Origin of the sequence: Methylobacterium sp. HMF5984 (assembly GCF_045033435.1) — a bacterium.
GTDB lineage: Bacteria > Pseudomonadota > Alphaproteobacteria > Rhizobiales > Beijerinckiaceae > Methylobacterium.
Genome location: NZ_JBJFLN010000001.1, coordinates 4,135,164 through 4,188,204 on the forward strand (window position 1 = coordinate 4,135,164; position 53,041 = coordinate 4,188,204).

58 protein-coding genes (2 of these 58 only partly in view) are annotated in these 53,041 nt (G+C 70.4%); 28 read left to right on the plus strand and 30 right to left on the minus strand.

Annotation, left to right across the window (positions count from 1 at the left end; all coding sequences use genetic code 11):
• A protein-coding gene (locus ACFZ8E_RS20080) for a formyltransferase family protein (RefSeq protein WP_147859014.1) crosses the window boundary here: on the plus strand, window positions 1–745 show its 3' portion. The gene continues 122 nt to the left of window position 1, outside the view; only the last 745 of its 867 coding nucleotides appear in the window; the start codon falls outside the window, past its left edge; it ends in the stop codon at window positions 743–745.
• 64 nt (window positions 746–809) lie between these two features.
• Entirely contained in the window at window positions 810–950 is a 141-nt protein-coding gene (locus ACFZ8E_RS20085; RefSeq protein ID WP_405043635.1) for a DUF2256 domain-containing protein, read from the plus strand.
• Between the two features lie 4 nt (window positions 951–954).
• Here ACFZ8E_RS20085 and ACFZ8E_RS20090 read toward each other — a convergent pair whose 3' ends face one another.
• The 8 genes from ACFZ8E_RS20090 to ACFZ8E_RS20125 all read right to left on the minus strand — a co-directional run bounded on the left by ACFZ8E_RS20090 (window position 955) and on the right by ACFZ8E_RS20125 (window position 7,940).
• Window positions 955–1,545 (minus strand): NTP transferase domain-containing protein, encoded by a 591-nt coding sequence (locus ACFZ8E_RS20090; protein WP_244032985.1) that lies wholly within the window; start codon window positions 1,543–1,545, stop codon window positions 955–957.
• Window positions 1,538–2,563 (minus strand): molybdopterin-binding protein, encoded by a 1,026-nt coding sequence (locus tag ACFZ8E_RS20095; protein WP_405043636.1) that lies wholly within the window; start codon window positions 2,561–2,563, stop codon window positions 1,538–1,540. Before ACFZ8E_RS20095 ends, ACFZ8E_RS20090 begins: the two co-directional genes overlap by 8 nt.
• Entirely contained in the window at window positions 2,560–3,261 is a 702-nt protein-coding gene (locus ACFZ8E_RS20100; RefSeq protein ID WP_243984043.1) for an XdhC family protein, read from the minus strand. Before ACFZ8E_RS20100 ends, ACFZ8E_RS20095 begins: the two co-directional genes overlap by 4 nt.
• 1 nt (window position 3,262) lies before the next feature.
• Complete coding sequence (locus tag ACFZ8E_RS20105) at window positions 3,263–3,586, minus strand: XdhC family protein (protein ID WP_147728569.1); 324 nt, start codon at window positions 3,584–3,586, stop codon at window positions 3,263–3,265.
• Window positions 3,587–3,769: 183 nt separating this feature from the next.
• Complete coding sequence (locus ACFZ8E_RS20110; protein ID WP_147728570.1) at window positions 3,770–4,636, minus strand: NAD(P)-dependent oxidoreductase; 867 nt, start codon at window positions 4,634–4,636, stop codon at window positions 3,770–3,772.
• Between the two features lie 71 nt (window positions 4,637–4,707).
• Window positions 4,708–6,093 (minus strand): ATP-binding protein, encoded by a 1,386-nt coding sequence (locus ACFZ8E_RS20115; protein ID WP_405043637.1) that lies wholly within the window; start codon window positions 6,091–6,093, stop codon window positions 4,708–4,710.
• Complete coding sequence (locus ACFZ8E_RS20120) at window positions 6,090–6,809, minus strand: response regulator (RefSeq protein ID WP_147728697.1); 720 nt, start codon at window positions 6,807–6,809, stop codon at window positions 6,090–6,092. The genes ACFZ8E_RS20115 and ACFZ8E_RS20120 overlap by 4 nt, the downstream gene beginning before the upstream one ends.
• Window positions 6,810–7,001: 192 nt before the next feature.
• Complete coding sequence (locus tag ACFZ8E_RS20125; RefSeq protein WP_405043638.1) at window positions 7,002–7,940, minus strand: 2-hydroxyacid dehydrogenase; 939 nt, start codon at window positions 7,938–7,940, stop codon at window positions 7,002–7,004.
• A 177-nt stretch (window positions 7,941–8,117) separates the two neighbouring features.
• Between ACFZ8E_RS20125 and ACFZ8E_RS20130 the strand changes: the two genes are divergently transcribed.
• Both ACFZ8E_RS20130 and ACFZ8E_RS20135 read left to right on the plus strand, forming a co-directional pair.
• The gene (locus ACFZ8E_RS20130; protein ID WP_243949107.1) at window positions 8,118–8,513 is read left to right on the plus strand and encodes a VOC family protein; all 396 of its coding nucleotides are present in this window, start codon (window positions 8,118–8,120) and stop codon (window positions 8,511–8,513) included.
• Window positions 8,514–8,536: 23 nt separating this feature from the next.
• Window positions 8,537–9,133, plus strand: a complete 597-nt coding sequence (locus ACFZ8E_RS20135) for a histidine phosphatase family protein (RefSeq protein ID WP_405043639.1) — start codon at window positions 8,537–8,539, stop codon at window positions 9,131–9,133.
• 20 nt (window positions 9,134–9,153) lie between these two features.
• Here the strand turns inward: ACFZ8E_RS20135 and ACFZ8E_RS20140 are convergent, their stop codons facing one another.
• The 3 genes from ACFZ8E_RS20140 to ACFZ8E_RS20150 all read right to left on the minus strand — a co-directional run bounded on the left by ACFZ8E_RS20140 (window position 9,154) and on the right by ACFZ8E_RS20150 (window position 11,601).
• Window positions 9,154–9,867: a hypothetical protein gene (locus ACFZ8E_RS20140; RefSeq protein ID WP_405043640.1), complete on the minus strand. Its 714-nt coding sequence runs from the start codon at window positions 9,865–9,867 to the stop codon at window positions 9,154–9,156.
• Between the two features lie 73 nt (window positions 9,868–9,940).
• Window positions 9,941–10,942, minus strand: a complete 1,002-nt coding sequence (locus tag ACFZ8E_RS20145; RefSeq protein WP_405043641.1) for a nickel/cobalt transporter — start codon at window positions 10,940–10,942, stop codon at window positions 9,941–9,943.
• Window positions 10,933–11,601, minus strand: coding sequence for a DUF1007 family protein (locus ACFZ8E_RS20150; protein WP_405043643.1), 669 nt, complete (start codon window positions 11,599–11,601; stop codon window positions 10,933–10,935). Before ACFZ8E_RS20150 ends, ACFZ8E_RS20145 begins: the two co-directional genes overlap by 10 nt.
• Before the next feature lie 292 nt (window positions 11,602–11,893).
• Between ACFZ8E_RS20150 and ACFZ8E_RS20155 the strand changes: the two genes are divergently transcribed.
• The 3 genes from ACFZ8E_RS20155 to ACFZ8E_RS20165 all read left to right on the plus strand — a co-directional run bounded on the left by ACFZ8E_RS20155 (window position 11,894) and on the right by ACFZ8E_RS20165 (window position 16,145).
• Window positions 11,894–14,251, plus strand: coding sequence for an Orn/Lys/Arg decarboxylase N-terminal domain-containing protein (locus tag ACFZ8E_RS20155; protein WP_147842259.1), 2,358 nt, complete (start codon window positions 11,894–11,896; stop codon window positions 14,249–14,251).
• Window positions 14,251–14,892, plus strand: a complete 642-nt coding sequence (locus ACFZ8E_RS20160; RefSeq protein WP_147725906.1) for a GNAT family N-acetyltransferase — start codon at window positions 14,251–14,253, stop codon at window positions 14,890–14,892. Before ACFZ8E_RS20155 ends, ACFZ8E_RS20160 begins: the two co-directional genes overlap by 1 nt.
• Window positions 14,893–15,026: 134 nt before the next feature.
• The gene (locus ACFZ8E_RS20165) at window positions 15,027–16,145 is read left to right on the plus strand and encodes an alkene reductase (RefSeq protein WP_405043645.1); all 1,119 of its coding nucleotides are present in this window, start codon (window positions 15,027–15,029) and stop codon (window positions 16,143–16,145) included.
• A gap of 46 nt (window positions 16,146–16,191) precedes the next feature.
• Here the strand turns inward: ACFZ8E_RS20165 and ACFZ8E_RS20170 are convergent, their stop codons facing one another.
• The 10 genes from ACFZ8E_RS20170 to ACFZ8E_RS20215 form a co-directional block, all read right to left on the minus strand.
• Entirely contained in the window at window positions 16,192–16,920 is a 729-nt protein-coding gene (locus ACFZ8E_RS20170) for an amino acid ABC transporter ATP-binding protein (RefSeq protein WP_147725919.1), read from the minus strand.
• Between the two features lie 153 nt (window positions 16,921–17,073).
• The gene (locus ACFZ8E_RS20175) at window positions 17,074–17,766 is read right to left on the minus strand and encodes an amino acid ABC transporter permease (protein ID WP_147725908.1); all 693 of its coding nucleotides are present in this window, start codon (window positions 17,764–17,766) and stop codon (window positions 17,074–17,076) included.
• Window positions 17,766–18,488 carry an amino acid ABC transporter permease gene (locus tag ACFZ8E_RS20180; protein WP_147725909.1) on the minus strand — a complete coding sequence of 241 codons (723 nt, stop codon included), beginning with the start codon at window positions 18,486–18,488 and terminating at the stop codon, window positions 17,766–17,768. Before ACFZ8E_RS20180 ends, ACFZ8E_RS20175 begins: the two co-directional genes overlap by 1 nt.
• A 46-nt stretch (window positions 18,489–18,534) precedes the next feature.
• Window positions 18,535–19,431, minus strand: coding sequence for an amino acid ABC transporter substrate-binding protein (locus ACFZ8E_RS20185; protein ID WP_147725920.1), 897 nt, complete (start codon window positions 19,429–19,431; stop codon window positions 18,535–18,537).
• A 501-nt stretch (window positions 19,432–19,932) separates the two neighbouring features.
• Complete coding sequence (locus ACFZ8E_RS20190) at window positions 19,933–21,054, minus strand: branched-chain amino acid ABC transporter substrate-binding protein (RefSeq protein ID WP_147842261.1); 1,122 nt, start codon at window positions 21,052–21,054, stop codon at window positions 19,933–19,935.
• 87 nt (window positions 21,055–21,141) lie between these two features.
• Entirely contained in the window at window positions 21,142–21,507 is a 366-nt protein-coding gene (locus tag ACFZ8E_RS20195) for a DUF6867 family protein (RefSeq protein ID WP_147842262.1), read from the minus strand.
• Window positions 21,508–21,511: 4 nt separating this feature from the next.
• Window positions 21,512–22,315 (minus strand): ABC transporter ATP-binding protein, encoded by an 804-nt coding sequence (locus ACFZ8E_RS20200; RefSeq protein ID WP_147725912.1) that lies wholly within the window; start codon window positions 22,313–22,315, stop codon window positions 21,512–21,514.
• Window positions 22,312–23,190 carry an ABC transporter ATP-binding protein gene (locus ACFZ8E_RS20205; RefSeq protein WP_147725913.1) on the minus strand — a complete coding sequence of 293 codons (879 nt, stop codon included), beginning with the start codon at window positions 23,188–23,190 and terminating at the stop codon, window positions 22,312–22,314. The genes ACFZ8E_RS20200 and ACFZ8E_RS20205 overlap by 4 nt, the downstream gene beginning before the upstream one ends.
• Complete coding sequence (gene livM, locus ACFZ8E_RS20210) at window positions 23,190–24,578, minus strand: high-affinity branched-chain amino acid ABC transporter permease LivM (protein WP_244032974.1); 1,389 nt, start codon at window positions 24,576–24,578, stop codon at window positions 23,190–23,192. Before livM ends, ACFZ8E_RS20205 begins: the two co-directional genes overlap by 1 nt.
• Entirely contained in the window at window positions 24,578–25,495 is a 918-nt protein-coding gene (locus tag ACFZ8E_RS20215) for a branched-chain amino acid ABC transporter permease (protein ID WP_147842264.1), read from the minus strand. The genes livM and ACFZ8E_RS20215 overlap by 1 nt, the downstream gene beginning before the upstream one ends.
• A 348-nt stretch (window positions 25,496–25,843) precedes the next feature.
• Between ACFZ8E_RS20215 and ACFZ8E_RS20220 the strand changes: the two genes are divergently transcribed.
• Both ACFZ8E_RS20220 and ACFZ8E_RS20225 read left to right on the plus strand, forming a co-directional pair.
• The gene (locus ACFZ8E_RS20220; protein WP_147725916.1) at window positions 25,844–27,121 is read left to right on the plus strand and encodes a dicarboxylate/amino acid:cation symporter; all 1,278 of its coding nucleotides are present in this window, start codon (window positions 25,844–25,846) and stop codon (window positions 27,119–27,121) included.
• 69 nt (window positions 27,122–27,190) lie between these two features.
• Entirely contained in the window at window positions 27,191–28,102 is a 912-nt protein-coding gene (locus tag ACFZ8E_RS20225) for an amino acid ABC transporter substrate-binding protein (RefSeq protein ID WP_244032972.1), read from the plus strand.
• Window positions 28,103–28,504: 402 nt separating this feature from the next.
• On the opposite strand, the gene ACFZ8E_RS20230 is transcribed toward ACFZ8E_RS20225, so the two are convergent.
• Window positions 28,505–29,524 carry a gamma carbonic anhydrase family protein gene (locus tag ACFZ8E_RS20230; RefSeq protein ID WP_147842266.1) on the minus strand — a complete coding sequence of 340 codons (1,020 nt, stop codon included), beginning with the start codon at window positions 29,522–29,524 and terminating at the stop codon, window positions 28,505–28,507.
• Between the two features lie 142 nt (window positions 29,525–29,666).
• Between ACFZ8E_RS20230 and ACFZ8E_RS20235 the strand changes: the two genes are divergently transcribed.
• Together ACFZ8E_RS20235 and ACFZ8E_RS20240 are read left to right on the plus strand one after the other, a co-directional pair.
• Window positions 29,667–30,170: a molybdenum cofactor biosynthesis protein MoaE gene (locus ACFZ8E_RS20235; RefSeq protein ID WP_244032971.1), complete on the plus strand. Its 504-nt coding sequence runs from the start codon at window positions 29,667–29,669 to the stop codon at window positions 30,168–30,170.
• A 58-nt stretch (window positions 30,171–30,228) separates the two neighbouring features.
• The gene (locus ACFZ8E_RS20240; RefSeq protein ID WP_405043647.1) at window positions 30,229–31,395 is read left to right on the plus strand and encodes an AI-2E family transporter; all 1,167 of its coding nucleotides are present in this window, start codon (window positions 30,229–30,231) and stop codon (window positions 31,393–31,395) included.
• 15 nt (window positions 31,396–31,410) lie between these two features.
• On the opposite strand, the gene ACFZ8E_RS20245 is transcribed toward ACFZ8E_RS20240, so the two are convergent.
• Window positions 31,411–32,646, minus strand: coding sequence for an amidase (locus ACFZ8E_RS20245; RefSeq protein ID WP_243936814.1), 1,236 nt, complete (start codon window positions 32,644–32,646; stop codon window positions 31,411–31,413).
• Window positions 32,647–32,854: 208 nt separating this feature from the next.
• Between ACFZ8E_RS20245 and ACFZ8E_RS20250 the strand changes: the two genes are divergently transcribed.
• From ACFZ8E_RS20250 to ACFZ8E_RS20265, 4 genes are all read left to right on the plus strand, one after another.
• Window positions 32,855–33,862, plus strand: coding sequence for an extensin family protein (locus ACFZ8E_RS20250; protein WP_405043648.1), 1,008 nt, complete (start codon window positions 32,855–32,857; stop codon window positions 33,860–33,862).
• Window positions 33,863–34,000: 138 nt separating this feature from the next.
• Window positions 34,001–34,468, plus strand: coding sequence for a hypothetical protein (locus ACFZ8E_RS20255; RefSeq protein WP_405043649.1), 468 nt, complete (start codon window positions 34,001–34,003; stop codon window positions 34,466–34,468).
• Window positions 34,465–35,127, plus strand: coding sequence for a ribonuclease T2 family protein (locus ACFZ8E_RS20260; RefSeq protein ID WP_147860168.1), 663 nt, complete (start codon window positions 34,465–34,467; stop codon window positions 35,125–35,127). The genes ACFZ8E_RS20255 and ACFZ8E_RS20260 overlap by 4 nt, the downstream gene beginning before the upstream one ends.
• 66 nt (window positions 35,128–35,193) lie before the next feature.
• The gene (locus ACFZ8E_RS20265; RefSeq protein WP_405043650.1) at window positions 35,194–36,039 is read left to right on the plus strand and encodes a 23S rRNA (adenine(2030)-N(6))-methyltransferase RlmJ; all 846 of its coding nucleotides are present in this window, start codon (window positions 35,194–35,196) and stop codon (window positions 36,037–36,039) included.
• Window positions 36,040–36,215: 176 nt separating this feature from the next.
• Here the strand turns inward: ACFZ8E_RS20265 and ACFZ8E_RS20270 are convergent, their stop codons facing one another.
• A complete protein-coding gene (locus ACFZ8E_RS20270) occupies window positions 36,216–38,363 on the minus strand; it encodes a sodium-translocating pyrophosphatase (protein ID WP_147727576.1) in 2,148 nt (715 codons plus the stop codon).
• Window positions 38,364–38,641: 278 nt separating this feature from the next.
• Between ACFZ8E_RS20270 and ACFZ8E_RS20275 the strand changes: the two genes are divergently transcribed.
• Window positions 38,642–39,118: a hypothetical protein gene (locus tag ACFZ8E_RS20275; protein WP_244032965.1), complete on the plus strand. Its 477-nt coding sequence runs from the start codon at window positions 38,642–38,644 to the stop codon at window positions 39,116–39,118.
• Here ACFZ8E_RS20275 and thiL read toward each other — a convergent pair.
• The 3 genes from thiL to ribH are packed head-to-tail and all read right to left on the minus strand — an operon-like array spanning window position 39,038 to window position 41,013.
• The gene (gene thiL / locus ACFZ8E_RS20280) at window positions 39,038–40,033 is read right to left on the minus strand and encodes a thiamine-phosphate kinase (protein ID WP_244032964.1); all 996 of its coding nucleotides are present in this window, start codon (window positions 40,031–40,033) and stop codon (window positions 39,038–39,040) included. The genes ACFZ8E_RS20275 and thiL overlap by 81 nt on opposite strands.
• A gap of 7 nt (window positions 40,034–40,040) precedes the next feature.
• A complete protein-coding gene (gene nusB / locus ACFZ8E_RS20285) occupies window positions 40,041–40,511 on the minus strand; it encodes a transcription antitermination factor NusB (protein WP_405043651.1) in 471 nt (156 codons plus the stop codon).
• 13 nt (window positions 40,512–40,524) lie between these two features.
• On the minus strand, window positions 40,525–41,013 hold the full coding sequence (ribH, locus tag ACFZ8E_RS20290; protein WP_244032963.1) for a 6,7-dimethyl-8-ribityllumazine synthase: 489 nt from the start codon (window positions 41,011–41,013) through the stop codon (window positions 40,525–40,527).
• 327 nt (window positions 41,014–41,340) lie between these two features.
• Here ribH and ACFZ8E_RS20295 point away from each other — a divergent pair, with 327 nt between their 5' ends.
• From ACFZ8E_RS20295 to ACFZ8E_RS20310, 4 genes are all read left to right on the plus strand, one after another.
• Window positions 41,341–42,324, plus strand: coding sequence for an ABC transporter ATP-binding protein (locus ACFZ8E_RS20295; RefSeq protein ID WP_147842578.1), 984 nt, complete (start codon window positions 41,341–41,343; stop codon window positions 42,322–42,324).
• 33 nt (window positions 42,325–42,357) lie between these two features.
• On the plus strand, window positions 42,358–43,623 hold the full coding sequence (locus ACFZ8E_RS20300) for a PotD/PotF family extracellular solute-binding protein (protein ID WP_244032962.1): 1,266 nt from the start codon (window positions 42,358–42,360) through the stop codon (window positions 43,621–43,623).
• A 211-nt stretch (window positions 43,624–43,834) separates the two neighbouring features.
• Complete coding sequence (locus ACFZ8E_RS20305; protein WP_244032961.1) at window positions 43,835–44,776, plus strand: ABC transporter permease; 942 nt, start codon at window positions 43,835–43,837, stop codon at window positions 44,774–44,776.
• Between the two features lie 19 nt (window positions 44,777–44,795).
• A complete protein-coding gene (locus ACFZ8E_RS20310) occupies window positions 44,796–45,686 on the plus strand; it encodes an ABC transporter permease (protein ID WP_405043652.1) in 891 nt (296 codons plus the stop codon).
• A gap of 110 nt (window positions 45,687–45,796) precedes the next feature.
• Here the strand turns inward: ACFZ8E_RS20310 and ACFZ8E_RS20315 are convergent, their stop codons facing one another.
• Window positions 45,797–46,018, minus strand: coding sequence for a hypothetical protein (locus ACFZ8E_RS20315; protein WP_405043653.1), 222 nt, complete (start codon window positions 46,016–46,018; stop codon window positions 45,797–45,799).
• 334 nt (window positions 46,019–46,352) lie between these two features.
• Between ACFZ8E_RS20315 and ACFZ8E_RS20320 the strand changes: the two genes are divergently transcribed.
• From ACFZ8E_RS20320 to ACFZ8E_RS20345, 6 genes are all read left to right on the plus strand, one after another.
• Window positions 46,353–46,562: a cold-shock protein gene (locus tag ACFZ8E_RS20320; protein WP_147726903.1), complete on the plus strand. Its 210-nt coding sequence runs from the start codon at window positions 46,353–46,355 to the stop codon at window positions 46,560–46,562.
• Between the two features lie 228 nt (window positions 46,563–46,790).
• On the plus strand, window positions 46,791–47,153 hold the full coding sequence (locus ACFZ8E_RS20325) for a DUF6481 family protein (RefSeq protein ID WP_147726905.1): 363 nt from the start codon (window positions 46,791–46,793) through the stop codon (window positions 47,151–47,153).
• A 154-nt stretch (window positions 47,154–47,307) separates the two neighbouring features.
• On the plus strand, window positions 47,308–47,508 hold the full coding sequence (locus ACFZ8E_RS20330) for a hypothetical protein (RefSeq protein WP_147842575.1): 201 nt from the start codon (window positions 47,308–47,310) through the stop codon (window positions 47,506–47,508).
• Window positions 47,509–47,783: 275 nt separating this feature from the next.
• On the plus strand, window positions 47,784–48,047 hold the full coding sequence (locus ACFZ8E_RS20335; protein ID WP_147726909.1) for a hypothetical protein: 264 nt from the start codon (window positions 47,784–47,786) through the stop codon (window positions 48,045–48,047).
• Window positions 48,048–48,074: 27 nt separating this feature from the next.
• Window positions 48,075–48,284: a hypothetical protein gene (locus tag ACFZ8E_RS20340; protein WP_147726911.1), complete on the plus strand. Its 210-nt coding sequence runs from the start codon at window positions 48,075–48,077 to the stop codon at window positions 48,282–48,284.
• Between the two features lie 162 nt (window positions 48,285–48,446).
• A complete protein-coding gene (locus ACFZ8E_RS20345) occupies window positions 48,447–49,838 on the plus strand; it encodes an ATP-binding protein (protein ID WP_405043654.1) in 1,392 nt (463 codons plus the stop codon).
• 22 nt (window positions 49,839–49,860) lie between these two features.
• Here ACFZ8E_RS20345 and ACFZ8E_RS20350 read toward each other — a convergent pair whose 3' ends face one another.
• Window positions 49,861–50,361, minus strand: coding sequence for a hypothetical protein (locus ACFZ8E_RS20350; RefSeq protein WP_405043655.1), 501 nt, complete (start codon window positions 50,359–50,361; stop codon window positions 49,861–49,863).
• 44 nt (window positions 50,362–50,405) lie between these two features.
• Here ACFZ8E_RS20350 and ACFZ8E_RS20355 point away from each other — a divergent pair, with 44 nt between their 5' ends.
• Both ACFZ8E_RS20355 and ACFZ8E_RS20360 read left to right on the plus strand, forming a co-directional pair.
• A complete protein-coding gene (locus ACFZ8E_RS20355; RefSeq protein ID WP_147726916.1) occupies window positions 50,406–50,597 on the plus strand; it encodes a hypothetical protein in 192 nt (63 codons plus the stop codon).
• 110 nt (window positions 50,598–50,707) lie between these two features.
• Window positions 50,708–51,889: a pyridoxal phosphate-dependent aminotransferase gene (locus ACFZ8E_RS20360; RefSeq protein WP_405043656.1), complete on the plus strand. Its 1,182-nt coding sequence runs from the start codon at window positions 50,708–50,710 to the stop codon at window positions 51,887–51,889.
• A 60-nt stretch (window positions 51,890–51,949) separates the two neighbouring features.
• Here ACFZ8E_RS20360 and ACFZ8E_RS20365 read toward each other — a convergent pair whose 3' ends face one another.
• Window positions 51,950–53,041, minus strand: partial view of a phosphoenolpyruvate carboxykinase gene (locus ACFZ8E_RS20365; protein ID WP_147726920.1) — the 3' portion only. 528 nt of this gene lie beyond the right edge of the window; 1,092 of the gene's 1,620 nt are visible here — the last part of the coding sequence; its start codon lies off the right edge, out of view — the gene reads right to left on this strand; it ends in the stop codon at window positions 51,950–51,952.

Sequence of the window (53,041 nt, forward strand, 5' to 3'; positions counted from 1 at the left end):
CGTGGTGGTGGCGCGCGCCCGTCAGCTGCGCCTGCCGATCCAGCTCTCGCGGCTGAAGGCCCAGGATCTCGACGCGCTGAACGCCGCCCACGGCCGCGACTGGGCGCTCGTCGTCGCGGGCTATCCCTGGCTGATCACCGGATGGCGCACCCGCGCGGCCTTCGGCTTGAACATCCACCCCTCGCCGCTGCCGACCGGGCGCGGACCCTACCCGCTGTTCCGGGCGGTGGAGGAAGCGTACGAGACCTGGGGCGTCACCGCCCACGTGCTCGCCGAGGAGGGCTTCGACACCGGCGACATCCTCGCGCAGGACCTGTTCCCGCTCGACGCCCAGGAAGACCACGAGACGCTGCTGGCCAAGTGCCAGATGGCGGCGCGGCGGCTCGCGACCGGGCCGATCGGCCGCGATCTGCCGGCGCGGTGGCGGCGGCCCGAGCCGCAGGGCGACGGCTCGTACTGGGCGCGCGCGAGCGACGTCGACCGCACCCTCGACTTCCGCGCCGACGTCGCCGCGATCCTGCGTCGGATCCGCGCTTTCGGATCGATCGAGACGCTGGCGCGGCTCGGCGACGCTCGCGTCTACGTCGCGCAGGCCGGCGGCTGGCGCGAGGCGCACAAGCATCTGCCCGGCACCGTCGTCCATCGCCACAGGCGCCACGTCGTGGTTGCGGCCCGCGACGGCTACATCCAGATCACACGGTGGTCGCCGGTGGGGCTGGCCGAAGCCGGACAGATCGGGCGCTGACCGGATGTCCAGGCGAAGCGGGGGCGATTCCGCAAACAAGAGTTCGGGCCGGACATCGGGGAAGATGATCCGCAAGGGCGACCTGCCGACAAAGCTGTGCGCGCAGTGCGGGCGGCCGTTCGCCTGGCGGAAGAAGTGGGAGCGGATCTGGGACGAGGTCCGATTCTGCTCGGATCGCTGCCGAAGCGAGGCGAAGAAGGCCTGAGCCTTCAGAGCCGAGCCAGCATCTCCGGCGTGTCGACGTCGAGCGCGGTCCCGGGCTCTCCCGGAATTTCCAGGACGTCGGCGCGACCCTTCAGCAGCGGCCCGGCGCCGTGATCGCCGGACAGGCTGGCGATGGCGTCGCCGAGCACGCGCCGATCGAGCAGCACCGGGTTGCCGCGGCGCCCCGCGATCGTCGGCACCACGGCACTCGGAGCCGGCTTCGCGGCCCGGTAGGCGGCGGCGAGGCGATCGATCTGCTCCGGCGTCACCCGCGGCATGTCGCCGAGCAGGATCACCGCCGCATCGGTCTCGGCCGGCAGCGCGGCGAGTCCCGCCCGCAGCGAGGTCGAGAGGCCGGAACCGAACGCGGCGTTCTCGACGAAGACGAGGTCGAGATTGTGAAGGACGGCGCGCACGGCCACCGCATGGGCCCCGAGCACGACGACGACCGGACGGGCCCTGGACGCGAGGGCGGCTTCCGCGGCGTGGCGCACCAGCGGCGTCCCGTCGAGCCGCGCGAGCAGCTTCGGTTCGGTGCCGAAGCGGGTGCCGCGCCCGGCGGCGAGCAGGACGGCACCGATTCCGATGTCAGGCATCGTCGGCGGCGCTCGGTTCGCCCGATCGCGGCTGCGGCCGCGAGACGATCTCCATCAGCAGTCCGCCGACACCGAGCGCGACGATGTCGGCGCGGGTGACGGGCAGGTCCGCGAGCAGGCGGTGCAGCACCCAGTCGAACCCGTTCTCCTTGGGCGAGCGGGCGCAGCCCGGCGCGCCGATCACCGGAACGTCCCCCAGCGCTCCGAGCAGTAGCAGGTTCCCGGGATCGACCGGCATGCCGAAATGCATCACCGCGCCGCCCGCAGCCGCGATGCCGGCCGGGATCACGTCGCGGCGGTCGGCGATGGCCGAGGCGCCGAACACGATCGCCAGGTCGGCGCCGTCCTGCGCGGTCGCCGCGGCCAGCGCCTCGGCGACCGCGCCGGCCGCGTGCGGAACGCGACGATCGGCGACGATCTCGGCGCCGGTCGGCGCGAGCCGATCCGCGAGGACGGCCAGGGTCCGGTCGACGGTGGTCTCCTTCAGGCTCGGCAGCCGTGTCGAGACCACGCCGACCCGGCGGCGGCGATAGGGCGAGACCCGCAACGCGCCGGCCGGCGCGGCGGCGCACGCATGCGCCAGGACCGTTCCCGGCACCGCGTAGGGGATGATCTTGATCGTCGCGACCATCTCGCCGGCCACCACGGGCTTGAACGGCGGCAGCGTCGCCGCGGTGATCGCCTCGTCGACGCCGTTGAACGCATCGATGCCGGCTCGATCCACGACCAGAACGCCGGGCCCGACCGCGAAGAGGTTGCAGCGTCCGGTGAACGGCGGCTCGCAGCGCAGGCCGGTCCCGGCGAGGTGCCGCGCCAGGGTCTCGGCGGCCTCGTCCTCGCCGACGTCGCCCGGCTCCAGGGAGACGGCCACCAGATCGCGCACGCCCTCGGCCGCGAGGCCTGCAATCGTTTCGGGCGAGATCGCCCGGCCCTTGCGCAGGGTCGCGCCGCCGGCCTTGATGGTGTGGGCGGCGATGAGGCCGAGCGCGGATCCGACCGGAACCGGCCCGAACTTCACGAAGCCGCCTCGCGCGGCGCCCGACGCAGGGCGGCGACGATCTGCGCCATCACCGACAGCGCGATCTCGGCCGGGCTGACCGCGCCGATGGCGAGCCCGATCGGGGCGCGGATGCGCGCCAGCTGGGCCTCGGAATAGCCGGCCTCGATCAGCCGGACCGCGCGCGCCGCATGGGTTTTCCGCGAGCCGAGCGCGCCGATGTAGAAGCACTCCGCCGAGAGCGCAGCCTTCAGCGCCGGATCGTCGATCTTGGGATCGTGGGTCAGCGCGGCGAGCGCGCAGTAGCGATCCAGCGGCGGCACCGCGCCGCCGAGTGCCGCGTCCGGCCAATCCGCCACCAGCGCGACGCCCGGAAACCGCTCGGGGCTGGCGAAGGCGGTGCGCGGGTCGATCACCGTCAGCGCGAGGTCGAGCGCGGCGGCCATCGGCACCAGGGCCTGGGTGATGTGAACGGCCCCGACCACGACGAGCCGGACCGGCGGCACCTGGACCGTGAGGAACAGCGTCCGGCCGTCCGCCTCGACGAGGCCGCTCCGACCTGCGGCGAGGTGCCGACCGAGCGGTTCGGCGAGGGCGTCGGCGGCGATATCGGCCTCCCGAACCAGGCGCTGCCCGCCGTCGGCAATGTCGGTGACGAGGATCGCGGCGCGGCGGGCGGCGCGCTCGGCGTTGAGGCCTTCGAGGATGTCGGCGCGCATGTCAGTCGATCCGCTCGACGAAGATGCGGATGCGGCCGCCGCAGGAGAGCCCGACCCGCCACGCGGTCTCGTCGGCGACGCCGAACTCGATCACCCGCGGCTTGCCGTCGGCGATGGCGTCGGCGGCTTCCGTGATGACGGCGCCCTCGACGCAACCGCCGGAGACCGAACCGAGAAAGTTGCCCTCGCCGTCGACGACGAGGTGGCTGCCGACCGGACGCGGCGCCGATCCCCAGGTCTCGATCACGGTCGCGAGCGCCACGTCGCGGCCGTCGCGTCGCCAGGACGCGGCGGTGTTCAGGATGTCGGCTTCGGTCGAGATCATCGGCGTGCCTCGAAGGCCGCGCGCGCCGGCCTCAGGATGCGGGAGCCCGGTCGCGGGCTGAGAGGTTCAGGTATGGCATCGTGGGCGGGGCGCAAGGCGCGCGCAGCGGCGGCGTTGCACCGAACGCATGACGACCGACTTCGCGCGTCGGTGCAAACGCCGGCCGTCGCCGTGTCCAAGCGCTCAGCGCCCGCTGCGCCGGGTCGCCACGGTGGCGAGCGCGGCCAGGTCCTTGTCGCCGTCGCCGTGCGCGATCGCGTCGATGAGGTTGTCCCGAAGGACGCTCGCGAACGGCATCGGCACGTTCACCGCCGCCGCGGCGCCGAGGGCGAGGCCGATATCCTTGGCGCCGAGGCGGAGGCCGAAGCCCGGCGGCTCGTAGCGGTTCGCCGCGATCGACGCGCCGTAGCCCTTGTAGACCGGCGAGGCGAACAGTGTGCCGGTGAGCATGTCCAGAAGGTCGGCGCCGGCCACCCCGTGACCTTCGGCGAAGGCGGCGGCCTCGCCCATCGCCTCGATCGCCGAGACCAGCATGAAGTTGCCGGCGAGCTTCACGGCATTGGCCTGATGCGGCTCGGTGCCGAAGCGCCACGTCTTCGTGCCCATCGCGTCGAGGAGCGGGGCTGCGCGGTCGATGGCGCCGGCATCGCCCGCGGCGATGATATTGAGGGCGCCCGCCGCGGCCGCGTCCGGCCGCCCGAACACAGGGGCGCCGACATAGGCGATGCCGGCGCGCGCATGGATCGCGGCCAGTTCCTGCGCCAAGGCGACGGAGATCGTGCTCATCGACAGGTGGATCGCCGGCCGGCCTGCGCTGTCGAGCAGCCCGCCCTCGACGATGACGGAGCGCAGCGCTGCGTCGTCCGACAGCATGGTGATCGCCGCGTCGCCCGCGAACGCCTCGGCCGCACTCGCCACCGGCGTCGCGCCGGAGATCCCGTGCGCAGCATCCGGGGTCCGGTTCCAGACGCGGACGGTGTGCCCGGCCTCGACCAGCTTGGCCGCCATGGCGCGCCCCATGCGCCCGAGCCCTATGAATCCGACGTCCATGCGCTTCCTGCCTTCCGATGCCCGCTCGGCCTCAACGCCGATCGCGCCGGTCCGATGCAAGGCTCGGCCGTTCATTCCGCCGCGGCGGCGATCCGGGTCTCGGCGGGTTCGGCCGGGATCGCGGCGGCCAGCGGCAGCTCGATCGCGGCGGAGAGGCCGCCTTCCGGGCGATTCGTCAGGGTGAGCCAGCCGTCATGCGCTTCGACGATGGCGAGCACGATCGACAGCCCGAGGCCGAAGCCGCTCGCGTCGTTGAGGTTGCGGGCCCGGTCGCCGCGCACGAACGGCTGCAGCATCGCGTCGCGTTCGGCATCGGGAATGCCGGGACCGGTGTCGCCGACCACGATGCGGACGCCCCGCGACGTCTGCTCCATCGAGAGGCGCGCGCCGCCGCCGTACTTGACCGCGTTGTCGACGAGGTTGGTGATCGCCCGCTCAAGCTCGTCGGGCTTTCCGCGGACGAGCACGTGGCGGCTCTGCGTGACCACGACGTCGGCGCCGACGTCGCTGAACCCGTCGCAGACCGTCTGCACCACCGAGGCGAGGTCGATCAGCGTCCGGGCGCTCGACGCGCCGCCCTGGCCGTCGCGGACGAAGGACAGGGCCGCCTCGACGAGCGCGTTCATCTGGTCGAGATCGCGCAGCGTCATGATGCGGGTGTGGTCGTCGTCGATGAACTCCGCGCGCAGCCGCAGGCGGGTGATCGGTGTGCGCAGGTCGTGGCTGATCGCGGCCAGCATCTGCGTGCGGTCGTCGATCAGGCGTCGCACGCGGTTGCGCATCCGGTCGAGGGCGCGAGAGACCGCGATCACCTCCCGCGGACCGGCCTCGGGCAGCGCCACGTGGTCGTCCCCGGTGCCGAAGGCCTCGGCGGCGCCGGCGAGCCGCGCCAGGGGCGCCGTCAGCGCCCGCGTCGCCCACACCGAGAGCAGCGCCAGCGTCAGGGCGAGGAAGATCACGGTGAAGATGATCGCGCCTTCGTGCGGCGGCCTGAGCGGGTCGTCGGGCAGGCTCGCCTGCAGCCGGGCGCCGTTCGGCGTGACGATCCCGAGGCGGAGGTAGCCGTCGGCGCGCATCTCCGGCCCGCCGATCTCGACCACGGTCAGCGCCCGGCCGAAGCCGTTGCGCAGGCGGCGGACGACCGGGCGGTTGAGGCTTTCGCCCTCGGCAGCGGTCCCGGTCCAGGGCGCAATCTGAAGGTTCGGCACGCTGCGTGCCGCATTCGCCAGAAGGGCGTCGCGGTCCGGCACGGGAGCGTTGTCGAGGAGGCGGGCGACGATCGCGAGGCGCCCTGCCGCGACGCCGGGATGGTCGTCCGGCTTCCAGGGCTCGCGCAGGAGCACGAAGGCCGTGGTCGCGACCGCGTGCGCGACGACGATCGCGGCCACCACGAGCAGGGCGATCTGCCCGGCGACGCTGCGCGGGCGCAGGCGGCTCCGGATCCGGCCGAACCTCATGAGCGCGTCACCTCCGGCGTGAACAGGTAGCCGCCCGAGCGGATCGTGCGGATGATCTCGGGGTTGCGCGAATCGCGCTCGATCTTCTGGCGGATCCGGCTCACGAGCACGTCGATGCTGCGCTCGAACGGGCCGGCGCTGCGCCCCTGGGTCAGGTCGAGGAGCTGGTCGCGCGAGAGCACGCGGCCCGGGCGCAGGCACAGGGCATGGAGCAGGTCAAACTCCGCGCCGGTGATCGAGATGCGCGCGCCCTCCGCGCTCAGCACCTGCCGCAGCGAGACGTCGAGCGTCCAGCCGACGAAGTGCATCCGGCGCGCGCCCTCCTCCTCCGCCACCTCGTTGCCGGTGCGGCGCAGGACGGCGCGGATGCGGGCCAGCAGCTCGCGCGGGTTGAACGGCTTGGCGAGATAGTCGTCGGCGCCGATCTCGAGGCCGACGATGCGGTCGATCTCCTCGGCCTTGGCGGTGAGCATCAGGATCGGGATCGCCGAGCTCGCGCGCAGGCGCCGGCACAGGCTGAGGCCGTCCTCGCCCGGCAGCATCAGGTCGAGGACGATGAGGTCGACCCGGCCGTCGGCCAGCGCCCGGTCCATCTCCGCGCCGTCGCCGGCGAGGGTGACGCGGCAGGCGTTGCCGCGGAGGTAGCGCGCGACCAGGTTCGCGATCTCGCGGTCGTCCTCGACGATCAGGATATGCGGGCTGGCGGGCGCGTTCATCGGCGGTCGTCTTCGGTCGCGTCCCGACGGGACTTCGCGGCTCCTTATGGCCCGAGACGCGCGACAATCGAAGATGGGGGGCGGCGGCAAATTTGTAACGACGTGTTTCTCATGCGCGTTTCGGTGTGCGGCATCTCGAAGACGCAAGACGTTGCGTCCGCAAAACCACGCGACAGCTTGCGGCGACGGCGATCAGTACCCGCGGGCTCTGTCCACACCCGCCGGTACCCGTCCGGTGCTGCGGAAGGCCGCCACGGCCCCGGCGACGATCGCGGCCGCCGAGGCTTCGTCGGTCGGCGCCGCGACGTGAGGCAGGACCGTGACGTTCGGGTGGTCCCAGGCCGGGTGGTCGCGGGGCAGCGGCTCCTGCGCGAACACGTCGAGCACCGCGTGCCCGACCCGTCCGTCATCGAGCGCCTGCCACAGGTCGGCCTCGACGAGGTGGGCGCCGCGGCCGAAGTTGATCACGCCGGTACCCGGCGCCAGCCGGGCGAAGCAGTCGCGATCGAGGATGCCGCGGGTCTCGGCGGTGAGGGGCAGCAGGTTGACGAGGTAGGCCGCGCCGTCCAGCGCCGTGCCGAGGCCGTCGCGGCCGGAATGCGCAATCAACCCCGGAATCGCGGTGCCCGATCGGCTCCAGCCGCGCACGGGAAAGCCGAGCCCGAGCAGCAGCTCGGCCGAGGCCCGCCCCATCTCGCCCATCCCGAGGATCGCGACCGGGCACGCGCCGGCCGCGCGGGCTGGGTGCTGGCGCCATTCGCGGCGGCGTTGCTGCGCGGCGTAGAGCGGGAGATCGCGGTGCAGCGCGAGCACGCAGGCCGCGACGGTCTCGGCCATCGTTCGCGCCAGCGTCGGATCGACGAGACGGACGATGGGGACCGGCGGCAGCGTCGCGTCCTGCAGCAGGCGCTCGACGCCGGCCCACAGGCTGTGCACCCAAGCGAGCGCCGGCAGTCCGGCCAGCGCTCCCGGAACCGGGTTGGCGACAATCGCGATCGCGACCGTCGAGCGATCGAACTCGTCGGCAGCCGTCACGATGCGCTCGCCCGGCATCGCGCGGGCGAGCGCGTCGCGCCAGATCGCTTCCTCGGCGGGCGATCGGCTGGTGGCGAGCAGGATGGGCTCAGGCATGAGGGTGCCTCGATCGGTCGACAGGGTTGCTGATAGCCTCGGCATCGGCTTCGAACGGGCCTCCGTGGCCATCGGCGCGGGGCTGCCGGCGGTTCGGCGCAGGGCTCCCGGCCTTTTCGGATCGGTTCTTCGCGCCAGATATCGGCTTCACTCCCTTGATCCGACCTGTGAGGAAGAATGGCCAAGCCCGTCCATGCGATGATCCGCGTCCGCGACGAGGCGCGCTCGGTCGCCTATTACGAGGCGGCCTTCGGGCTCGCCATCTCCGACCGCTTCGACTTTCCCGATTTCACCCTGGTGTACATGCGGGCGCCGGACTCGCCCTTCGAGATCGAGCTGACGGTGAACAAGGACCGGACCGAGGCCTACGACCTCGGCGACGGCTACGGCCACGTCGCCGTCACCGTCGCGGATCTCGCCGCCGAGCACGCCCGCTTCACCCGCGAGGGGCTTCCGGCGACGGACATGAAGACGCTCAAGCACGGCGACACTGAGCTGGCGCGGTTCTTCTTCGCCACGGACCCCGACGGCTACAAGATCGAGGTGATCCAGCGCGGCGGCCGCTTCGCCTGACCCCGACACGAACCGACGAGACCATGACCCGCATGAACGGCCCGACCCGCATCGTCTGCCTCCGCCACGGCGAATCGACCTTCAACGCCGCCCACCGCGCAACCGGCCGCGATCCCGACCATCGCGACGCCCGCCTGACGCCGCGCGGCCGGGAGCAGGCGCGCGCGGCGCGGGCGGCGCTCGCCGAGATCCCGTTCGACCTCGTGGTGGTCTCGCCGCTGACCCGCGCGATCGAGACGACCGCGCTGGTCTTCGCCGACCATCCGGCCGAGCCGAAGCTCCTCGTCGAGGTGCTGCATCGGGAGTGCCAGGAGAGCAGCTGCGACGTCGGCCGGGTCGCCTCCGAGATCGCGGCGGAGTTCCCGCATCTCGACGTCGGGCACCTGCCCGAGGTGTGGTGGCACGCCGAGGAGGGGTCCGACGTCGGCGGTCATCCGGTCGAGCCGCGGCACCTTTTCGACCAGCGCGTCGCCGGGTTTCGCGAATGGCTGCGCGCGCGGCCCGAGCGGACGATCGCAGTGGTCGGCCACGGCACGTTCTTCTTCCACCTCACCGGCGTCTGGCTCGACAACTGCGAGACCGTCGAGCTCGATCTCGACGCGGCTTCCGCCGCCGCCTGACGCGAACGCGTGATCGCGGCTCAGGCGTGCGCGGCCGATCGGGCGGCGTCGAGGCGGTCGCGCGCGGCGAACAGGTCGATGTCGGGCGCCTGCCGCCCGATCCGCAGCGCGCCGTCGAGGATCACGGCCGCCCGCGCCCACGTGCCCGGGGCGAACGGCGCCGCCCCCTCGGCGATCTCGGCCGCGCAGCGCGGATCCTCCGCTGCGCGGATCGCCGCGCTTGCGGTGCGGGAGACCGCGGCCGCCAATGCTCCAGAGAACCAGGCGCGCTGACCCGATGCGGCCTGCGCTCGCGCTCCACCCGCCCAGGCGGCCGAACGCGCGGCCGCCAGCGCCTCGTCGAGATCCGCCGCGTCGGCGCAGCGGGTGGCGAGGTCGGCGAATCCGGCCCGCTCGAGCAGCGGCGGCAGAAGGCTGCGGATGCTTTCGAGGGCCAGAAAGGCCGTCCGCTCCGCCTCGACCGCCGGCGTGTCGGCGGAGCCGGACAGGCGCAGGACGAAGGCCCTCAGGCGGTGGCGCTCGCCGTCCGGCATCGCGTCGTTGAGGCCGAGCGCGTAGGCCGCGAGCGGGCGCGAGAAGCAGGGCGGGCATTCGTCGCTCGACCGGATCGCGCGGTAGGGCAGCCCCGCGGCGACGAGGGCCGCCTCGTTGATGCAGGTGCCGCCGTCGGGTCCCGGAAACGGGTGCGAGCCCGAGAGCAGCCGCCAGTTCAGGATGTGGTCGAACCCTGCCATGCGGCGCCTCGCGTGCCGGGCTCCCCGCCCGGACCGGAGCGTGGCATGGCGGCGTGCGGTTGGCGAGGGGCGATCAGCCGCCGATGTCGAGCGCGAGGCCCGACAGCATCGCCAGCCCGAGCACCAGCACGAAGGCGCCGGCCAGCAGCTCGAGCGCGCCGATCGCCACGACGCCCGCGCGTCCGCGACCGCCGGCGATCCGCAGGGCGGCGCCCTTGGCGAAGACCGCGAGGCTCGCCAGCGCGCCGGTGGTGAGCGCCGTGCCGAGCGCCATGGCGAAGACCGCGAGGACGCCCGCAGCCAGCATGTTCTGCGCGGCGGCGAAGACCAGGATCAGCACCGCTCCGGCGCATGGTCGCGAACCGGCGGCGGCGACCACGCCGGCGCGCTCCCGCCAGGTGTCGAGCGTTTCGAGCGCCCGCGCGTCGGCGAGGCGGGCATGGCCGCATTCGGGCCCGCAGGCGGCGGGTGCGCCGAGGTCGGCGAGGCGCCCGGCCTTGCGCCACGTCACCGCCAGCCCGATCGCGGCGACGAGGGCGAAGCTGACGATCTCGATGGTGTTGCCGGCCCGCGTCATTCCGGCGGCGGTGGCGCCGAGCACGAGGCGGCCGGTCCCGACGATCGCGATCGCCACCAGCGCCTGCAGGATCGCGGCGGCGAAGCTCAAGCCGAAGCCGCGGCGCAAGGCCCGCTCGCCGGCGAACAGGTAGCCGGCGATCACGGCCTTGCCGTGCCCGGGGCCGGCGGCGTGGAAGATGCCGTAGGCGAAGCCGAGCGTGACCAGCGGCATCCAGTCGCCGCCGCCCTTGATCGCGGCGAGCGCGGCCTGAAGGCTGCGCGAAAAGCTCGACTGGATCGCCAGGAGCCAGCCGCCGAGCCCGGTCGCCGACGGCGCGGCCTCGCGGAAGCCGATGCCGAAGGGCGAGCGCGGCGGCGGCGCGGAGAGGCCGGGCGCCGCGAGCCAGACCAGGCCGGCGAGGATCAGGGCCGCGACTGCGACGGCGGCGGCGACCAGCATCAGCCGCAGCGGCCGGCGGCTTGCGGGCTGGACGGCGAGCGTGGCGCCTACGGACATGCGACGAGGATCCGGTTCGCAAACTGCATCCCGTAGCCGGAAGCGGCCGTCAGCGCCTCGAAGAACGCCTCGCTCATCCCGGGGGCGCCGGCCTCCGCCGTCTTGGGCTCGGGGGTCTTCGGCCGCGTCACCGTCGCCGCGCAGCCGCTCGGTGCGCCGACGAGCGTCGCGGCATCCGGCGCCTCGGACAGGCCGAAGGACACGAAGTAGGTCGGGTCGTAGACCTCGAGCGCGAGCACGCCGCGCCCCTGCGCGGGCGGCGTCTTCAGCGGCAGGCGGAAGCTCAGGGTGAGCGTGTCGCCCTCCATCGCCATCCGCGGCTCGACCGGGTCGGCGAAGGCCTGCTCCTTGCCGCCGACCTTCAGCTTGGTGAAGTAGCCGAACTCGGCGAGATTCCCGGTGTTCTCGGCGGCGAGGGTCTGAAGCTCGTCCGGCGTCAGCTTGCCGTCCTTGTTCGCGTCGAGCCCCTGGGTGACGAAGGCGGTGTAGGCGGCGTCGAAGGTCCAGACGTGGCGCACCGCGACCACCTTGCCGCCCGCGTACCCAATCTCGGCCTTCGCGGTCACCCAGACGTGCGGGTGGGCCGCTGCGGGCGCGACGGCGGAGGCCAGCCATGCGGCGGCCAGTGCGGGACGAAGGATCGCGGCTGTCGGCTTCATGCGTTTGGGACGCTCGCGGCGCTGTGGTGAAGGATCCGTTAAGCGCGGGCCACCTTGTCCGCAGGCGCTGGGGCGAAAGCGAGGCGGAGCGCGACGCGGCCGATGCGCGGAGCGGTCGAGCGGGTGGCCCGAGGCATCGTCGTCATGGCCATGGCGGGCCGATCGTATTACCCGAGCGGACCGAAGGTCGGCCGCCGCCCCGGCAAGATCCCGCGCCGTTCGCCCACACCGTCATCCAACCGTCATGATGGCGTCGCAGGCAGGCGCCGACCCGTCAGGCCAGAGGCTTTCCATGGACTTTCACCGCCGCTTCACCGTGCTGATGTGCGCGCCGGCCTTCGATCCGGACGACCTCGAAGGCGTCCGCGTCGCGCAGATTGTCACCGCGGTCGAGGGGCGCGGCTTCGAGGTGATCCGGGCGCGCCGGGTCGAGGACGCGGCGATCGCCGTGCAGACCGACGCGGCGATCGGCTGCATGGTGGTCGACTGGGGCAAGCGCGGCCTCGACGGCAAGGCGGCCTCGCTGATCGACATGATGCGGCGGCGCGGCCTCGAGATGCCGATCGTCATCCTCGTGCGCCGCAAGCGGCTGGAGGACATCCCGGTCGAGCTGCTCGACTTCATCGACGGCTACATCTTCCTGGCGGAGGAGACGCCGGAATTCATCGCCCGCGGCCTCGTCTCCCGCGTGACCCAGTATGCCGAGACCCTGAAGACGCCGTTCTTCGGCGCGCTCGTCGACTACGCCGAGAAGGGCAACCAGCTCTGGACCTGCCCCGGCCACAACGGCGGCATCTTCTACAACCGCTCGCCGATCGGGCGGATCTTCGTCGAGCACCTCGGCGAGGCGATCTTCCGCGACGACCTCGACAACTCGGTCCTCGACCTCGGCGACCTCCTGACCCACGAGGGGCCGGCGCTGAAGGCGCAGAAGGAGGCGGCGCAGATCTTCGGGGCGGAGAAGACCTACTTCGTCCTCAACGGCACCTCGGCCTCGAACAAGGTGGTGCTCGGGTCTCTGGTCGCGGAGGGCGACCTCGTCCTGTTCGATCGCAACAACCACAAGGCCGCCCATCACGGCGCCCTGATGCTCGCCGGCGGCATCCCGATCTTCCTCGAGACCGACCGCAACGCCTACGGGCTGATCGGGCCGATCTACCACGAGGCCCTGGACGAGACCGCCATCCGCGAGAAGATCCGCCGCAACCCGCTGGTCGAGGACAAGGAAGCGTGGCGCCGCGAGCGTCCGTTCCGCGTCGCGGTGATCGAGCAGTGCACCTACGACGGCACGATCCTCGACGCGCAGGGCGTCGTCGAGCGGATCGGGCACCTGTGCGACTACATCCTGTTCGACGAGGCCTGGGCCGGCTTCATGAAGTTCCACCCGCTCTTCGTCGGCCGCTTCGCCATGGGCCTGAAGGGGCTCGACGAGACCTCGCCGGGCATCATCGCCACGCAATCGACCCACAAGCAGCTCGCGAGCTTCAGCCAAGCCTCGCAGATCCACACCAAGGACGGGCACATCCGCGGCCAGACCCGGCGCGTCGAGCACCGCCGCCTCAACGAGAGCTTCCTCGTCCACGCCTCGACCTCGCCGTTCTACCCGATCTTCGCCTCGCTCGACGTCGGGGCGCAGATGATGAAGGGCCGCTCGGGCATGATCCTGTGGGACGACACGATCCGTCTCGGGATCGAGTGGCGCAAGAAGGTCCGCGCCATCCGCCGCGAGTTCGAGGAGAAGGAGGGCGATCCGAACCGGCGCTGGTTCTTCGACGCCTTCGTGCCCGACGTGACCCCCGGCCCGGACGGCGTCAACGTGCCGTGGGAGAGCCTGACGACGGACGTGCTCGCCTCGGACCCGAAGCACTGGGAGCTGCGCCCCGGCGCGCGCTGGCACGGCTTCACCCATGTCGGGCCCGAAACCTCGCCCGGCTACGCGATGACCGACCCGAACAAGCTGACGGTGCTGACGCCGGGCTTCGACCGGGCGACCGGGGAATACGCCGCCCACGGCGTTCCGGCCCCGATCGTCGCGCAGTACCTGCGCGAGAACCGCATCGTCGCCGAGAAGAACGACCTGAACTCGCTGCTCTTCCTGCTGACCCCCGGCGTCGAATCCTCGAAGGCCGGCACGCTGATCTCGGGCCTGGTCGCCTTCAAGCGCCTGCACGACGACAACGTGCTCCTGGAGGACGCGATGCCGGAGTTCGTGCGACGGCGCCCGAACCGCTACCGCGGCGTGCGGCTTCGCGACCTTTGCGCCGACTTCCACGCCTTCCACCGCGAGCACGGCACCTCGATGCTCCAGCGCAAGCAGTTCCAGCCCGAGCACCTGCCCGAGATGGTGATGGCCCCCAAGGCCGCGGCTCAGATGCTGACCCGCAACAACGTCGATTTCGTCCCGATCGCCGAGGCCGAGGGGCGTGTGGCGACGACCTTGCTTCTGGTCTACCCGCCCGGGATCGGCACGGTGCTGCCCGGCGAGCGGATCGATGAGCGGGCCAAGCCGATGCTGGACTATTTCAAGATGTTCGAGCGCTCCGCGAACCTGTTCCCCGGCTTCGAGGCCGAGATCCAGGGCGTGTACCGTCAGGTCGAGCCGGACGGGCAGATCCGCTTCCACACCTACGTCATGCGCGAGGCGCGCTGATGGAGGACGCGGGCCCGGCGGGCGACTTCGCGATCCCAGAGCCGGCCGCGTCCTGCGCCGACATCGTCATCCGCCCGTCGTCGGACGCGGACCTCGCGGCGATGGTGGCGATCTACGAGCACCACATCCGCCGCGGCGTCGGCGACGTCGGCGACTTCGAGGAGGATCGCCTCCTCCCCGACGACCTGCGCCGGCGCCGCAAGACCATGCGCAAGAAGCGCCTGCCCCACCTCGTCGCCGACCGGAACGGTCAGGTCGCGGGCTACGCCTACGCGGTGCCGTTCCGGAAGCGGCCGGCCTACCGCTACACGCTCAAGCACTCGATCTACGTGCATCCCGAGCACCTGCATGCCGGGATCGGCCGACGCCTGCTGCCGGCGCTGATCGAGGCCTGCGCCGCGGGCGGCTACCGTCAGATGATCGGCTACATCGATTCCGAGAACGCGGCTTCGCTGCGCCTGCACGAGGCCTGCGGCTTCGTCCGCGTCGGCCACCTGCCCGCGGTCGGCTACAAGTACGGCCGCTGGAGCGACAGCGTGATGGTGCAATGCGCCCTCGGCTCCGGCTCCGACGACCAGCCCTCGACGTGGCGGAAGCCGGTGGAGGCGCTGGTGGCGGGGCACGACTGGACCGGGAAGTAGCCGGGGCCCGCCGCCCGCCGGTGCGCTGCGGCGAACTCCCGCCGGCGCGGCACGTTGTCGGACAGCCGCGCTCGCGGCCCGGCGGACCGTCCATCGCCGTGAGCCGCGCGACCGCCTGCGACAAAGGAACCGGCATGCCCCGCTCCGACAGCCCCGTGCTGCAGCCCTACACCCTCGGCGACCTCACCCTCAGCAACCGCATCGTGATGGCGCCGCTGACCCGGAGCCGTTCCTCGACCGACGGCGTGCCGCCGGATTTCGCCGCCGATTATTACGGCCAGCGCGCCACCGCGGGGCTGATCGTCTCGGAGGCGACCAACATCTCGCCGCAGGCCGTCGGCTACGCCTACACGCCGGGGATCTGGTCGGAGCCGCAGGTCGAGGCCTGGCGCCGGATCGTCGGTACGGTGCACGCCAACGGCGGCCGCATCTTCCTGCAGCTCTGGCACACGGGCCGGATCTCGCATCCCGACCTGCAGCCGGAACATCGGCCGCCGGTCTCGGCCTCCGCGATCCGGCCGGAGGGCACCGCCTTCACCGAGGAGGGCATGAAGGCGCACGTGACGCCGCGCGCCCTGGCGGCCGACGAGATCCCGGGAATCGTCGAGGATTACCGGCGCGCCGCCGAGAACGCGAAGCGCGCCGGGTTCGACGGCGTCGAGATCCACTCGGCCAACAACTATCTGCTCGAGCAGTTCGTCCGCGATTCGACGAACACGCGCACCGACGCGTATGGCGGATCGATCGAGAACCGGCTGCGGTTTCCGCTCGCGGTGGTGAAGGCGGTCACGGACGTCTGGGGCGGCGGTCACCGCGTCGGCATCCGCCTCTCCCCGGCGACGACCGAGCCCGGCAAGACGCCCCTCGACAGCGATCCGCACGCGACCTTCGGCGCCTACGTCGATGCGCTGTCGAAGTTCGGCCTTCTCTACATCCACACCATCGAGGGCGTGACCCAGCAGACCCGCGACGTGCCCGACAGCGTCGACTTCCTCGACCTGCGGAAGCGCTTTTCGGGGGCCTATGTCGGCAACAACCAGTACACGCTGGAGCTGGCCGAGAAGGAGCTCGCGGATGGGCACGCCGACCTGTTCAGCTTCGGCCGGCCCTACATCGCCAATCCCGACCTCGTGGGACGGCTGGCGTCCGGCGCACCTCTCGCCGAGGCGCCGAAGCCGTACTGGTACGGCGGCGGTGCCAACGGCTACTCGGATTGGCCCGGCATGAACGGGCCGGTGGCGATCAAGCGCTGACGCTCGGACCCGGCGCGCTCACGGGGCGCGCCGGGCCGCGCGAGGTTCAGTGCTGCAGGATCTTCGACAGGAACTGCTGCGCGCGCTCGCTGCGCGGCTGGCCGAAAAAGTCGTCCTTGCGGGCGTCCTCGACGATCTCGCCGCGATCCATGAAGATGACCCGGTCGGCGACCTTGCGGGCAAAACCCATCTCGTGGGTCACCACCATCATGGTCATGCCCTCCTTGGCGAGCTCGACCATCACGTCGAGCACCTCGCCGACCATCTCGGGGTCGAGCGCCGAGGTCGGCTCGTCGAACAGCATCACCACCGGGTTCATCGCCAGCGCGCGGGCGATCGCCACGCGCTGCTGCTGACCGCCGGAGAGCTGGCCGGGATACTTGTTGGCGTGCGCCGACAGGCCGACGCGGGCGAGCAGGTCGAGCCCCTTCTTCTTCGCCTCCTCGGCCGGGCGCTTCAGCACCTTGCGCTGGGCGACGGTGAGATTCTCGGTGATCGAGAGGTGCGGAAACAGCTCGAAGTGCTGAAACACCATCCCCACGCGGGAGCGGAGCTTCGGCAGGTCGGTGGCCTTGTCGACGACCTTGGTGTCGTTGACCGTGATCTGGCCCTTCTGGATCGGCTCCAGAGCGTTGACGCACTTGATCAGGGTCGACTTGCCCGAGCCCGAGGGGCCGCACACCACCACGACCTCACCCTTGGCGACCTGCGTGGTGCAGTTCGTCAGCACCTGAAAGTCGCCGTACCACTTGCTGACGTTGTCGATGGCGATCATCGGCGCGCCGGTCGCGAGCTTCGGCGGCGGGCTCGACAGCGGGCCGGACTGCAGGCCGGCATCCGTTGGCGCGACGGAGCCGGGAGCGACGGGGGTCTTGGCGGTGGGGGCCGGCATCGGCGTCGAGGTCATAACGCGGTCCTTGTACGGCGATCAGCGGATGATGGCGACGCGGCGCTGCAGCCGGCGCACCAGGAACGAGGCCGAGAAGCACACGGCGAAGTAGACGACCGCGGCGAACAGGTACATCTCGACCAGGCGCCCGTCGCGCTGGGCCACTTTCGAGGCCGCCCCCAGGAAGTCGGTCAGCGACAGCACGTAGACCAGCGAGGTGTCCTGGAAGAGCACGATCGTCTGCGTCAGCAGCAGCGGCAGCATATTGCGGAAGGCCTGCGGCAGCACGACGGTGATCATCGTCTGCGCGTAGGTCATGCCCAGCGCGTAGGCCGCCCCGGTCTGCCCCTTCGGGATCGACTGGATGCCGGCGCGCATGATCTCGGAGAAGTACGCCGCCTCGAACAGCGTGAAGGTGATGAGCGCTGAGGAGAAGGCGCCGACCTGGATCGGGCGCGAGGCGCCGGTGAGGTAGGCGCCGATATAGGGCACCAGAAAGTAGAACCAGAAGATCACCAGCACGAGCGGCAGGGAGCGCATCAGCTCGACATAGACCTTGGCCACGTGCTTGAGGCCGGGCACGCCCGAGAGGCGCGCCATCGCCAGAAGGGTCCCGAGGATGACGCCCATGCCGGCGGCGAGTGCGGTCAGGGTGACGGTGAAGACCATGCCCTGACCGAACAGGTAGGGCAGCGATCCGAAGACGACGCCAAAATCGAAGTTCGAGAACATCAGCGCTGCCCGGGAACCGCCACGCTGCGCTCCAGGAGGGACGCGAGCAGGATGACGACGAGGTTGATGAGGACGTACAGGATGGTCGCCGCCGTGAACGCCTCGAACACCTGGAACGAGAATTCCTGCATCGAGCGCGCGCGGGCCGTCAGCTCGAGCAGGCCGATGGTGAGGGCGACGGAGGTGTTCTTGAGGTTGTTCAGGAACTCCGAGGTCATCGGCGGCAGGATGATCCGGTAGGCGTTCGGCAGCAGCACGTAGCGATAGGTCTGGTAGACCGTGAAGCCCATCGCCGTGCCGGCGAGGCGCTGGCCCCGGGGCAGCGACTGGATGCCGGCGCGGACCTGCTCGGCGACGCGGGAGGCGGTGAAGAACCCGAGGCAGACGACGCCGGTGTAGAACGGGGCGTTCGGCAGCTGCTTCAGCGCGTTGCCCCACGCCTGCGGCAGCACCTCCGGAAGCACGAAGTACCACAGGAACATCTGCACCAGCAGCGGGATGTTGCGGAACAGCTCGACATAGGCCGTGCCGACGGCATTGGCGCCCTTGGAGGGCAGCGTCCGCATCACGCCGATCAGCGAGCCGAGGAAGAAGGCGATGATCCAGGAGCAGAGCGCGGTCGCGATCGTCCAGACCAGGCCCGAGAGCAGCATGTCGGCGTAGGTGCCGGTGCCTTCGGGCGATTGTTCGAAGAAGATGCCCCAGTTCCAGTTGTAGTTCATCGCCCGCGCTTCACCGTTCTCGTTCGTTCGATCCGCCGGCTCAGGCTCAGTAGGCGGCCGGGTCGGCGCTGTCGCTCGGGCTCTTGAACTGCTTGGCCATTGCCTCGCTCATCGGAAGCTTGAGGTTGATGTTGCGCGGCGGGATCGGCTTCTCGAACCACTTGCTGTAGAGCGCCTTGCCCTCGGGGCTCTCGTACAAAGCCTTCGTCGCGGCATCCGCCACCGCCTTGAACGGCGCGTCGTCCTTGCGCAGCATGATGCCGTAGGGCTCGGGCTTCGACAGGGCTTCCGTCGAGATCTCGTAGGCGTCGGGGGTCTTGGAGCCGGCGACCAGCGAGGCGAGCAGCACGTCGTCCATCACGAAGGCGACGGCACGGCCGGTCTCGACCATCAGGAACGCCTCGGCGTGGTCCTTGGCGGGCAGGATCGTCAGGCCCATGCTCTTGGCGGTGTTGGCCTCGTTGATCTGCTTGATGTTCGTCGTGCCCGAGGTCGAGACCACGGTCTTGCCCTTGAGGTCGTCGATCGTGTGCAGCTTGGCGTCCTTCTTCGAGACGTAGCGCGTCGCCGTCAGGAAGTGGGTGTTGGTGAATGCCGCCTGCTTCTGGCGGTCGGCGTTGTTCGTCGTCGAGCCGCACTCGAGATCGATCGTGCCGTTGGCGATCAGCGGGATGCGGGTCGCGGAGGTGACCGGGTTGAGCTTCACCTCCATGCCCGGGAGCTTGAGCTCCTTCTTCACCGCCTCGGCGATCTTGAGGCAGATGTCCATCGCGTAGCCGACCGGCTTCTGGTCGCCGTCGAGGTAGGAGAACGGAACCGAGGAATCACGGTAGCCGATGGTGAGGGCGTTGGTGTCCTTCACCTTCTTCAGCGTGCCGGTCAGCTCCTGGGCCTGCGCGCCGGCGGAGACCACGGCCGCGCCGAGCGCGAGGGCGGCCACGATCCCGCGACGATCGAACTTGGATTGCGTCAAAACGAAACTCCCGAAACGAGCCGCACGAACATGGCGGCGTGTGGCGGACGCGCAGAAAGCGGCCGGCGCTGGCCGTGCCTCTGCAATGATGGTGCCGGAACGGGGGCGGGCGAAGCAAGCTTGGCCGATATGGTGGGGACAACGCGCGCGAGCATCGGGACCGGGTCGTCCCGCGCCGTCGCGGGACCGGGACCGATTTCGGTCTTCGTCCGTAAGCGGTCTGCCCGCATGGAGCGAGGCCGTCGCGCGTCGGCGTTCACAGGTTCCACCCGGTTGTCGATCCGAACCTCGGAGCCGGGCAATTTCGCCCATGCAGGGTGCAGTGTGCACGTTTCGTGAGCGGGCGCACCGGGATTCCGGGGTTCGGCGACGATTATGCCTGGAAAGCCGCCAATCTGTCTCGCCGCGTGGGCATGAAAGAGCCGCCCCGCGCGGTGCGGGACGGCTCGGACGCGGCGACGCGAGGACGCGCTACTTGGTCAGCTCGTTGCCGGCGTAATCGATGTTGCCGGCCGCGTTCTTCTTCCACTGGTACATCACGTAGTCGGGCTTCGTGATGTCGCCCTTCTTGTCGTAGGCGATCGGGCCGACGACGGTGTCAACCGGCTTGCCCTGGTGCAGCCAGTCCGCAAGCTTCTTACCGTCGGTCGACCCGGTCTCGGACATAGCCTTGGCCAGCACCTGGACCGCGGCGTACGAGTAGAGGGTGTAGCCCTCCGGATCGATGCCCTTCGCCTTGAAGCCGGCGAGCGCGTCCTTGGCGTTGGGGTTCTTGCGCGCGTCCGGCGGGAACGTCGTCAGCGTGCCCTCCGCCGCCGGCCCGGCAATCGCCACCAGCTCCTTGTCGACGAGGCCGTCGCCGCCCATCAGCGGCGCCTTCAGGCCCTGGTCGCTCATCTGGCGCAGGATCAGGCCGGCTTCGGTGTAGTAGCCGCCGAAGTAGACCACGTCGATCTTGGCGGATTTCAGCTTCGACACGAGCGCCGAATAGTCCTTCTCGCCCGGGTTGATGCCCTCGTAGATCGCGTCCTTGCCGCCCTTGGCCTTCAGCGCCTTCAGGGTCTCGTCGGCGAGGCCCTTGCCGTAGGGGGTCTTGTCGTGGACAAAGGCGATCTTCTTGCCCTTGAAGTGCGTCGCGAGATACTCGCCCGCGACCGCGCCCTGCTGGTCGTCGCGGCCGCAGGTGCGGAACACGTTCCAGAGGCCGCGCTCGGTGAACTTCACCGCCGTCGAGGCCGGCGTGACCTGGATGATGCCGGCGTCCTGGTAGACGTCGGAGGCCGGGATCGAGACGCCGGAATTGTAGTCGCCGACCACCACCTTCACGCCGTCGGAGGCGAACTTGTTGGCGACCGAGACGCCCTGCTTCGGATCGGACGCGTCGTCGCCGACGAGAACAGAGAACGTCGTGCCCTTCACCGCCCCGGACTTGTTCAGGTCCTCGACGGCCTGGGTGGCGCCGTTCTTGAGCTGCGTGCCGATCGCGGCGCTGTTGCCGGTGATCGGCGCGGCGATGCCGAGCTTGACCTCGGCCGCCTGGGCCGCCGCGAGCATGGCACCGAGCCCGAGGCCCGCCAGTAGTAACGCTCTCATCTCAAATCCCCTTGGTTGTGATCTGAATTCGGACCGTCGGCGCCGGGCAAGAATCGTGCGCTCGGCACGCGCGCGCGCCGAATGCGATCACGGCCCGCCGGCCGCCGGCTCGCGTGTCCGCCACGTCAGCGGCGAAGTCCGCTCGTAGAGCCAGCGATACTGGGTCGTCATCTGCCGCGTCCGCGTCCAGCGGTAGCCCGCCGCGCCGACGATCATGACGACGATGGCGTCGACCGCATAGTATTGGGCTGACAAAAGCGTGCCGCCGAATAGCGCGAAGTGGATGAATCGCACCGCCGCCGCCACCGCGAGGAGCGCCGGCACGATCTGCCAGAACGGGCGCCATGCCTTGGCCAGGCCGCGGGCGGCCATCCACCCGGCCCAGCCGCCCATCGCGACGGTGACGAGGAGGAAGAGGCCGATCGACTCCTCTTCGTAGATCAGGCCCTGCATCGCGTCAGACCTCCACCGGGGCGCCGTGGCCGCCCTCGAGATAGGCGGCCTTGATCGCGGGGTCGGCGAGCAGCGCCCGGCCGGTGCCGCTCATGGTGATGCGCCCGTTGACCAGCACGTAGCCGCGATGCGCCAGCTTCAGCGCGTGGTAGGCGTTCTGCTCCACGAGGAAGATCGTCATGCCGTCGCGCCGATTGAGGTCGCGCACCGCGTCGAAGATGCCCTTCACCACCAGCGGCGCGAGCCCGAGCGAGGGCTCGTCGAGCAGCAGGAGGCGCGGCCGGCTCATCAGCGCGCGGGCGATGGCGAGCATCTGCTGCTCGCCGCCGGACATGGTGCCGGCGCGCTGGGTCAGCCGCTCCTTCAGGCGGGGGAAGAGGGCGCAGACGCGCTCCAGGTCCTGGGCGAAGTACCGCCCGTCGTGGAGCGCGGCGCCCATCTGCAGGTTCTCGTGCACGCTCATGCGCGGGAAGACCCGGCGGCCCTCCGGCGACTGCGCGATCGCGAGCCGCGCGATCTCGTGGGTCGGCAGGCGGGTGATGTCGCGCCCGTCGTAGGTGATGGTGCCTTCGCGCGCCTGCGGCGCCCCGAAGATCGTCATCATCAGGGTCGACTTGCCGGCGCCGTTGGCGCCGATCAGCGTGACGATCTCGCCCTCGGTGACGTCGAGATCGACGCCGCGCAAAGCCGCGACGCTGCCGTAGTAGGTCGAGACGCCGCGCACTGCGAGCAGGGTCTTGGCCGGAGCCTTCCCGGCCGCGAGCGCCCGGGTCTCCTCCACGAGCACGTTGATCCCGGCGACGCTCAAGCCTCGACCTCCAGATGGGTGACGGTGAGGCCGACCTCCGCCTCGACGGCCTCGACCTCCTCGTCCTCGACGCCGAGATAGGCGGCGATGACGCGCGGGTCGGCCCGGACCTCGCCGGGGGTGCCGTCGGCGATCTTCACGCCGTAATCGAGCACGACGACGTGGTCGGAGATCTCCATCACCACGGACATGTCGTGCTCGATCAGCAGCACGGAGGTGTCGTGCGCGTCGCGGATGTGGCGGAGCAGCGCGTTGAGCTCGCCCGATTCGCGCGGGTTGAGGCCGGCGGCCGGCTCGTCGAGGCAGAGCAGCACCGGCTCGGTGCACATCGCGCGGGCGATCTCGAGCCGGCGCTGGGCGCCGTAGGGCAGGTCGCCGGCGGGGTCGTCGGCCCGCTCGATCAGGCCGATGCGGACGAGCCACTCCTTCGCCCGCTCGATCGCCGCGGCCTCGGCCCGGCGGTAGACCGGCAGGCCGAGCAGCCCGAGCACGGTCATGCCCGACGCCCGCATCAGCGGCGCGTGCTGGGCGACGAGAAGGTTCTCCAGCACCGTCATCCCCTGGAACAGGCGGATGTTCTGGAAGGTGCGCGCGACCCGGCCGATCCGGTTCACGGCATGGTTCGGCAGGCGCTCCAGCAGATGCTTCGAGCCGTCGGCATGGGCGAGCGTCAGCATCCCCTCGGTCGGCTTGTAGAAGCCGGTGATGCAGTTGAAGACGGTGGTCTTACCGGCGCCGTTCGGCCCGATCAGCGCGGTGATGTCGCCGCGATGGGCCTGGAACGACAGGTCGCCGACGGCCGTCAGCCCGCCGAAGCGCATGGTCAGGTGGTCGACGGTCAGCACGGCGTCGGCGCGGGTGGTCGGCTCGGTCATCAGCCGTGGCCCTCGCTGACATGCGCGCCCGAGATCGCGCGGCGCTCGCCCAGCGCCACCGAGGGCGTTCGCTCCGAGATCAGCCCGCGCGGGCGCCAGACCATCATCGCCACCATGGCGAGGCCGAACAGCAGCAGGCGGTACTCGTTCGGGTCGAAGCCCTGGCCGAAGATGGACTTCAGGAAGCCGAGGTTTCGCAGCATCTCGGGGCCGCCGACCATCGCCACCGCGGCGATGGCGACGCCGACCTGGCTGCCCATGCCGCCGAGCACCACGATCGCCAGGATGATCGCGCTCTCGAGGAAGTTGAAGCTCTCCGGGGAGATGAACCCCTGGCGCACGGCGAAGAACGAGCCGGCGAAACCGCCGAAGGCAGCGCCGAGGGCGAAGGCCGTCAGCTTCGTCGTGGTGGTGTTGATGCCGAGCGAGCGGCAGGCGATCTCGTCCTCGCGCAGGGCCTCCCAGGCGCGGCCGATCGGCAGCCGCCGCAGCCGCAGCGTCACGACGTTGGTGATCAGGGCGAGCGCGAGGATGAGGTAGTACAGGAACACGACCCGGTGCATCGAGTCGAAGGTCAGCCCGAAGCGGGCGGCGAACCCGTCCTCGCCCGCGGTGAAGGGGATGCCGAAGAAGGTCGCGCGCGGGATCGACGAGATGCCGGCGCCGCCGCCGGTGACGTCGACCCAGTTGATCAGGACGAGGCGGATGATCTCGCCGAAGGCCAGCGTCACGATGGCGAGGTAGTCGCCGCGCAGGCGCAGCACGGGGAAGCCGAGCAGCATGCCCCACAGGGCGGCGAACAGGCCCGCGAGCGGCAGGCAGATCCAGAACGACAGGCCGAAGGTGGTGGAGAGCAGCGCGTAGGAGTAGGCGCCGACCGCGTAGAAGGCGACGTAGCCGAGATCGAGCAGGCCGGCGAGGCCGACGACGATGTTGAGGCCCCAGCCGAGCATCACGTAGGTGAGGATCAGGATGCCGAGGTCGATCCAGTAGCGTCCCTCCCCGAGGCTGCCGCTCGCGAGCGCGGCGACGACGGGCAGCGTCAGCGCCACGCCGATGAACAGCCACAGGGCCAGCATCGAGACCCGCTGCCCGGCATTCGGCATGCCGGCGACGGCTTCCGTCGCCTGGGACCGCGACGGCCTGAGCGCGCGGCGGGCGTCGCGGCGCATCAGGACCAATCGCTGCGCGAGGCGGGCCAGGAAGATCGCGGCGCAGAGCCCGGCGACGAGAACCCAGCGCGGCGTCAGCTCGAGCCCGCCGGTGGGGCCGGCATCGGTCCGGAAGCTGACCACGGGCACGCAGAGCGCGAAGGCTCCGAGCGCGTAGATGGCGGCATCCTTCAGGATGCCGGTGAGGCCGTCGGCCCCGCGGGTGGCAGCGGCCATCAGACCTTCTCGACCTCGGCGCGGCCGAGAATCCCCGACGGCATGAAGATGAGCACCACGGCGAGAATCGAGAACGCGGCCACGTCCTTGTACTCGATCGAGAAATAGGCCGACCAGAACGTCTCGATCAGCCCGATGATCAGGCCGCCCAGCACCGCGCCCGGCAGCGAGCCGATGCCGCCGAGCACCGCGGCGGTGAAGGCCTTCACGCCGGGCACGAAGCCGTCGGAGAAGGAGACCACGCCGTAATACATCAGGTAGAGCACGCCCGCGACGGCCGCGAGCGCGGCGCCGAGCACGAAGGTCAGCGAGATCGTGCGGTCGACGTCGATGCCCAGCAGCGCCGCCATCTTGCGATCCTGCTCGCAGGCACGCTGCGCCCGGCCGAAGGGCGTGCGCTGGACGAGGTACCAGAAGCCGGTGAGCAGCACCGCGGTCACCGCCATGATCAGGCACTGCTTGTAGGACAGGAACACCTGGAACCCGTCGGTCTCGAACAGGGTGATGCCGCCCGAGAGCATCGGCGGCAGCGGCTTGTTGCGCGCGCCCTGCGTCACCTGGACGAAGTTCGAAAGGAAGATCGAGACCCCGATCGCCGAGATCAGCGGCGCCAGCCGGAACGACCCGCGCAACGGCCGGTAGGCGACCCGCTCGATCGCCCAGCCCCAGAGCGCGGTCAGCACCATCGAGACGACGAGCACGATCAGGAAGGCCAGGGCGATCGAGGAGACGCCGAGCCAGGCGGTGAGGATCAGGAAGCCGATCAGTGCGATGAAGCTCGACACCATGAAGACGTCGCCGTGCGCGAAGTTGACCATGCCGATGATGCCGAACACCATCGTGTAGCCGATCGCGATCAGGCCGTAGATCGACCCGAGCGTCAGCCCGTTGATCAACTGCTGTACGAAGACATCCATCGCGTGTCCGTCTCTCTCGCCCGCGGCCGGCGGCGCATGGCGTATGGGGCAAGGCCGGGCAGGGCAAGTCCCGAACCGGCAGATCCCGGACGCGCAAGTCCCGTACCGCACGAGCGGCGCCGCCGCCACACCGTGCGACGCCCCTCAACCGCAACCGGCGGCGCCCGTGCCGGAGCATAGCCCTCGGCGCGACGAAAACGCCACGCCGGAAAATCCAATCCCAGCGAAAAACAAAAGTCGCGGACCCACGGATTAAACCGTCCTGGGCGCTTGCGCATGGCGCGCTTCCTGCTTCACATTCGTTAACGCGAAGTCTCGTGCCGGCTCGCTTACGCCCAGGAGTTCCCGATGACAGGTTCGCGGCTGACCACCTTGATCTTCGTCGGGATGCTGCTCGGCATCGTCGTCGGATACCTGTGCAGCATCACCTGGCCGGACCCGCAGACCTCCAAGGAGATCGCCGGCTACATCGCGCTGATCAGCGACATCTTCCTGCGGCTGATCAAGATGATCATCGCCCCGCTCGTGTTCTCGACGCTCGTCGTCGGCATCGCCCATCTCGGCGACACCGCCAGCGTCGGCCGCGTCGGCGGCAAGGCGCTGCTGTGGTTCGTCGGCGCCTCGTTCTGCTCGCTGATGCTCGGCCTCGTGCTCGTCAACATCATGCAGCCCGGCCACAACCTGAACCTGCCGCTGCCCGACGTCGGCGCCGGCACCGGCCTCAAGGCGGCCTCGCTGTCTCTGAAGGAGTTCGTCACCCACCTCGTGCCCAAGAGCGCGGTCGAGGCGATGGCCAACAACGAGATCCTGCAGATCGTCGTGTTCTCGATCTTCTTCGGCGTGGCGCTCGCCGCGCTCGGCGAGAAGGGCGCGTTCCTGGCCAAGGGCATCGAGGGCCTCGCCGACGTGATGCTCAAGGTCACCGGCTACGTGATGCTGTTCGCCCCCGTCGCGGTGTTCGCGGCGATCGCGGCGACGATCACCACGCAGGGCATCGGCGTGCTGGTGACCTACGGCAAGTTCCTGGTCGAGTTCTACATCGGGCTGGGCGTGCTCTGGGGCGCGCTCATGGGCGTCGGCTTCCTGCTGCTCGGCGGAGCCGGGATCAAGCGGCTGTTCAACCTGATCAAGGAGCCGTTCGTGCTCGCCTTCTCGACCGCGTCGAGCGAGGCGGCCTACCCGAAGATGCTGACGAACCTCGAGCAGTTCGGCGTGCCCAACCGCATCACCTCGTTCGTGCTGCCGATGGGCTACTCGTTCAACCTCGACGGCTCGATGATGTACTGCACCTTCGCGGTGATGTTCATCGCGCAGGCTTACAACATCCCCCTCACCTGGGGTCAGCAGCTGACGATGCTGTTCCTGCTGATGGTGACCTCGAAGGGCATGGCCGGCGTGCCGCGCGCCTCGCTCGTCGTGATCTCGGCGACGCTGACGCAGTTCAACATCCCCGAAGCCGGGCTGCTGCTGATCATCGGCATCGACCAGTTCCTCGACATGGGCCGCTCGGCCACCAACGTGCTCGGCAACAGCATCGCCACCGTGGCCGTTGCCAAGTGGGAGGGGCAGCTCTCGACGAGCGACCAGCGCCTCGACCACGTCGGCGCCGTGGCGGCGGCCGAGTAGGCGGTCGTCCGATCCGGGGCCGGCCGCCGGTCCCGATCTCTTCCCGCTGCCCGGATCAGGAGTTTCGCGATGGCGTCAGGCACGGTGACGGCGGCGTTGGCGGCGGGGCTGCTGGCGATCGCGGGGCCTGCGGGCGCGGTCGACGTTCTCACCGGCTCACTGAAGACCATCGCCGCGAAGGGCGAGGTGGTGATCGGCTATCGCACCAGCTCGGTCCCGTTCTCCTTCGTCGAGGGCAAGCAGGCCGACGGCAGCCCGCGCCCGATCGGCTACGCGATCGACCTCTGCGGCGAGATCGTCGACGAGATCGGCCGCGAGACCGGACGCACCGACCTGAAGGTGCGCTACGAGCCGGTGACCTCCGAGACGCGGTTCGCGGCGGTGTCCGGCGGCAAGGTCGATCTCGAATGCGGCTCCACCACCGCCAACGCCGAGCGCCGCCGCACGGTCGCGTTCTCGCCGGTGACCTTCATCAGCGCGACGAAGCTCCTCGTGGCCCGGGCCTCGCCGATCACGTCCTATCGCGACCTCGGCGGCAAGAAGGTCGTGGTCACCGCCGGCACCACCAACGAGGCCGCCGTCCGCGACATCCTCGCCAAGCTCAAGCTGCAGGCCGAGATCCTGAGCGGAAAGGACCACGCGGAATCCTACGCCATGGTCAAGGACGGCCGCGCCGACGCCTTCGCCACCGACGACATCCTGCTCTACGGCCTGATCGCCAACGATTCCGCCGACGGCGCGAAGTACACGGTGCTGCCGGACAAGCTGTCGTTCGAGCCCTACGGCATCATGTTCCGCAAGGACGACCCGGAGATGGCGGGCGCCGTCGCCGCGACCTTCGCGCGGCTGGCCGAAAGCCGCGAGCTGCGCTGGACCTACGAGCGCTGGTTCCTCAAGCGCCTGCCGAACGGCGAGCGGCTGAACGTGCCGATGTCCAACGACCTGCACACCAGCTTCCAGCTGATCGGGCTGGAGGATTGACGCGGCCTCGATGGCGGCTGGTCGCGTCGTCATTCACCGACGCGAGCGAACGAACGAGATGCGGGCACCTTTTCCGTCCAGGCTGACGTAGCGAAGAAATGACACGTGTCTCCCCTCCCCCCTCTGCGGGGGAGGGTGGCCCGCGCAGCGGGTCGGGAGAGGGGAGCGCGCTGTCCGGATACGGCGCTCCCCTCTCCCGACCCTCGCTGACGCGAGGCCCACTCTCCCCCGCAGAGGGGGGGGGGGAAGGCGCGCTCTTCAGCGACCGTTTGTGATGTGCGACTATCGTAGGCGTGGTGGGCCTGGGGCTTCTCGCCGTTCGAACCGGCACGCGCGGACGCGTCAGGGCCCTCTCGAAGACCATGGCGCGTCTTCAATTATCGCGACGCGCGCGACGCAAGCTCACCCCTGCCCGGCCTCGGCCTTGCGGTACTCGCGCCCGTGCTCGCAGTAGCCCTCGACGATGCGCACCATCATCGCGCGCTTGTCGGCATCGAGCGGGCCGAGGATGCGGGCTGGGCGGCCGCCCCAGAGATAGCCGCCCTCGAGCAGCTGGCCGGGATCGGTAGTGGCCCCTGCGGCGAGCATGACGTCGTCGGCAATCACCGTGCCGGGCGCGACCGTCGCGCCGATGCCGATCAGCGAGCGGGCGCCGATGCGGCTGTCGCCGATGCGGACGTTGTGGCCGATCGTGGTGTCGCGGCCGATGACGACGCCCTCCCCTCGGGTGCGGATCACCGTGTTGTCCTGGATGTTGGTGTCGGCGCCGACCACGATCGGCCCGACCTCGGCATGGAGGTCGCACGAGAACAGCACGCTCGATCCGGCGCCGAGCCCGACGCGGCCGCGGATGCGGGCCGTGCTGGCGACGTAGACCGTCTCGTCGACCTCGGGCGGGTCGCCGGCGGCGACCGCGGCCGGATCGCCCGCGGCCTCGCGCAGGCGCTCGGCGCGCTCGTCGATCTCGGCCCGATCGATCGGGCGCTGCGGCTTGGCCGGGCTGCCGGCGTAGACGAAGCCGCCGGCGAGCTGGGCGCGCGGAAACACCGTCGCGCCGGCCTCGATCACGACGCCGTCGCCGACGCTCGCCCCGTCGAGGATCACCACGTCGTCCTCGATCACCACGTCGGACCCGACCGTGCAGGCATGAACCACGCTGTTGCGCCCGACCGTGACCCGGTCGCCGACGCGGGTGCCGTGGGTGAAGGTCGCGATGTGGACGGTGGAGCGGTGGCCGAGCCAGAACCGGTCGCCGAGCGTCACCGGCTGCCCGTCGGCGCGGATCACGCCGTCGTCGCCGATCCAGGCCTGGCTGCCGAGGCGGACGGCGCCGATCGCCGTGCTGCCGCGCCCGCACCAGACGGGGCGGCTCGCGAATTCCGGCAGGACGCCATCGTAGGGCAGGATCAGTTCAGGCGTCACGTCTTCGTCCTTCGGCGCGGATCGGCCGCCCCCCGCGGGGAGCGAGCCGATATGCCATATAGGCGCAGGCGGTGGCCGAGTCAGGCGCAAGCGTGTTTCGTCGTCACGCCGCCGTCACCCGCGTTGCCGCGATGAGAGACCGATGCCCGCTGCTTCCCTGCCCTCCGTCAGCATCCAGGCCGAGCCCTTCGACGTCGCCGCCGAGATCGACGCGCTGAACGCGCGGCTCGCCGGTCGCGCCGGCGCGGTCGTCACCTTCACCGGCCTGTGCCGCGACGAGGGCGGCCGGCTGACGGCGCTGGAGCTCGAGCATTATCCCGGCATGGCCGAAGCCGAAATCGGGCGCGTGGCGGCGGCGGCCGAAGCGCGCTGGCCGCTCAAGGCGGTCCGGGTGATCCATCGCTACGGCCGCGTCGCGCCGGGCGCGGGCATCGTGCTGGTGCTCACCGCATCGAGCCACCGCGTCGCGGCCTTCGAGGCGGCGAGCTTCCTGATGGACTACCTCAAGACGCGCGCCCCGTTCTGGAAGCGCGAGCATCTCGTCGACGGGACCACCGGCGGTTGGGTCGAGGCGGCGGAGGCGGACGACGCGGCCGCCGCGCGCTGGGCCGCGATCCTCGGTGCAGAGGCGGCGCCCGAGGGTTGACCCGGGCGGCGCGGGGGCGCTCGTGAGCGCCGACGCCGCACCAGTTTCGAAGGACGACATGGCCGAACCCAAGACCGAAGCGTTCGCCGGGCCCGTCGGCCCCTGGCGAGGGACGCTGCCGCTCGCCGCATCCGGCATCGCGGTGGTGTCGTTCGTGGCGCTGCTGGCGCTGGCCTGGATGTCGGTGGCGACGCTGTTCCTGGTCTTCGCCGGAGTGCTCCTCGGCGTCTTCCTCGACGGGCTGACCCGTGGCCTCGGCCACGTCCTGCCCCTGCCCCGCGGCCTGCGGCTGACGATCGCCAGCCTCGCGGTCGCGGCGGCGGCCATCGGCCTGATCGGCTTCGGCGGCGCGACCGTGGTGCAGCAGGGGCGCGACCTCGGCCAGACGATCAAGAGCCAGGCGGGCACGCTCACGTCGTGGCTGTCGTCCTACGGCATCGACCTGCCGATCCTCGACTCCGTCGGCGGGCCGGACGGCAAGGGCAAGGACGAGAAGCCCGCGCCCAAGGACGACGCCAAGAAGCCGGAAGGCCTCGGCGGCCTCGCCTCGAGCGCGATCAAGAGCCCGGGCTCGCTCCTGTCGGATGCGGGCAACGTTCTGGGCCCGGCGGCGGCGGTGATCATCGGGCTGTTCAGCGCGCTCGGCAACGTGCTGGTGATCGTCTTCCTCGGCCTGTCCTTCGCCGCCGATCCGGCGAGCTACCGCGACGGGGTGCTGCGCTTCATCCCGCCCAGGAAGCGCGATCGCTGGTCGAAGGTGCTCGACGGGGCCGGCGAGACCCTGCGGCATTGGCTGTTCGGCCAGCTCATCACGATGACGGTGATCTTCCTGTGCATCTGGGGCGGCCTCGCCTTCCTCGGCATCGGCGGCTCGCTGATTCTCGGGCTCCAGGCCGGCCTGCTGGCCTTCGTGCCGACGGTGGGTCCGCTCGTCGCCGGCGTGATCATCCTGCTGGCGAGCCTCGCCTCGGGGGTGAACGCGCTGCTCGGCGCGCTCGGCGTCTACCTGCTGGTGCAGTGCCTGGAGAGCTACGGGCTGACGCCGTTCATCCAGAAGCGCGCCCTCGACATCCCGCCGGCGACGATCTTCGCCGGGCAGCTCGTGCTCGGCGTGATCTTCGGCCTGTGGGGCATCGCGCTGGCCCTGCCGATGATGGCGGTGATCAAGGTGCTGCTGGAGCAGCTCTACGTCGAGGACACGCTCGGCGAGGACGCCACCGTCTGACGCGCTGTGGGCGCCCTACCGTTCCAGGGCGCCCTCGATCATCGCGGCGACGGCGAGGGCCCGCCCGTCGTCGCCGAACCGGGCGATCACCTGCACGCCGACGGGCAGTCCGTCCCCCGGCACCGGCACGTTCACGCAGGGCACGCCCATCAGCGTCCACAGGCGGTTGAAGCGGGCGTCGCCCGTCGAGGCCAGCGTCCGCGGCGCGAAGCCGGGGGCCGAATAGGTCAGGATCGCGTCGAAATCCGAGAACAGCGTCTTCAGCAGGCGCCGCGCCCGGTGCGCCTTGCGGCGGGCGTCGTCGTAGGCGGCCGCGTCGAGCCCCTGCGCGGCGTCGAGCTGCGGACCGAGCCGCGGGCTCAGGGCGTCGCGATGGTGGGCGTATTCCCAGGCCAGCGCCTGGCGCGCCTCGAAATCCTGGATCGTCCCGTGGCTCTCGAACGCCGCGGCGAACTCCGCCGGCAGCGCGAAGTCGCGCACCAGCGCGCCCGCGCGCTCGGCCGCCTGCCGCGCACGGTCGAGCGCTCCTTGCGCCTCGGGCGCCGGGGCTTCGGCGTAGTCCTGCGTCACGACCATGACCCGCGGCGTGCCGGGCGCGGTGCCGCCGAGGTCGATCGCCGGACGGCCGGCGATCAGCGCCAGCGCGTGGGCGACGTCGCCGATGCCGGCCCCGAACAGGCCGAGCGTGTCGAGGGCCCACGAGAACGTCTTCACGCCCACCGTCGGCAGCAGCCGGAACGACGGCTTGATCGCGGCGCAGCCGCAGAAGCTCGCCGGCCGGATCACCGAGCCGCCGGTCTGGGTGCCGAGGGCCAGCGGCAGCATCCCGGCCCCGACCGCGGCGGCGGAGCCCGCCGAGGAGCCGCCGGGCGTGTGGTTCGAATCGTGCGGGTTCGTGGTCTCGGTCGGATCGACGCTGGCGAAGGGCGAGGTCGTGGTCTTGGCCAGCGCCACCGCGCCCAGCGCCTTGAGCCGCATGACGATGGCGGCGTCGGCCTTCGGGCGCCAGCCGTCGTAGATCGGCGAGCCCATCTGCGTCGGCATCGCGGCGGTGTCGATGATGTCCTTGACGCCCACCGCGATCCCGGCGAGCGGCCCGGCATCGGTGACGGCGGGCGCGGGATCGGTGACGACGGTGGCGCGCACCACCGGATCGCGCGCGAGGATCGCCTCCTGCGACAGGCGGATTGCGCCCTCCGGCGTGAGGGTGCCGGCTTCGATGCGGCGGCGCAGGTCGACCAACGAAAGCATCACGCGTCCTTGACTTGAGGGCCCATCGCGAAGGCCGCCGGTTCCGGGGCGGGTCCGACGACGACCGCCGCGGGCGCCGGTGCAGGTTTCGTGCGCGGATGCGCGAAGGCCCGGCCGGCGGTGCCCGGGGCGTAGCATGCGCAAGGCCCCGCCGCGAAGGCGGCAGCGTTAGCATCGCGTTTACGCGTCCGTGATCATTCTCCGCGTCATGTGGCGTAGCGTTCTCGCATTCTCCGCCCTTGCGCTGTTCGGCGCGGGGCTCACCGGCTGTGCGATCAACAAGTTTGAGCGCCGCGACGCCTGGCGCGACCAGGCGGAGCAGGTGTGCCTGGCCAAGAAGCTCGTCGAGCCGACCGAGTTCGTCGTCCCGTCCAAGGAGATCGACGGGCCCGGCCCCTGCGGCATGACGCAGCCGTTCCGGGTGACGCGGCTCGGCGGCGGCGCCGTGGTCCTAAAGCAGCGCATGACGCTCGGCTGCCCGGCGCTCGCGGAAGCCGAAGCCTGGCTCGCCGACACGATCCAGCCGGCGGCGAACCTGTATTTCGGCCAGCCGGTCGCCGAGATCAACGCCGGCTCCTACGCCTGCCGCGGGCGCAACAACCAGGTCGGCGCCAAGCTGTCCGAGCATTCCTTCGGCAACGCCATCGACGTGATGTCGTTCAAGCTCGCCGACGGCTACGTCATCACCGTCAAGGGCGGCTGGCGCGGCACGGAGGCCGAGCAGGGCTTCCTGCGCGAGGTCTTCATCGGGGCCTGCCAGCGCTTCACCACCGTGCTGGCGCCCGGCTCCAACGTGTTCCACTACGACCACATCCACGTCGACCTGGCGCGCCACGACCCGCGCGGGCTGAAGCGGATCTGCCAGCCGCTGATCAAGTTCACGCCACAGCTCGGCTCGGACAGCCCGCGGCCGATGTCCCGCCCCCGCCCGCCCGAGCGCCAGCCGGCGCCGCCGCAGGCCCCGGTGGATATCGAGGAGGACGATCCCTACGGCGCGACGCCGATGTCCCGGGCCGCCAGCCCGACACAGGTCGCCCGCGCGCCCGCCCGGCCGGCGGCGCCCTCGGCCTACGCCTCGGCCCCGGCGCCGCGCCCGCTTCCGTCACGTCCCGCGCCCCGCGTCGCGGCGGCCTTGCCGGAGGAAAACGTGGGTGGCGGTTCCGAGGAGCCGCTCTCGCTCGCCGCGCCCGGGCTGGCGTCGGGGCCGATCTACTGAGCGTCACCCGGCCGGCGGGTGTGCCTCCCGTGCGCCACCGGCCCGCGAAAGCGTGGCCGGACGGGTCGTCCGGCTTGACTTGAGCGTGCCCCGGGCCATCGTCCCCGGATGCAGGACAACACGCGGAAAGCACCCGCCATGCGCTTGAACGCCCTCTCCGTCGCTTTGGGCGTCGGCCTCATCCTCGCCGGCTGCCTGCAGCCGGCCTTCGCCCGCTCGGCGCGGGAGGACATCGAGCCTTCCGAGGAGCGCGCCTTCCCCTTCGACGCCAACATCCCGGCTTGCCAGGATTCGAGCGTGCTGGAGAAGGTCTCGACGCAGTTCGCCGAGAAGGAGGCGAAGTTCTGGAACTCGTCCCTGACGATCGTAGCCTACGACACGATCGAGCGGACGGCGTGGCGACCGTGGGGCCTCGATTTCATCCCACGTCGATTCTGCACCGCGACCGCGACCACCTCGGACGGCGTCCGCCGCAAGGTCGACTACTCCGTGCGCGAGAGCCTCGGCATCATCGGCGCGACCTGGGGCGTCGAGCTCTGCGTCCACGGCCTCGACCGCGACCTGAGCTACGCCTACGCCACCGCCTGCCGCATGGCGCGCCCGTGACGCGTGCCGGCCTCGCCCTGGCGGCCCTGCTGGCCGCCGGAAGCGCGCAGGCGCAGGATTACGGCGGCTTCGGCCGCGGCAACGACACGCCCGGCGGCTTCGACTTCTACGTCCTGGCCCTGTCCTGGTCCCCGACCTACTGCGAGACCGCCGGCCAGCGCGACGACCGCCAATGCGCCGCCGGGCGCGGCCTCGGCTTCGTCGTGCACGGGCTGTGGCCGCAATACACCCGCGGCTACCCGCAGAACTGCTCGGCCGTGCAGCGCTCGCCGACGCCGCAGGCCATGGAGGTCGCCGGCCAGGTCTACCCGAGCGAGGGGCTCGCCCGCTACGAGTGGCGCAAGCACGGCACCTGCTCCGGCCTCGACCCGACCGCCTACTTCAACGCCGCCCGCACGGCGCGCCTGGCGGTGACCATCCCCGACGACCTCAAGACCTCGGGTTCGGAGCGCCGCCTGGCGCCGATCGAGATCGCGCGGCAGTTCGTGACCGCGAACCCCGGCTTGCGGCCGGACATGATGGCGGTGTCCTGCGCCCGCGGGCAGCTCCAGGACGTGCGGATCTGCTTCACCAAGGACCTGCGCGGGTTCGCCGCCTGCCCGGAGGTCGCGCGCGGCAATTGCCGCGCGCCCGAGATCACGGTCGGCGCCGCGCGCTGAGCCTTTTCGGCGGATTCGGGGTCCGACGGCTGGACCCGGGCCGCCGGATCCGCTTGATCGTCCGTCATGAACTATCGCCACGCCTTCCATGCCGGCAACTTCGCGGACGTGCTCAAGCACCTTGTGCTGACGCGGGTGCTCGCGCATCTCGGCCTCAAGCCGGCGCCCTATCGGGCGATCGACACCCATGCGGGCCTCGGCTTCTACGACCTCACCGCCGAAGAGGCCGGGCGCACCGCCGAGTGGGTCGACGGCTGGGGACGCCTCGACGACCCGTTTCCGCAGGCCGTGGAGGATCTGCTTGCCCCCTACCGCGCCGCGGTCGCCGCGGTCCGGGCGCGCCACGGCGCCACCACCTATCCCGGCTCGCCGGCGCTGATCCGCGAGTTCCTGCGGGCCGAGGACCAGGGCGTGTTCGTCGAGCTGCATCCCGAGGACCACGCGGTGCTGCGCGAGCGCTTCAACGGTCACGCCCGCACCAAGGTGCTGCACCTTGACGGCTGGACCGCCCTCAACGCGATGATCCCGCCGCCCGAGCGCCGCGGGCTCGTCCTGATCGACCCGCCCTACGAGGTGCCGGGCGAGGTCGACCGGCTCGGCGCCCATCTGGCCCGGGCGGTGGCGAAGTGGCCGACCGGCGTGTTCCTGGCCTGGTACCCGATCAAAAACCTCGCCGCCGTCGACCGCATGGTCGCCGCGCTAAACGGCGCCCTGACCCGCCCGGCGCTCCGCCTCGACCTCATGATCGACCGGCCCGACGACACGCGGCTCACCGGCAACGGCCTGATCGTGGTCAACCCGCCCTGGCGCCTGGCGGAGGAAGCCGCGCTGTTCATGCCGGCCCTGGCCGAGCGCCTGGCCCGCGGCGCGTACGGCGCGTTTCGCTGCGAGGCGATCGGGACGGTTGCTTGAAGTCCGTCGGATCCGCCCCGCATCCGAGACCACACCTCATCCCGAGGTGCCGCAGCGACGCGGAACCCTCCAAGGCGCCCTCCAGAGGCCGCCGAGCGGTCCGGAGGCCTCCTTTGAGGACCGATCGCGCGGCTACCTCAGGATGAGGAGGAAGATGGGATCGACCGGCATCGACCTCACGCATGCGCCAGGATCGCCAGCAGCAGCAATGCGATGATGTTGGTGATCTTGATTGCCGGGTTCACCGCGGGGCCGGCGGTGTCCTTGTAGGGGTCGCCGACGGTATCGCCGGTGACGGCCGCCTTGTGCGCGTCCGAGCCCTTGCCGCCGTGATGGCCGTCCTCGATGTACTTCTTCGCGTTGTCCCAGGCGCCGCCGCCCGAGGTCATCGAGATCGCCACGTAGAGGCCGGTAAGGATCACGCCGAGCAGGCTCGCGCCGACCGTGGCGAAGGCCTGGGACTTGCCCGCGACGAGCTGGATCGCGAAGAACAGCACGATCGGCATCAGCACCGGCAGCAGCGAGGGCACGATCATCTCGCGGATCGCCGCCCGCGTCAGCATGTCGACGGCGCGGCCGTAATCCGGCCGGTCGGTGCCGGCCATGATCCCCGGCTTCTCCCGGAACTGGCGGCGGACCTCCTCGACCACGGCGCCGGCCGCCCGGCCCACGGCCGTCATCGCCATGCCGGCGAACAGGAACGGGATCAGCCCCCCGATCAGCAGGCCGACGACGACGTAGGGGTTGGACAGCGAGAAATCGACCGTGACGCCCTTGAAGAAGCGGTACTGCGTGTCGCTGGCGTTGGCGATGAAGTAGTCGAGGTCCGAGGTGTAGGCGGCGAACAGCACCAGCGCCCCGAGGCCGGCCGAGCCGATCGCGTAGCCCTTGGTGACCGCCTTGGTGGTGTTGCCGACGGCGTCGAGGGCGTCGGTGGACTTGCGGACCTCGGAGGGCAGGCCCGCCATCTCGGCGATGCCGCCGGCGTTGTCGGTGACCGGGCCGAAGGCGTCGAGCGCCACGATGAAGCCGGCGAGCGCCAGCATCGCCGTGACCGCGATGGCGATGCCGAACAGCCCCGCCAGCGCATAGGTGGAGATAATGCCGCCGACGATCACGAGGGCCGGAAGCGCGGTCGATTCGAGCGAGACCGCGAGGCCCTGGATCACGTTGGTGCCGTGCCCGGTGACCGAGGCGTCGGCGATCGACTTCACCGGGCGGAAGTTCGTGCCGGTGTAGTACTCGGTGATGACCACGATCAGCGCGGTGATCGCGAGGCCGATCACCGCGCAGCCGAGCAGGCCGCCCGACGTGAAGCTGACGCCGGTGGAGGTGGTGAAGCGCGTCGCGAAACCGCCGAACAGGGCGAGGTTGACGGCGGCGATGGCCCCGACCGAGAGCACGCCCGCGGTGATCAGGCCCTTGTACAGTGCCCCCATGATCGACTGGTTCGACCCGAGCCGCACGGCGTAGGTGCCGGCGATCGAGGTGAGGATGCAGGCCGAGCCGATGGCGAGCGGATAGATCATCATCGCCTCGAGCACGTTGCGGCCCGCGACGTCGACCTGCCCGCCGAAGAAGATCGCCGCGAGCACCATCGTGGCAACGACGGTGACGGCGTAGGTCTCGAACAGGTCGGCCGCCATGCCGGCGCAATCGCCGACGTTGTCGCCGACGTTGTCGGCGATGGTGGCGGGGTTGCGCGGGTCGTCCTCCGGGATCCCCGCCTCGACCTTGCCGACGAGGTCGCCGCCGACGTCGGCGCCCTTGGTGAAGATGCCGCCGCCGAGGCGGGCGAAGATCGAGATCAGCGAGGCGCCGAAGCCGAGCGCGACGAGCGCGTCGATGACCTCGCGGCTGGCCGGCGGCAGGCCGGCCCCGCGGGTGAGATAAAGGTAGTAGAAGGCGACGCCGAGCAGCGCGAGCCCCGCGACCAGCATGCCGGTTACGGCGCCCGATTTGAACGCGACCTCGAGGCCGCCGCCGAGCGACGTCGAGGCCGCCTGCGCCGTGCGCACGTTGGCACGCACCGAGACGTTCATGCCGATGAAGCCGGCCGCCCCGGACAGGACCGCGCCGATGAGGAAGCCGATGGCGACCTTGATCCCGAGGAAGAAGGCCAAAGCCGCGAACAGCACGACGCCGACGAGGCCGATGGTGGCGTATTGGCGCTTGAGGTAGGCCTGCGCGCCCTCGGCGATCGCGGCGGCGATCTCCTGCATGCGCTGCGTGCCGGCGTCCCGTCTCATCACGTCGTTGATCGTCACGATGCCGTAGGCGACGGCGCACAGCCCGCCCAGGATGATCAGCAGCAAAGCGGTCATGCACCCGTCCCTTGTTCTCGTGATGCCTGGCGTCGGCTTGATGTTGTCGAGCTTGGCCCTTGGGCCCGGACGAACGGCTCGGATTCGGCATTCCTTCCCAGAAGTGCGAGACTTGATTGCCAAACTTCGCGGTCGAGCGCAAACGCCACTTTTGTATTTCGACACGAGATCTTGCTGCAACGCAGCAATGAGCATTGAATTCTGATTTGCGGCCTGCCCGCTCATCGTTGGCCGGGTTTTGCGCGTGGTCCGATCCGGACCCCGCGACGCGCGGCGGGATGCACGTTTACCGGCCGTTAACCATGACGAACACTACCTTCGGTTGCATCAACGAAGGGTGCTCGACGATGAGTGGCGATCAGGTGGTGAAGCTCGCAGCGACGATCGAGGTGCTGACGAACGCGGTGCAGTTCCTGGTGGCGGAACGTGTCAGCATGCAGCCGCCGTCCGTGCACGGCGCGCTGCTTCAGGTCCTCCAGCGCTCGCTCTCCGCCCCGGCGGAGCGGGACGATGCGCATCCCGGCGGCACGGCGGTGCAGCGGGCCGAACTCGCCCATTGGACGCCGATCATCGCCGCCACCCTGATCGACGACGTCCGGCGCCAGCTCGGCCGCGAGCCCGAGGGCTCGCCGCACGACGCGGCGCCTCAGGCCCGGACGATCTCCGAGACCTTTTCAGAAATGGCTGAACGCGCCCGCCGCGAAAACGCGCGTGGCTCCGTCGACACCTTGAAAGCCGGGCCGTCCGCTGCCTGAGGCGACGGTGCCGAGGACCGCGACCGGCACGCCCGCGAGCGAGGCCGCCTGGCGGAACGCGTCGAGGTCGTCGGGCGCCACGGTGCAGAGGATCTCGTAATCGTCGCCGCCGGTGACGGCGACGTCGAGGAGGTCGGGCCTCCCATCGACGACGCGGGCGGCGGCTTGCGACAGCGGGAGCGCCGCGGTGTCGATCGTCGCCGTCGCGCCGGCACCGGCCAGCATCTTGGCGAGGTCGCCGGCGAGCCCGTCGGACACGTCCATCGCCGCGGTCGCGAAGCGCAGCACCGCGTCGGCGAGGGCCAGCCGCGGCCGCGGGTGCAGGTAGCGGTCGGCCAGATGGCTGCGCGATGCGCCATCGAGCGCCCGGACCCATTCGGCATCCGGCTTGAGCCGCATCCGCAGGCCGAGCGCCGCGTCGCCGATGGTGCCGCTGACGCAGATCCGGTCGCCGACCCGCGCCGTGGTACGGCGCACGATGCGCCCCGCGGGGACTTCGCCGATCGCGGTGATGCCGATCAGCGCCGGACCGCCCGACCGCACCGTGTCGCCGCCGAGCAGCGGGCAGCCGGACGCCCGGCTCGCCTGCCCGAGCCCTTCGGCGAAGGCGGCGAGCCACGCCTCGGTCCAGTCCGCCGGCAAAGCCAGCGTGAGCAGGAAGCCGCGCGGCGCGGCGCCCTTGGCGGCGATGTCGGAGAGGTTCACCCCGAGCGCCTTGCGCGCGAGCGAGCCGGGCGGGTCGTCGGGAAAGTAATGGACGCCGGAGACGATCGCGTCGGCGGTGAGCACGAGGTCGTGGCCGGGGCTCGGCGCGAGGCTCGCCGCATCGTCGCGCAGGCCATCGGCGCCGGGGCCGGCGAGCGGCGCGAAGTAGCGCGCGATCAGCGCGTCCTCGGTCGGGCGCGATGCGCTCACCGGACGCTCACCCCTGCTTGGCGCCGGCCAGTTCCGCCGCGCGGGTCTGGCGCGCGACCTTGTCGAGGACGGCGTTGACCATGCCCGGCTCGTCGCCGGTGTAGAAGCTGTGGGCGACGTCGACGTATTCCGAGATGGCGGCACGGGCCGGAACGTCGCGGCGGAACATCAGCTCGTAGGTGCCGGCGCGCAGGATGGCGCGCAGCACCACCTCGATGCGCTTGAGCGGCCAGCCCTGGCTCAGCGCCTGGTCGATCTGCGGATCGATCGCGCGCTGCTCCTCCACCACGCCGCGCAGCAGGTCGCGGAAGAAGGCCGGCTCGGCCGCCGGGTGCAGCACGCCATCGATCTCCTTGCCGAGCCAGAAGTTCTCGAACTCGGCGAGCGCGTCGAGCACGCCCTTGCCGGAGATCTCCATGTCGTAGAGCGCCTGCACCACGGAGAGCCGGGCGCCGCTGCGCGGATTGATCTTGGTCATGATCGTCAGGCTCTCATGCAGCGGCGGCCGCGCGCTTGAGCGCCAGCACCGCGAGTGCCGCCTCGGCCGCGCCGCCGCCCTTGTTCATCTCGGAGACGCGGGCACGGGCTTGGGCCTGCGCCTCGTTCTCCACCGTCAGGATGCCGTTGCCGAGCGGCAGGCACAGGTCGACGGACAGGTCCATCAGCGCGCGCGCGCTCTCGCCGGCGACGATGTCGTAATGCCCGGTCTCGCCGCGGATGACGCAGCCCAGAGCCACCACGGCGTCGTAGGGCGTGCCGGCCGTCTCGGCCGCTGCGAGTAGGATCGCCACCGTCGCCGGAATCTCGAGCGCGCCCGGCACCGTCACGACCGTCGCCTCGGCCTCGGCCGCCGCGATGGCGGCGCGGGCGCCTTCGAGCAGGTCGTCGGACAGGCCGTCGTAGAAGCGCGCCTCGACCACGAGGACCCGGGCGCCGGGCGTTTTCGGGGACGCGGGCGCGTCCTTGCGTTCGATGTACATGGGACTCGTGGGACTCCGGCGGACCCGCCGCGCGGGCGGCGGGCGCTGACCGACGCGCCGTCTCCGGCCGTCTCGCATCCAGGGTGTTCGGGGCAGCGAGGGTTAGACCGAAGCGGCCGCCGCCACAAGCGCGCCCGCACGGGGCCGCCTGCGGGCAGGGCATCGCTTCCATGCGCCCGGGTCCATGCGCCGAGTGCATATGCCCGATTCTCCGGGCCCGAGCGCGACGCGGCAGGCGGCGCATCGTTTTCCCGGCATCGGCGTGGCCGGGATGGCCCGCGGCTTGCTCCCCGGTTTCGCCGCAGGGGTGCCGGGCGAAGGAACCGCATGAACGTCGAGCTGATCGGGCTGACCAAGCGCTACGGCGCGACCCTCGCCGTCGATGCGATCGACCTGAAAATCCCGTCGGGCGCCTATTGCTGCCTGCTCGGCCCGTCGGGCTGCGGCAAGACCACGACGCTGCGGATGATCGGCGGCCACGAGGCGGTCAGCGCCGGCGAGGTCGTGATCGGCCCGCGTGCCGTCGGTGACGCGCCGCCCGCGGAGCGCGGCACGGCGATGATGTTCCAGAGCTACGCGCTGTTCCCGCACCTGACCTGCCGGGACAACGTCGCGTTCTCGCTCAGGATGCGCGGCGTCGCGAAGGCCGAGCGCCGCGCCAAGGCCGACGCGATGCTCGACCTCGTGCAGATGGGGCACCTCGCCGACCGGCTTCCGGCGCAGCTCTCGGGCGGGCAGCAGCAGCGCGTGGCGCTCGCCCGCGCGCTGGTCACCGGACCGAAGGTGCTGCTCCTCGACGAGCCGCTTTCGGCCCTCGACCCGTTCCTCCGGGTGCGGATGCGGGTGGAGCTCAAGCGCATCCAGGCCGAGCTCGGCCTCACCTTCATCCACGTCACCCACAGCCAGGAGGAGGCGATGGCGCTCTCCGACCTCGTCGTGGTGATGAACGGCGGCAAGATCGAGCAGGCCGGCGACCCGCGCACGGTGTTCGAGCGGCCGGCCTCGGCCTTCGTCGCCCGCTTCATCGGCGGCCACAACGTCATCGCCCTGCCCGAGGGCAAGGTCGCGGTGCGCGCCGACCGGATGCGGCTCGGGGCCGAGGCCGGCGACGGCGCCGTGCAGGCCCGCGTCCTCGCGGTCGAGTACCAGGGCGCCAGCGTGCAGGTGGCGCTCGAGGCGGACGGGATGACCGAGCCGGGCGGGCTGAGCGCGGTCGTCGACGACGCGACCTTCGCCGGCCGCCCGCTGGCGCCGGGCGACCGCGTGGCGCTCGGCTGGGACCCCGCCGCCGCGCACCGCCTCGACGCCTGAGGCGACCGGCATCAAGAAAAGAAAGGGACGACGATGACCAACGGCATCAGATTCACGCGGCGCACGCTGCTCCAGGGAGCCGGCACCGCCCTCGCGGCCGGGCCGATCACCGGATTTCCCGCCGTCCACGCGGCCGAGCCGGTGACGCTGCGCTACCTCGGCACCGCCGTGAACCAGTCCGGCGACATCGCCCGGAAGGTGAAGGAGGATCTCGGGATCACGATCGAGTACATCCCGGTCGTCACCGACGAGGTGACGAAGCGCGCGGTGACGCAGCCGAACTCCTTCGACCTGATCGACACCGAGTTCTTCAGTCTGAAGAAGATCGTCCCCTCGGGCAACATCCTCGGCATGGATGCGCGCCGGATCAAGAACGCCGACAAGATCACCCCGATCTTCACCAAGGGTGAGATCGCCGGCAAGGCGATCGGCGACCAGGGCACCGCGCCGAAGAAGGTGTTCTACCTCGAAGGCCAGACGGGCAAGACCTTCGCGTCATCGCCGACCGAGTGGATCACCCTGATCCCGACGACCTACAACGCCGACACGCTCGGCATCCGCCCGGACCTGATCAAGCGCCCGATCACCAGCTGGAAGGAGCTGCTGAACCCCGAGTTCAAGGGCCGCGCCTCGATTCTCAACATCCCCTCCATCGGCATCATGGACGCGGCGATGGTGGTGGAGGCCACCGGCGACTACACCTACGCCGACAAGGGCAACATGACGAAGGCGGAGATCGACCGCACGATCAAGCTGCTGATCGAGGCCAAGCGCGCCGGCCAGTTCCGCGCCTTTTGGCAGGACTTCAACGAATCCGTGAACCTGATGGCGTCCGGCGAGACGGTGATCCAGTCGATGTGGTCGCCCGCCGTCACCAAGGTGCGCACGCAGGGGGTCGCCTGCACCTATCAGCCGCTGAAGGAAGGCTACCGCGCCTGGGCCACGGGCTTCGGCCTGCCGAAGACGCTGACCGGCCGCAAGCTCGACGCGGCCTACGACTTCGTCAACTGGTTCCTTTCCGGCTGGGCCGGCGCCTACCTCAACCGCCAGGGCTACTATTCCGCCGTGCCCGAGACCGCCAAGACCCAGATGGAGCCGTACGAGTGGGCCTACTGGATGGAGGGCAAGCCCGCCGAGAAGGACATCCATGGCCCCGACGGCGGCCTGCTCGAGAAGGCCGGCGCCACCCGCGACGGCGGCGCCTTCGAGGCCCGCATGGGCGCGGTCGCCTGCTGGAACGCGGTCATGGACGAGAACACCTACATGGTCCGCAAGTGGAACGAGTTCATCGCGGCGTGAGGACGATGGCTGCGCCGCGCCCTTCGTTCGCCGAGGCCATGGTGCTCACGCACTTCGGCATTTCGCCTATGCATGGATCGTTCGAAGCACCGCCCTGCCCCCTCTCCCGAACGGGAGAGGGAACCCGCGATTCGAGGACAGGCGCCGTGGAACCGGTCGCCCGCGGACGCGGAAGGGAACGGCGCCCGCTGCATCGGTCGGAGGGCTCGCGATGAGCAACGTTGCGCTTCCCGCCCTCGCCGACGTGCCGGCGAATTCGGTTCGGGCCGAGGCCGCCCCGGCCCGCCGCCGGCGGCCCCTCGCCTATCTCCAGGCCGCGCCGATGGCGCTGGTGTTCCTGGTCTTCCTCGCGATCCCGCTCCTGCTGACGCTGATGGTCAGCTTTTGGGAGTACAACGAGTACGAGATCATCCCGGCCTTCACGCTGCAGAACTACCGCGACGTGTTCGAGGGCTGCGGCAACCTCGCCGACCCGTGCACCACGGCGCGGACCTATCTCTCGACTCTCAAGTTCTGCGCGCTGACGCTGGCCTTCACGCTGCTGATCGGGTTCCCGGTCGCGTACTTCCTCGCCTTCCACGTCCGCTCGCGCACCGTGCAGATGGGGCTGTTCCTGCTGTGCACGATCCCGTTCTGGACCTCGAACGTGATCCGCATGATCTCGTGGATCCCGCTGCTCGGGCGCAACGGCCTCGTCAACGACACCCTGCAGGGGATGGGCGTGATCGGGAGCCCGATCGAGGGTCTGCTGTACTCGGACTTCTCGGTGACCTTGGCTTTCGTGCACCTCTACACGGTCTTCATGATCGTGCCGATCTTCAACAGCATGGCGCGGATCGACCGATCGCTGATCGAGGCGGCCTACGATGCCGGGGCCACGGGGTGGCAGACGCTGTGGAGCGTGATCGTTCCCCTGTGCAAGCCGGGCATCGCCATCGGGACGATCTTCGTGCTCACCCTCGTGATGGGCGACTTCGTCACCGTCGGGGTGATGGGCGGCCAGCAGATCGCGTCGGTCGGCAAGGTGATCCAGGTGCAGATGTCGTACCTGCAGTTCCCGGCCGCGGCCGCCAACGCCGTGGTGCTGCTCGCCGCCGTGCTGATGATGATCCTCGGGCTCACCCGGGTGATCGACCTGCGGCGGGAACTCTGACCATGACGGAGCCTTCGGCGTGAGCGATCGTCCCCGAGGCCTGGCCTTCGCCGCGCTGGCCGCGTTCTTTGCGCTCTACGTGCTGTTCCTCTACGGCCCGACCCTGACGATCCTGGCGCTGAGCTTCCAGGGTCCGCAGGGCGGCCTGACGTTTCCGATGAACGGCGTCTCGACGCACTGGTTCGCCAAGCTCTGGGCCGGCGGCGGCATCGTCGACATCTGGGCGGCGTTCGGGCGCTCGCTCCGCCTCGGCTTCGTGGTGATGGCGCTCACCGTCGTCCTGGCGTTCTTCGCGGGCCTCGCCTTCCGCAAGGGCTTTCGCGGCGCCAACGCCCTGTTCGCCATCGCGGTCGCCAGCCTGATCGTGCCCTCGATCGTGGTCTCCCTCGGGATCGGCCTCGAGTTCCGTCTGGTCGACGACGCGATCAACGCTTTGGCGGCCGCCACCGGCTGGGGATGGCTGCAGGACCACGGCACCGCCATGGGGCTCTACACCTCGGCGCTCGGGGCGCACCTGACCTGGACGCTGCCCTTCGGCCTTCTCATCATGTTCGCGGTCTTCAACCGGTTCGATCCGGCCTACGAGGAGGCCGCCCGCGACCTCGGCGCAACCGGAGCGCAGACGCTGCGCCACGTCGTGGTCCCGATCCTGGCGCCGGCCCTGGTCGGCGTCGCCCTGTTCGGCTTCACCCTGTCCTTCGACGAGCTCGCCCGCACCAGCCAGGCGATCGGCGGGCGCAACACCCTGCCGCTCGAGCTCCAGGGTCTCACCACCACGGTGACGACGCCGGAGATCTACGCGCTGGGAAGCCTGACGACGGCGGTGTCGGCCGTCGTGATCGGCACGGCGCTCGCGGCGAGCCTGTGGTTGCAGCGCCGCCGAGCCCGCCGCAGCCTGGCGCTGCGGTAGCGGCTCGTCCGCGATTGCGCGATGCCTTCGGGATCGTACGTTCAGCCCCCGCGAACGCGACGCGCGGGCTTGATGATACGTCCGGCCGCTCCGACCGCGCCAAGAGCCAATCAGTCGGTGCCGGGCGGCTCCTCGCCGGAGCCGACGAGCGTCAGGCGCGGGGTCGAGGCCTTGCGCTCGGCGGTCTCGATCAGGCGAAGGCTCGTCGCCTGGCGGCTCTTCTTCAGGTCCTCGGCGATCTCGCTCGTGTTTCCGGAGATCCGCTTGGCGCGCTTGTCGTATTCCGCCATCGAAACGACGGAGGAGTCACCGGTCTCGGGGATGCGCGCCATGTCCACCTCGAAGGAAGAGACCGTCCGCACGAGCGCGTGGCGGGCATGACCCGAGCCTAGCACGCTTTCCCGCATTCCCGCCGAACGATTTGCCGTCGACCCACCGTGCGGTTCTCGGATCGAGACGCGCGCTTTCGTGTTTGTCGCACGCGGTGTTTGCTAAATGTCGCCGAGTGTGCAAAAAGTACAACATCGATCTCTGGCCAGATATCCGGCCGTTCCGTCCGTAATGGACGTGCGCTGATTTTCTCCCACATTTCGACGACCCGCGACCTGGCGCGTGATTCACATGCGCCGGTCGAATTATGACGACTGATAAGATACGGAATTTTCTATGAGCACCGGCACCGTCAAGTGGTTCAACGATCAGAAGGGCTTCGGCTTCATCCAGCCGGATGACGGCGGCAAGGACGTCTTCGTGCACATCTCGGCTGTGGAGCGCGCCGGAATGCGCGGCCTGACCGAAGGCCAGAAGATCTCCTACGAGATGGAGACCGATCGTCGTAGCGGCAAGCAGTCCGCCGGCAGCCTCCAGGCCGCCTGAGCACCGAGTTCGCCTCGGATCGTCGTCGAAGCCGTCCCACCCGGGACGGCTTCGCGCGTTTTCGGAGCGTTGCGACCGAATCGCGATGAGCGAGCCTCATCGCCGACCGCGTCCCGCCACGGCGGGGCGCCCGCCATCCGCCGAGCGTCATGGGCCGCGAGCCTTGCGATTCGGTCCGACCTGTTTGACCGCAGCCGGCATGGGGCCGGTGGCGCATAAGGATCTTGTGTGAATCAATCCAAGGACAACCAGTTCTCCGACCGGCTCGAGACCGCTGCGAAGGCGCGGGAAGCGATGCTGGCGCGCTATCGTTCGCGGCCGGCCGCCGATGATCCCGCCGTCGTCGCCCGCCAGGCCGAGCGTCAGGCCGTGATCGAGGCCCGCGAGGAGCGCAACAAGGAGCGCGAGGCCGCCCGGGTCGCCGCCGAGATCCAGCGCGTCGCCGAGGCGAAGGCCCAGCGCGAGTTCGAGGCTGCCGAGGTGCTGCGCATCGCCGCCGAGAAGGCCGAGCGTCAGGCCGCCCTGGCCGCCGAGCAGAAAGAGGCACGCGACGCCCGCTTCGCGGCGCGCAAGCTGCGCGCGCGCAAGTAGGCCCGCAGCCGAGCCCCGGCGGCGATCCGACCGACGCGGCTCAGGCCGCGGCGGGCGGGCCGGCGCCACCCGACCCAGCCGAATCCGTCACTTCGAACGTCGCACCCGCCCCGGGTCCGGCAGCCGGCGTCGCGGCGATCAGGAGTGATGTACGATGTCCCACAAGTTCAAGCTCGGCCAGCGTGTCCGTCAGTCGCGCGGCGGCTTCGGCTCCGTCAAGGACGATGCCTCGGGCCTGCTGTGCGAGATCGTCCGCCTGATGCCCGAGGACCGGACCGGCGAGCCCTGCTACCGGATCAAGTCCTCGGCCGGCGAGCGCGCCGCCAACGAGAGCGAGCTCTCCCTCGCCGGCTGATGCGCCACGGCGGCTGCGAGCGGTCGCCGCACACGGCCCCAACGCCTTCGGCTTCTCGCGCGCGGACGTCTGCAAGGCGCGCGGACGTGCCGTGCGTTGCCAAACGCGCGGACCTGCGCCATCTCAGCCTCGATGCCGGCCGAGGCCCTTCTCGCCAGCCGCATGCGGCTCCCGCTGACGGGCCGGGTGGCGTCTCCCGCCCCGGTCCGCCCATCGATCGGGAGCCGTTCCATCCCTGGGCGGCGTTTCACGTTGACCCCAACCCCAAGCAGGCAATGAGTAAGCGCACCAGGCAAAGGCCGCAGGAGCGAGGCTCCGTGCTGTTCGACGTGGTCTACGAGGACGGTTCGCAAGCCTCGAACCGCCGCGTCCCGATGGAGATCCTCGGTGGTCTCGACGGCGACGAGCCGGCCCGCGAGGTGATCTCGGCACAGGACGAGGAGATCGCCCAGAAGTCAGGGCGTCCGCAGCGGACGATCCTCAGTCTCTCGCGTTCGCCGATCCCCGAAGCGAAACCGAAGCCGCCCCGCGTCGCGTAAGGGAGCGCGACAGTGGGAGAGCACGACATGGGCCACAAGTTTCATCTCGGGCAGCTCGTGCGTCGCCGCGACCTCGCGGCGGCGCGAAACGGCAACCGCATCTTCGAGGTGATCGGCCTGTTGCCGGCCGAGGCGGGCGCGCCGAATTATCGGATCCGCAGCACCGAGGCCGGTACGCACGAGGTGCGCGAGGACGGCCTGACGGCCGCCTCGTGCTGCTCGGCGCCGGCATCCTGATCGGCGTCGGACCGAGCGCGCGTTGGAGCGGCGCGTCGGCAGTGGCATAAGACGGACGTCCCGCTTCCGGGGCCTCCGCCCGGACCTTCGCCCGATGCGCCGCCTCCCGCCGGCCCCGACATTCCCCGGCACGACAGCACCCCGCCCCGCACGGTGCCCGGCATGACCGCGCCGGACCTCACGACCGTGCGTCGCCCGGCCCAGCGCCGGCTGGGCGGCCCGCGCACCCTGTGGAAGCGGCTCGCCCGCGCCATCGGCGACCTGCTGCCGAAGGGGCTCTATGCCCGCTCGCTGATCATCATCATCGCCCCGGTGGTGCTGCTGCAATCGGTGATCGCCTACACCTTCATGGAGCGGCACTGGCAGCTGGTGACCAAGCGCCTGTCCTCGGCCGTCACCGCCGACGTCGCGGCCCTGATCGACATCTACGAGGTCTATCCCCAGGACAAGGACGCCGAGACGCTCTCGCGCATCGCTGGCGAGCGGCTGAACCTCGACCTCGACATCCTGAAGGGGGCCAAGATCCCGCCGCCGGGGCCGCGGCCGTTCTTCTCGATCCTCGACGAGGCGCTGTCGGACGAGCTGAAGCGGCAGATCGGCCGGCCGTTCTGGATCGACACCGTCGGGCGCTCGAACCTGATCGAGATCCGCGTCGCGATCCCCGACGGGGTGATGCGCATCACCGCCCGCCGCTCGCAGGCCTACGCCTCGAACTCGCACATCTTCCTGGTCTGGATGATCGGCTCGTCGATGGTGCTGCTCGGCGTGGCGATCCTGTTCCTGCGCAACCAGATCAAGCCGATCCTGCGGCTGGCCGCGGTGGCGGAGGGCTTCGGCAAGGGCCGCGAGATCGAGTTCCGCCCCCGCGGCGCCCGCGAGGTCCGCCAGGCCGGCCACGCCTTCATCGAGATGAAGCGCCGCATCGAGCGGGCGATGGAGCAGCGCACGACGATGCTCAACGGCGTGAGCCACGACCTGCGCACCATCATCACCCGGTTCCGCCTCTCGCTCGCCCTGATCGAGCAGACCCCGGAGATCGACGAGCTCTCGCGCGACGTCGACGAGATGAGCCGGATGCTGGAAGGCTACCTCGCCTTCGCCCGCGGTGATTCGGCCGAGAACGCGGCGCCGACCGACATGCGCGCCCTGCTGGAGGACCTGCGCACCGACGTCGAGCGCCTGGGCGCCCAGGTCTCGGATTTCGAGCTGGCCGGGTCGCCCTCGGTCACCGTCCGGCCGGACGCGTTCCGGCGCTGCCTGTTCAACCTCGCCGCCAACGCCGCGCGCTACGGCGAGACGGTGGCGATCTCCGGCCGGGCCGAGGCGCGGGCGTTCTTCGTCTCGATCGACGACGACGGCCCGGGCATCGCGCTCGAGAGCCGCGAGGAGGTGTTCAAGCCGTTCGTGCGCCTCGACGATGCGCGGCAGGATGCCGGCGGCTCGGGCCTCGGCCTATCGATCGCCCGCGACATCGCCCGTGCCCATGGCGGCGACGTCTCGCTCCACGACAGCCCGCTCGGCGGCCTGCGGGCGACGGTGCGGGTGCCGGCGTGACGGCGGCACCGCCCGAGGCTCGTCAGCGGGCGCGTTCCTGGATGTGCGTGATCTCGAGACGGGCGCTCGTGAGGAGGTATTCCAGGGTCTTCAGGTCCAGGCCGGCCTCGTGGAAACGGACCTGCAATCCTGCCTCGCCCCTCCAGTCGTACCCGGCGTCGGAGGGAAGATATTTGAGCAGCATCGCGCTGGCGACGTTCGTACGGACGTAGCCGCGATGACGGACCAGCCTGCCGATCTGCAGCACCAGCGCGTCAATCTGCGCGCGATCCGACATGATCGAGCGCGGCTTCGACACAGGTGAGCGCATCAATTCGGTTTCCCTTTGATAGGGGCGAACATAGACGCCGAGACTTGCGTCTTTCTTAGCAACGCCGATCGATCTCGTAAAAATGTCCGCGTTGCTACCCCGCCGATATTTGTCGATCGGAACTGCAGCCGGGCTCGATCGCGCGGCAAAAAAACGGTGCGCCGGGTGTCCCCACGGCCACGCCGGGATGCTAAGGACGAGCGATCCGTCCAAGCGCGAGGGCTGCGCCGCAGCCCCGCACGACCTGAGTGCCGTTCATGAACCCGCTCGTTCCGCTCTTCATCCTGATCTCGCTGCCGCTCGCCGCGATCGGCCTCGTGCTCTACACCGACACCGGCATCGAGCCGGCCCTGTTCTACGCGTCGGTGAAGACCTTCGTGATCCTGGCCGTCATCGCCGTGGCACTGTCGTTCGGCGCGAGCAAGCTGGCCGAGCGCTCCAAGAACTGAGCGCTGCGTCCCTCCCGGCACGCGGCGTGCAGGGAGCAGGCTTCGTTCCGGGCAGGACGACGCGCCGGGCAATCGCGAGGCTCGGCTGCGCGAATCACGAGGGCGTTTCCATGATGCAGATCGTTCCGGCCTTCGGACGCATCGGCGAGGAGAACGCCTTCGCCGTTCTCGCGCGGGCCAACGCGCTGGCGGCCCAGGGGCGCGACGTCATCAATCTCGGCATCGGCCAGCCCGACATGCCGACCCCGGCCCACATCGTCGAGGCCGGCATCCAGGCGCTGCGCGACGGCCATCACGGCTACACGCCGGCCACCGGCATCCTTCCCTTGCGCGAGGCGGTCGCCCGCGACATCCACCGGCGCCACGGCGTCGAGGTCTCACCCGAAAGCGTGATGATCGTGCCCGGCGGCAAGGTCACCATGTTCATGGCGATCCTGATGTTCGGCGAGCCCGGCGCCGAGATCCTCTATCCCGACCCCGGCTTCCCGATCTACCGCTCGATGATCGAGTTCACCGGCGCGACGCCGGTCCCGGTGCCGATCCGCGAGGGCAACGGCTTCGCCTTCTCGGCCGAGGAGACCCTGGAGCTGATCACGCCGCGGACCCGGCTGCTCATCGTCAACTCGCCAGCGAACCCGACCGGCGGCGTGACCCCGAAGGCCGAGATCGACGCCCTGGTGAAGGGGCTCGCCGACCACCCCGGCGTGGCGGTGATGTCGGACGAGATCTACGGCACCATGACCTACGACGGGCAGGCGCATCACTCGCTGCTCAAGTACGATGCGATCCGCGACCGGCTGATCTATCTCGACGGCGCCTCGAAGACCTACGCGATGACCGGTTGGCGGCTCGGCTGGTCGGTCTGGCCGAAGCCGCTCTACGAGGCGGCGCGCAAGCTCGCGGTCAACGCCCATTCCTGCGTCAACGCGGCGACGCAGTGGGCCGGCATCGCCGCGCTCGACGGGTCGCAGGATTGCGTGGCCGAGATGGTCGCCGAGTTCGACCGGCGGCGGACGATCGTGGTCGACGGCCTCAACGACCTGCCCGGCGTCTCCTGCATCGTGCCGAAGGGCGCGTTCTACGCGTTCCCGAACGTCGGCCGCACCGGCTGGAAGGCCAAGGCCCTGGCCTCGACCCTGCTGGAGGAGGCCGGCGTCGCCGTCATCGGCGGCCCGGATTTCGGCGTGCACGGCGAGGGCTACATCCGCCTGTCCTACGCCAACTCGGCCGAGAACATCCTGCGCGCGCTCGAGCGGATGAAGACGTTCCTGAGCGAGCGCAAGCCGGGCTGAGGCGACGGTCGGACGCGTACCTTTCCCTCCCCCGCAAGGGGGAGGGAAGACCCGAGCCCCTCAGGCTGCCATCGCCTGCGCATTCGGCTCGGCCGCGCGCACGTCCGCGTCGACGTGCTGCTCGAAGCGCTTGAAGTTCTCCTTGAACATGCCGACGAGCCGGTTCGCCGTCTCGGCGAAGGCGGCCTTGTTGGCCCAGGTCTTCACCGGCTGGAGGATGTGCGGCTCGACGCCGGGCACCGAGACCGGCACCGCGAAGCCGAAATACGGGTCGCGCCGGAACTCGGTCTTCGACAGCGAGCCGTCGAGCGCCGCCGTGAGCAGCCGGCGGGTGACGCGGATCGGCATCCGCCGCCCGGTGCCGACGCCGCCGCCGGTCCAGCCGGTGTTGACGAGCCAGCAATCGACGTCGTGCCGGGCGATGAGGTCGCGCAGCAGGTTGCCGTAGGTGCTCGGGTGGCGCGGCATGAACGGCGCGCCGAAGCAGGTCGAGAACGTCGCCTCGGGCCCGGTCAGCCCGCGCTCGGTGCCGGCGACCTTGGCGGTGTAGCCGGAGAGGAAGTGGTACATCGCCTCCGCACCGGTGAGCTTGGCGATCGGCGGCATCACGCCGAACGCGTCGCAGGTCAGCATCACGATGTTCTTCGGGTGCCCGGCCCGGCCGGTGTCGCTGGCGTTGGCGATGAAGTCGAGCGGGTAGGCGCAGCGGGTGTTCTCGGTGAGCGAGGCGTCATCGAAATCCGGAATCCGGGTCTCGGGGTCGATCACCACGTTCTCCATCACCGTGCCGAAGCGCTCGGTGGTGGCGTAGATCTCGGGCTCGGCGTTGCGCGAGAGCCGGATGGTCTTGGCGTAGCAGCCGCCCTCGAAGTTGAAGATCCCGTCCGAACTCCAGCCGTGCTCGTCGTCGCCGAGCAGCTTGCGCGAGGAATCGTTGGAGAGCGTGGTCTTGCCGGTGCCCGACAGCCCGAAGAAGATCGCCGAGCCGCCTTCGGCGTCGAGGGCGGCGTTGGCCGAGCAGTGCATCGGCATCACCCCGGCGCCCGGCAGGATGTAGTTCAGGTAGGTGAAGACCGACTTCTTCATCTCGCCGGCATAGGCCGAGCCGCCGATCAGCACGATCCTGCGGGTGAAGTCGATGGCGATGACGGT

What these genes read in the sequence shown, in the direction of transcription:
- ACFZ8E_RS20085 (WP_405043635.1), top strand. Translation starts at nt 810, where the DNA reads ATGATCCGCAAGGGCGACCTGCCGACAAAGCTGTGCGCGCAGTGCGGG.
- ACFZ8E_RS20090 (WP_244032985.1), bottom strand. Translation starts at nt 1,545, where the DNA reads ATGCCTGACATCGGAATCGGTGCCGTCCTGCTCGCCGCCGGGCGCGGC.
- ACFZ8E_RS20100 (WP_243984043.1), bottom strand. Translation starts at nt 3,261, where the DNA reads ATGCGCGCCGACATCCTCGAAGGCCTCAACGCCGAGCGCGCCGCCCGC.
- ACFZ8E_RS20105 (WP_147728569.1), bottom strand. Translation starts at nt 3,586, where the DNA reads ATGATCTCGACCGAAGCCGACATCCTGAACACCGCCGCGTCCTGGCGA.
- ACFZ8E_RS20110 (WP_147728570.1), bottom strand. Translation starts at nt 4,636, where the DNA reads ATGGACGTCGGATTCATAGGGCTCGGGCGCATGGGGCGCGCCATGGCG.
- ACFZ8E_RS20115 (WP_405043637.1), bottom strand. Translation starts at nt 6,093, where the DNA reads ATGAGGTTCGGCCGGATCCGGAGCCGCCTGCGCCCGCGCAGCGTCGCC.
- ACFZ8E_RS20120 (WP_147728697.1), bottom strand. Translation starts at nt 6,809, where the DNA reads ATGAACGCGCCCGCCAGCCCGCATATCCTGATCGTCGAGGACGACCGC.
- ACFZ8E_RS20125 (WP_405043638.1), bottom strand. Translation starts at nt 7,940, where the DNA reads ATGCCTGAGCCCATCCTGCTCGCCACCAGCCGATCGCCCGCCGAGGAA.
- ACFZ8E_RS20130 (WP_243949107.1), top strand. Translation starts at nt 8,118, where the DNA reads ATGGCCAAGCCCGTCCATGCGATGATCCGCGTCCGCGACGAGGCGCGC.
- ACFZ8E_RS20135 (WP_405043639.1), top strand. Translation starts at nt 8,537, where the DNA reads ATGACCCGCATGAACGGCCCGACCCGCATCGTCTGCCTCCGCCACGGC.
- ACFZ8E_RS20140 (WP_405043640.1), bottom strand. Translation starts at nt 9,867, where the DNA reads ATGGCAGGGTTCGACCACATCCTGAACTGGCGGCTGCTCTCGGGCTCG.
- ACFZ8E_RS20145 (WP_405043641.1), bottom strand. Translation starts at nt 10,942, where the DNA reads ATGTCCGTAGGCGCCACGCTCGCCGTCCAGCCCGCAAGCCGCCGGCCG.
- ACFZ8E_RS20150 (WP_405043643.1), bottom strand. Translation starts at nt 11,601, where the DNA reads ATGAAGCCGACAGCCGCGATCCTTCGTCCCGCACTGGCCGCCGCATGG.
- ACFZ8E_RS20155 (WP_147842259.1), top strand. Translation starts at nt 11,894, where the DNA reads ATGGACTTTCACCGCCGCTTCACCGTGCTGATGTGCGCGCCGGCCTTC.
- ACFZ8E_RS20160 (WP_147725906.1), top strand. Translation starts at nt 14,251, where the DNA reads ATGGAGGACGCGGGCCCGGCGGGCGACTTCGCGATCCCAGAGCCGGCC.
- ACFZ8E_RS20165 (WP_405043645.1), top strand. Translation starts at nt 15,027, where the DNA reads ATGCCCCGCTCCGACAGCCCCGTGCTGCAGCCCTACACCCTCGGCGAC.
- ACFZ8E_RS20170 (WP_147725919.1), bottom strand. Translation starts at nt 16,920, where the DNA reads ATGATCGCCATCGACAACGTCAGCAAGTGGTACGGCGACTTTCAGGTG.
- ACFZ8E_RS20175 (WP_147725908.1), bottom strand. Translation starts at nt 17,766, where the DNA reads ATGTTCTCGAACTTCGATTTTGGCGTCGTCTTCGGATCGCTGCCCTAC.
- ACFZ8E_RS20180 (WP_147725909.1), bottom strand. Translation starts at nt 18,488, where the DNA reads ATGAACTACAACTGGAACTGGGGCATCTTCTTCGAACAATCGCCCGAA.
- ACFZ8E_RS20190 (WP_147842261.1), bottom strand. Translation starts at nt 21,054, where the DNA reads ATGAGAGCGTTACTACTGGCGGGCCTCGGGCTCGGTGCCATGCTCGCG.
- ACFZ8E_RS20195 (WP_147842262.1), bottom strand. Translation starts at nt 21,507, where the DNA reads ATGCAGGGCCTGATCTACGAAGAGGAGTCGATCGGCCTCTTCCTCCTC.
- ACFZ8E_RS20205 (WP_147725913.1), bottom strand. Translation starts at nt 23,190, where the DNA reads ATGACCGAGCCGACCACCCGCGCCGACGCCGTGCTGACCGTCGACCAC.
- livM (WP_244032974.1), bottom strand. Translation starts at nt 24,578, where the DNA reads ATGGCCGCTGCCACCCGCGGGGCCGACGGCCTCACCGGCATCCTGAAG.
- ACFZ8E_RS20215 (WP_147842264.1), bottom strand. Translation starts at nt 25,495, where the DNA reads ATGGATGTCTTCGTACAGCAGTTGATCAACGGGCTGACGCTCGGGTCG.
- ACFZ8E_RS20220 (WP_147725916.1), top strand. Translation starts at nt 25,844, where the DNA reads ATGACAGGTTCGCGGCTGACCACCTTGATCTTCGTCGGGATGCTGCTC.
- ACFZ8E_RS20225 (WP_244032972.1), top strand. Translation starts at nt 27,191, where the DNA reads ATGGCGTCAGGCACGGTGACGGCGGCGTTGGCGGCGGGGCTGCTGGCG.
- ACFZ8E_RS20235 (WP_244032971.1), top strand. Translation starts at nt 29,667, where the DNA reads ATGCCCGCTGCTTCCCTGCCCTCCGTCAGCATCCAGGCCGAGCCCTTC.
- ACFZ8E_RS20240 (WP_405043647.1), top strand. Translation starts at nt 30,229, where the DNA reads ATGGCCGAACCCAAGACCGAAGCGTTCGCCGGGCCCGTCGGCCCCTGG.
- ACFZ8E_RS20245 (WP_243936814.1), bottom strand. Translation starts at nt 32,646, where the DNA reads ATGCTTTCGTTGGTCGACCTGCGCCGCCGCATCGAAGCCGGCACCCTC.
- ACFZ8E_RS20250 (WP_405043648.1), top strand. Translation starts at nt 32,855, where the DNA reads ATGTGGCGTAGCGTTCTCGCATTCTCCGCCCTTGCGCTGTTCGGCGCG.
- ACFZ8E_RS20255 (WP_405043649.1), top strand. Translation starts at nt 34,001, where the DNA reads ATGCGCTTGAACGCCCTCTCCGTCGCTTTGGGCGTCGGCCTCATCCTC.
- ACFZ8E_RS20265 (WP_405043650.1), top strand. Translation starts at nt 35,194, where the DNA reads ATGAACTATCGCCACGCCTTCCATGCCGGCAACTTCGCGGACGTGCTC.
- ACFZ8E_RS20270 (WP_147727576.1), bottom strand. Translation starts at nt 38,363, where the DNA reads ATGACCGCTTTGCTGCTGATCATCCTGGGCGGGCTGTGCGCCGTCGCC.
- ACFZ8E_RS20275 (WP_244032965.1), top strand. Translation starts at nt 38,642, where the DNA reads ATGCACGTTTACCGGCCGTTAACCATGACGAACACTACCTTCGGTTGC.
- nusB (WP_405043651.1), bottom strand. Translation starts at nt 40,511, where the DNA reads ATGACCAAGATCAATCCGCGCAGCGGCGCCCGGCTCTCCGTGGTGCAG.
- ribH (WP_244032963.1), bottom strand. Translation starts at nt 41,013, where the DNA reads ATGTACATCGAACGCAAGGACGCGCCCGCGTCCCCGAAAACGCCCGGC.
- ACFZ8E_RS20295 (WP_147842578.1), top strand. Translation starts at nt 41,341, where the DNA reads ATGAACGTCGAGCTGATCGGGCTGACCAAGCGCTACGGCGCGACCCTC.
- ACFZ8E_RS20300 (WP_244032962.1), top strand. Translation starts at nt 42,358, where the DNA reads ATGACCAACGGCATCAGATTCACGCGGCGCACGCTGCTCCAGGGAGCC.
- ACFZ8E_RS20305 (WP_244032961.1), top strand. Translation starts at nt 43,835, where the DNA reads ATGAGCAACGTTGCGCTTCCCGCCCTCGCCGACGTGCCGGCGAATTCG.
- ACFZ8E_RS20315 (WP_405043653.1), bottom strand. Translation starts at nt 46,018, where the DNA reads ATGGCGCGCATCCCCGAGACCGGTGACTCCTCCGTCGTTTCGATGGCG.
- ACFZ8E_RS20320 (WP_147726903.1), top strand. Translation starts at nt 46,353, where the DNA reads ATGAGCACCGGCACCGTCAAGTGGTTCAACGATCAGAAGGGCTTCGGC.
- ACFZ8E_RS20330 (WP_147842575.1), top strand. Translation starts at nt 47,308, where the DNA reads ATGTCCCACAAGTTCAAGCTCGGCCAGCGTGTCCGTCAGTCGCGCGGC.
- ACFZ8E_RS20335 (WP_147726909.1), top strand. Translation starts at nt 47,784, where the DNA reads ATGAGTAAGCGCACCAGGCAAAGGCCGCAGGAGCGAGGCTCCGTGCTG.
- ACFZ8E_RS20340 (WP_147726911.1), top strand. Translation starts at nt 48,075, where the DNA reads ATGGGCCACAAGTTTCATCTCGGGCAGCTCGTGCGTCGCCGCGACCTC.
- ACFZ8E_RS20345 (WP_405043654.1), top strand. Translation starts at nt 48,447, where the DNA reads ATGACCGCGCCGGACCTCACGACCGTGCGTCGCCCGGCCCAGCGCCGG.
- ACFZ8E_RS20355 (WP_147726916.1), top strand. Translation starts at nt 50,406, where the DNA reads ATGAACCCGCTCGTTCCGCTCTTCATCCTGATCTCGCTGCCGCTCGCC.
- ACFZ8E_RS20360 (WP_405043656.1), top strand. Translation starts at nt 50,708, where the DNA reads ATGATGCAGATCGTTCCGGCCTTCGGACGCATCGGCGAGGAGAACGCC.